Consider the following 57,671-nt stretch of genomic DNA (forward strand, 5'->3'; position numbering starts at 1 on the left):
TTGCTCAGCTTAAATCTTTTGATGTAGTTCGGTTTGCTCAAAAAGCATGTTCCAATATTCATATTTTACGTTTAATGAAAGCACAGGGTGTTAAAGTTGACTCTGTTTCGTTGGGGGAAATTGAGCGCGCTTTAGTTGCCGGTTATCAAGGTGGTAGAGAAAAAAGTGAGATTGTCTTTACGGCTGATTTACTTGATGAAAGAACAATTGAACGTGTTGTTGAGTTAGATATTCCTGTTAATGCAGGCTCTATTGATATGCTTCGTCAATTGGGTGAGCGCAATCAAGGTCATGCTGTTTGGATAAGAATTAACCCCGGATTTGGTCATGGACATAGCCAAAAAACCAATACAGGTGGTGAAAACAGTAAGCATGGTATTTGGTATGACGATGTGCCAGAAGCGTTAGCTGTGATCCAGCAATACAATCTAACTCTAGTTGGTTTTCATATGCATATTGGCTCGGGTGTTGACTATCAACATCTTGCTAGTGTCTGCGATGCAATGGTAGAGCAAGTGCTTACCTCTCAAGTTGATATTCAAGCTATTTCAGCAGGAGGTGGATTATCAACGCCTTATCAAGAAGGTGATGCAATAGTCGATTTGGATCACTATTTTTCTTTATGGGATAAAGCACGCCAGCGTATTGCACAACACTTAGGGCATTCTGTTGAGTTAGAGATTGAGCCAGGACGTTTTTTAGTGGCTGAATCTGGTGTATTGATTTCACAAGTGAGAGCTGTTAAATCAATGGGAAGCCGTCACTATGTGCTGGTGGATGCTGGATTTAGTGATTTAATGCGTCCTGCAATGTATGGCAGTTATCATTATATTTCAGTTTTAGATAGACATGGTCAAATAAAACCAATGACTGAATTACAAGAGACGATCGTGGCAGGCCCGCTGTGTGAATCGGGTGATGTTTTTACTCAGCAAGAGGGAGGCACTGTTGTTCCTCGTTTATTGCCCCAAGCGCAGGTAGGCGATTATTTAGTGATCCATGATACAGGGGCGTATGGTGCGTCAATGTCATCGAATTATAATAGCCGACCACTTATTCCTGAAGTGTTGATAACAGGCGGTGTTTCTCAATTAATTCGTCGTCGCCAAACAATAGAAGAGTTATTAGCATTGGAGTTAGATCTTTAATTAATTTTTGGGATTTTAATAATTCGCTCTTAATAAAAAACACCTCATCACTAAAAGTGATGAGGTGTTTTTGTTTTATAAAGGGAAATATTTCCTTTTATCTCGATTGTTAGGCTGCTTTGTCTGTTTTGACTTTGTCAGCTTTCGGCTTTTTTGCAGGCACCGCCAATGCATCAAAGTCAAACTCATCAACATTGATACTCCGTAAGCGACTCTGTTCTGCTTTACGTAAGATATCGGCTTCTTCTTGAGTTACTCGTTTATCAGCCAGTGCTTTGTCCGCTAATTTATCTAATTGAGTAAAGTTAAACTTCTTCTCATAGAGGCGACAAATACGGTCGAAAATAGGTTCAGCCGCTAAAATATCCAGTAGTGCTTCTTCCATTAAACCATGTGGATTATGCTCGCTCGGTGTTAAGTATTGACCTCTACCAATGCGATCACGGGTTTCAGAAGGTTGTTGGATAAGTTGTGCCACTTTGCTATCTAATTTATCTGATGGTAATTTTTGAGCTTTACCCAGCGGGAAAATAATTGCTCGCATAGTACCTGCAACAACACGGCTTGGGAAATTGCGTAGTAGTTCATCAATTGCATTTTCAGCTTGGTATAAACACTCTTTTACGCTCCAATGTACGAGAGGTAAATCTGCGGTATGGCGACCTTCATCTTCATAACGCTTAAGCGCAGCAGAAGCGAGGAAGATGTGACTTAATATGTCACCTAAGCGTGCTGAAATACGCTCACGACGTTTTAAGCTTCCGCCTAAAACACCCATTGAAACATCAGACAACAGCGCCATATTGGCACTCAAGCGGTTAATTTGTTGATAATAACGACGAGTTTCATCATTAGTTGGCGAATTACTTAATCGACCATTTGTGATACCCAACCACAGACTGCGTAAGGTATTACTTGCTACGTGACCGATATGACCAAATAAAGCACGGTCAAAATCGTGTAGGTTGTTATCTCGTGCTGCTGCAATTTCATCTAATACATAAGGATGGCAACGGATAGCACCTTGACCATAAATGATCATGCTACGAGTTAAAATATTGGCACCTTCAACCGTGATGGCAATTGGAGAACCTTGGTAAGAACGTGCGACAAAGTTTGATGGCCCAAGACTGATCCCTTTACCACCAACGATATCCATTGCATCAATAACGCCCCGCTGTGCTCGATGAGTACAATGATATTTTACGATAGCGGATAATACGGCAGGTTTTTCACCTAGCATAATACCCGTAGTAATTAAGGTTGCCGCAGAATCTAAAAGATAGGCGTTACCAGCCAGACGAGCTAACGGCTCTTCAATACCTTCCATTTTACCAATTGGAATTTTGAACTGACGACGGACACGAGAATAAGCGCCTGTTGCCATAGCCACACTTTTTAAACCGCCGGTAGAGTTTGAAGGTAGAGTGATCCCTCGACCAACAGAGAGACATTCCACCAGCATTCTCCAGCCTTGTCCTGCCATTTTTGGTCCGCCAATGATGTAATCGATAGGAACAAAAACATCTTTACCACGAGTCGGTCCATTCATAAATGGCACGTTCAGTGGGAAATGACGATGACCGATTTCAACACCTTTGACATCAGTTGGAATTAACGCACAGGTAATGCCCGGGTTTTCGTCATCACTTAATAGATGGTCAGGATCGCGTAATTTAAATGCTAATCCTAATACGGTTGCGATAGGGGCAAGAGTGATATAGCGTTTATTCCATGTTAAACGAAGACCAAGTACTTGCTCGCCTTGCCATTCCCCCATACAGACTACGCCACTGTCAGGAATAGCACCTGCATCGGAGCCCGCTTCTGGGCTTGTTAATGCGAAACAAGGAATTTCATCTCCTTTGGCTAAACCAGGTAAATAGCGCTTTTTCTGTTCATCAGTACCATAGTGTTGCAGTAGTTCGCCGGGGCCTAAAGAGTTAGGTACACCCACGGTGATGGCTAAAATACCAGATACTCCCGACAGTTTTTGCAATACGCGTGATTGAGCGTAGGCTGAAAACTCTAACCCGCCGTACTCTTTTTTAATAATCATCGCAAAGAAGCGATTGTCTTTAAGGTATTGCCAGATTTCAGGAGGTAGATCAGCTAATTCATGAGTGATCTCAAAGTCATTTGTCATACGGCAAACTTCTTCGACAGGTCCATCAAGGAAAGCTTGCTCTTCAGCTGTTAACTGTGGCTTAGGGTAATTATGAAGTTGTTTCCAATCGGGAGCACCACGGAAAAGCTCGCCTTCCCACCATGTTGTACCTGCATCAATGGCTTCTTGTTCTGTTTTAGACATAGAGGGCATGACTTTTTGAAATGCTTTAAGTGCAGGTACTGAGATATAGGCTCTACGAATAGAAGGAATAGTAAAGGGTAATAAAACCAATGCAATGGGGAGAAGTAACCAGTAACTCCAAATATTGGCGATACCCATTACTAATGTATAAGCAATAAGTGCAAGGCTACTTACCGCAATACCGAATTTGCGATAGCTAAGCACGCCAATAAGAATAATAAAAAGTACGATACTGAGTAGTGTCATAATAAACTCCTGTATTTAGCAAGAGATCAGAGGTCAGACCTGTTGTTTGTTATTTAGATCTAATCCAGTCACTAACTTTTATCAATATATTTACATTCTAATTACAATATAGCTCACAAATTATTCGTAAATGAGAGAAGTTAGCATTTGTCGATAATAGGTATCTTCTTTCATGACATTTAATCCGTTACACTGAGAAACAGAAAATTTCGATTACCCTTTCTGGAGTAAAAATCCTATGTACCAAGATCTTATCCGTGGTGAATTAACAGAAGCAGCAGATACACTCTCTCGCTTTCTTCAAGATGATGCAAATATTGAAGCTATCCAAAAAGCTGCAGTGTTATTAGCAGATTCTTTTAAAGCAGGCGGTAAAGTATTATCTTGCGGTAATGGCGGTTCTCATTGTGATGCAATGCATTTTGCAGAAGAACTCACTGGGCGCTATCGTGAGAATCGCCCTGGTTATCCTGCCATTGCTATTTCAGATGTAAGCCATATCTCATGTGTGAGTAATGATTTTGGCTATGAATATATCTTCTCTCGTTATGTCGAAGCTGTGGGTAAAGAAGGTGACGTTCTGCTGGGTATTTCAACCTCAGGCAATTCAGGCAATATCATCAAAGCAATTAGTGCTGCACGTGAGAAAGGCATGAAAGTCATTACATTAACGGGCAAAGATGGCGGAAAAATGGATGGTACAGCAGATATTGAAATCCGTGTACCTCATTTCGGTTACGCTGATCGTATTCAAGAAATTCATATCAAAGTTATCCATATTCTGATCCAATTAATTGAAAAAGAAATGGAAAAATAATTTGTTGATATTGCTATAAGTTAGCGATAAACATCGGCAAGAAGGAGTGAGCGATGTGTGAGTTGTTAGGCATGAGTGCAAATGTACCGACAGATATTAATTTCAGTCTAAGTGGGCTAATTCCAAGAGGTGGTAAGACAGGGCCTCATAAAGATGGTTGGGGAATTACTTTCTACGAAGGATTGGGATGTCGTACATTTAAAGATCCTCAAGCCAGCGCAATATCGCCAGTCGCTCGCTTTGTTCAAGAGTACCCAATTAAATCAGAGGCTGTAATTGCTCATATTCGTCAAGCGAATCGAGGTAATGTCTCTTTAGAAAACACCCATCCTTTTACCCGTGAGTTATGGGGAAAAAACTGGACTTATGCGCATAATGGTCAACTAAAAGGCTATCAATCTCTTGAAACAGGACGTTTTCGGGCGATAGGGCAGACGGATAGTGAGAAAGCTTTTTGCTGGATCTTAAATCAACTTGAAAACCGTTATAAACGAACTCCTGTGAATTGGCCTGCTGTATTTCGTTTTATCGCTATTTTAGCCTCTCAATTAAAGCAAAAAGGGGTCTTTAATATGCTGTTGTCAGATGGTCGATTTGTCATGGCATATTGTTCAACTAACTTACACTGGATCACGCGTAAGGCGCCTTTCGGCAAAGCAAAATTGCTTGATCAAGATGTAGAAATTGATTTCCAGCAACATACCCAATCAAATGATGTGGTTTCTGTTATTTCAACATTACCATTGACTGGAAATGAATCTTGGCAACGTATTCCTGCTGGCGAGTTTGTCTTATTTGATCGTGGTGTGCGTATTCTGTAACCATTTGCTGTCACTATTTTTCGATAAGTTAAGGACAGAATTTACACTATTAGATGAAGTCAAAGTGCTATTAACGTAATAACGCCCATCCTGAACAGTAACAGATGGGATTTTTTTGCGTTCTTCAACATATTGGTAGGCAGGCATAAGCTGTTGCCAGAAATCCATATCTTTTGAATACTGGTGTTTTTTCATATTTTCAGCGGTCATCTTAAATGGAAAAATATGAATATTAATCGTAGATTGACCTCCTTGTAGCGCCAATTCAGCATACTGATAAATTTCGTCCATTACCGAATCTGTCATTGCATAGCAACCCACCGATTTGCATGCCCCATGGATCATTAAAAAGTCGCCTGTATACCCTTTTGATTTATCATATTGATTAGGAAATCCTAGGTTAATAGCTCGGTAAAATCGACTGTTCGGATTTAATTGCGAGAAATTGATCTGATAAAAACCTTCAGGGCTTTTTAAATCACCTTGAAACTTTTTAGGTCCAAGACCTCCAGAATAGCTACAAATAGGGTAAGTACGTACTTTTTCTAATTGCCCATCTAATTTTTCCGTATAAAGTTCAAGTAAGCTTTCTTCTTTGAAAATTTGAATATAGATAGGTTGTCCTGTACTTTTTTTAACAGGTTTCATTAGGAAATTTGAACTATTTTCAGCGTTAACTAATAAAGAAATTAACATTAATGTTAAAAAACTGATTAGTTGTTTTGCGTGATTGGTCATAGTTTTATCAGAAAAATAGCTTAAAATTTGTTGATAAAGTAGATCGTAGATTGCTATGAAGCAATAAATTTGTAAATTAAAATCTGATATAGTTTCTTTTCTTTTACAAAATATTCCGTATGAAATTTAATCGCTAGTCGAAAAAAATGATATTTTAATTCGGTTTATACGAGTTATTAACGTTTCAGTCAAAATAATATTCCCATTTGCTTGAGCTAAATCACTCGAATAGTCAGACAGGTTTAGGCTGAGATGATAAAATTCAGTTCGGCAGAATAAGAGAAAATAGTAACAATTATCGGAGATAAATAACTTAGGGTTCAAAAACACCTTAAGATGTTTTTATTACAGAGTCGCTACATTTTCGGGGTGAATTTGTAGCTTAGGGTTTAACTGATAAACTTGTGCAAATCTTATGATTAAAATTAAAAAAGGACTCGACCTCCCAATTGCAGGAGCGCCTGCCCAAGTGATAGAAGACGGACCCGCGATTCGACGCATAGCATTGCTAGGTGAAGAATATGTCGGTATGCGTCCTTCTATGATGGTTTCGGAAGGTGAGCATGTAAAGAAAGGGCAAATTCTTTTTGAAGATAAAAAGAATGCCGGTGTTGTTTTCACCAGCCCAGCTTGTGGTAAAGTCGTTGCAATTAACCGCGGCGAACGTCGTGTGTTCCAATCTATCGTTATCGAAATTGATGGTGACGAAGAAATTACCTTTAACCGTTATGATAGCTCAACGCTCTCAGATCTGACCCGCGAACAAGTTGAAACTAACCTTGTTAATTCGGGAATGTGGACTGCGCTAAGGACTCGTCCTTATAGCCGGACTCCACATTTAGGCACAACACCTGTTGCCATTTTTGTCTCTGCAATGGATACAAATCCACTTGCAGCAGATCCTATAGTTATTATTGAGCAAAATGAGAAGGCATTTAATGATGGTCTTGTTGTTTTAACTCGTTTAACCGAAGGTAAAGTCTATGTTTGTCATGGTGAAAAATCACCGACAAAATTAAATGACGGACAGATTAGCTATAACCAATTTGCAGGTCCACACCCAGCAGGATTAGTTGGTACACATATCCATTTCTTAGAACCTGTTAGTGCTAAGAAAGTGGTTTGGCATTTAAATTATCAAGATGTCATTGCTATTGGTTATTTGTTTACAACAGGTTCTTTATATACAGAGCGTGTTGTTGCATTAGCAGGCCCTCAAGTAAAAGCACCTCGTTTAGTGCGTACTTGTTTAGGGGCTGATCTCTATGAGTTAACTAAAGATCAATTAGTTGACGGTGAAAACCGCATTATTTCTGGCTCTGTATTATGGGGATGGAAATCTGATGAGGCTCATCACTATTTAGGTCGTTTCCATAACCAAGTTTCTGTATTACGTGAAGGCCGTGATAAAGAGTTATTTGGTTGGGGTATGCCGGGTAGCGATAAATTTTCGATCACTCGTACCACTATCGGTCACTTCTTAAAAAATAAACGCTTTGCATTTACAACCACAATGAATGGTGGTGAACGTTCAATGGTACCAATTGGTAACTATGAGCGTGTGATGCCGTTAGACATTATGGCAACGCATTTATTACGTGATTTAGTTGTAGGTGATACTGACAGTTCTCAAGCATTAGGTTGTTTGGAATTGGATGAAGAAGATTTGGGATTATGTACTTATGTTTGCCCAAGCAAATATGAGTATGGCCCAGCACTGCGCCAAGTATTGACCAAAATTGAGCAGGAAGGGTAACTCATGGGTTTGAAAAATTTATTTGAAAAAGTAGAGCACCATTTTGAGCCCGGTGGCAAATTAGCAAAATGGTACGTACTTTATGAGGCAGTGACCACGGTATTTTATACGCCAGGTACTGTCACTCGTAATGGTGGTCATGTTCGTGACACCATTGACCTAAAACGCATGATGATTTTAGTTTGGTTATCCGTTTTCCCAGCAATGTTTTGGGGAATGTATAACGTTGGTCATCAAGCGATCCCTGCACTTAATCAGTTATATAGTGGTGCTGAATTACAGCAAATCATTGCTTCAGATTGGCACTATCGCCTTGCTGAATACCTCGGCGCATCATTAACAACAGATGCGGGTTGGGCAAGTAAGATGCTACTTGGTGCAACTTACTTCCTACCTATTTATCTAGTTGTTTTTGCGGTTGGCGGATTTTGGGAAGTTCTTTTTGCCTTTATTCGTGGCCATGAAATTAACGAAGGATTCTTTGTTACATCAATCTTATTTGCCTTAATAGTACCGCCTACATTACCACTTTGGCAGGCTGCATTAGGTATTACGTTTGGTGTTGTTATCGCGAAAGAAATCTTTGGTGGGACAGGGCGTAACTTCTTAAACCCAGCATTAGCTGGTCGTGCATTTCTGTTCTTTGCTTATCCTGCTCAAATTTCAGGTGATTTGGTTTGGACTGCAGCTGACGGCTTCTCTGGTGCGACACCATTATCACAATGGTCTGTATCGGGTGAAAGTGCATTAGTAAATACCGTCACTCAACAGCCTATCTCTTGGATGGATGCTTTCCTTGGATATATTCCAGGGTCGATCGGTGAAGTATCAACACTGATGATTTTAATCGGTGGTGCAGTCATTCTTTTTGCTCGTATTGCTTCATGGCGTATTGTTGCTGGGGTAATGGTAGGCATGATTGCAATGTCATACCTGTTTAATTTCATCGGCTCAGATACCAATCCTCTCTTCTCAATGCCTTGGCACTGGCACTTAGTATTAGGTGGTTTTGCTTTCGGTATGATGTTTATGGCAACAGATCCAGTATCCGCATCGTTTACTGATAAAGGTAAATGGGCTTACGGTATTTTGATTGGCGTAATGGCTGTGCTTATTCGTGTCGTCAATCCGGCTTACCCTGAAGGTATGATGCTGGCAATCTTATTCGCAAACTTATTTGCACCACTGTTCGATTATGTGGTTGTTCAGGCGAATATTAAGCGGAGAAAAGCTCGTGGCTAAAGAGAAAAACAAAGATAGCGTCGCAAGAACGTTCCTCGTTGTATTTATTCTATGTCTTGTGTGTTCTGTGGTAGTAGCAGGAGCGGCTGTTGGGCTGAAGTCTAAACAAGAAGAACAAAAACTTCTTGATAAACAACGTAATATTCTTGATGTTGCGGGGCTACTCGTACCTAAAATGAGTGCGACAGATGTATTGAAAGTGTATGACACGCGTATTAAAGCAAAAATTGTTAATTTTCAGACAGGTGAACTGACTGATAGTAAAGGCAATTTTGATTTAAACACAGAGTTACGCAGTGATGAGACGTCAATCGCTTTATCCCCAGAGGAAGATATTGCTAAAATTCGCCGTCGTGCTAACACAGCAGAGGTTTATTTTGTACTCGATGAACAAGGTAAAACGACGGAAGTTGTATTACCTGTTTATGGCTCTGGTTTATGGTCTGTAATGTATGCTTTTGTCGCCGTAGATATTGATGGAGTCACTTCAAAAGGTATTACCTATTATTCTCATGGTGAAACGCCGGGACTCGGTGGTGAAGTCGATAATCCACAATGGAAAGCACAATGGAAAGGTAAGCACTTAATCAATGAGCAAGGTGTGCCAGCCATAAAAATAGTACGTGGTGGTGCATCTGGCAGCCCTTATGGTATTGATGGACTTTCAGGTGCGACACTGACTTCGAATGGTATCCAGCATATGTTCGATTTCTGGTTAGGTGAAAAAGGTTTCGGCCCATTCCTGAAAAAAGTTCGTGAAGGAGAAATCAATGGCTGATACAAAAGAAATTAAACGAGTTTTACTTGGACCATTGTTAGATAACAACCCAATTGCCTTACAGGTATTAGGTGTGTGTTCTGCATTGGCGGTGACAACAAAACTTGAAACTGCATTAGTGATGACAATTGCTGTAACGCTGGTTACTGCGTTCTCAAACTTTTTTATTTCACTCATTCGCAATTACATACCAAGTAGTGTTCGTATTATTGTTCAAATGGCGATTATTGCTTCATTAGTTATCGTTGTTGACCAAATACTGCAAGCTTATGCATATGAAATCTCTAAACAACTTTCTGTTTTCGTCGGTCTTATCATTACTAACTGTATTGTAATGGGACGTGCTGAAGCGTATGCGATGAAATCACCGCCTATTGAAAGCTTTATGGATGGTATTGGTAATGGTTTAGGGTATGGCGTTATCTTGATCCTTGTCGGATTTTTACGTGAGCTTTTCGGATCTGGTAAATTATTTGGTATTACCGTCATGGAATCTATCCAAAATGGTGGCTGGTATCAGCCAAATGGTTTATTCCTGTTAGCACCAAGCGCATTCTTTATTATTGGCTTGCTAATTTGGGGATTACGTACATTAAAACCTGCTCAGGTTGAAGAGGACTAATCGCCATGGAACATTATATAAGCCTGTTTGTTCGTGCTGTTTTTATTGAGAATATGGCGCTCGCATTCTTCTTAGGGATGTGTACATTTCTCGCCGTTTCTAAAAACGTAAAAACAGCTTTTGGATTAGGTATCGCTGTTACCGTTGTTCTTGGTCTTTCTGTACCGTTGAATAACTTAGTTTACAACTATGTGTTACGTGATAATGCATTGATGGAAGGAGTTGATTTAAGTTTCTTAAACTTTATCACTTTCATTGGTGTGATCGCAGCACTGGTACAAATCCTTGAGATGATTTTAGACCGTTATTTCCCTGCACTTTATAATGCATTAGGGATCTTCTTGCCTCTTATTACCGTTAACTGCGCCATCTTCGGTGGTGTGTCATTTATGGCACAACGTGACTATAACTTTAGTGAGTCTATTGTTTATGGTTTTGGCTCTGGAGTTGGTTGGATGTTAGCCATCGTATTACTGGCTTCTATCCGTGAGAAAATGAAGTACGCGGATGTACCGGCAGGTATGAAAGGATTAGGCGTTACTTTTGTCACCACAGGGTTGATGGCATTAGGTTTCATGTCCTTCTCTGGTGTTCAGCTATAAAGGGTGAGAAGAACTCATGGATATAATTATTCTAGGTGTCGTGATGTTTACCCTGATTGTATTGGTGTTAACAGCATTGATTTTGTTCGCAAAATCAAAACTGGTCAATACAGGGGATATTTCAGTTGAGGTCAATGGAGACCCAGAAAAAAGTTTTGATGCACCAGCGGGTGATAAATTACTTAACGTATTATCAAACGAAGGTATTTTTATTTCATCTGCTTGCGGTGGTGGTGGCTCTTGTGGCCAGTGCCGCGTTAAAGTGCTTGAAGGTGGCGGTGATATTTTACCAACAGAACTTTCACATATTAACAAGCGTGAAGCTAAAGAAGGTTGTCGTTTAGCCTGTCAGGTAAACGTAAAAAATAATCTGAAATTAGAATTACCTGAAGAAATTTTCGGTGTTAAGAAATGGGAATGTGAAGTTATCTCAAACGATAACAAAGCAACTTTCATTAAAGAATTAGTGTTAAAAATTCCTGAAGGTGAAGTTGTACCTTTCCGTGCTGGTGGATTTATTCAAATTGAATGTCCTCCTCATACGGTACGTTATGAAGATTTTGATGTACCTGAGGAGTATCGTGAAGATTGGGATAAATTTAATTTGTTCCGTTATGTTTCTGAGGTTAAAGAAACCACTGTACGTGCTTATTCAATGGCGAACTATCCTGAAGAGCATGGCATCATCATGTTAAACGTGCGTATTGCAACACCTCCGCCACGAAATCCTGATGTGCCACCAGGTATTATGTCATCGTATATTTGGTCACTAAAACCAGGTGATAAAGTGACAATTTCAGGCCCATTTGGTGAATTCTTCGCCAAAGAAACTGATGCTGAGATGATCTTTATTGGTGGTGGTGCGGGTATGGCGCCAATGCGTTCACATATCTTTGACCAATTAAAACGCTTACATTCTAAACGTAAAATCAGCTTTTGGTATGGTGCACGTTCTGTTCGTGAAATGTTCTACACTGAAGATTTCGATATGCTTGCAAAAGAAAACGAAAACTTCACATGGAATGTCGCACTTTCAGATGCATTGCCTGAAGATAATTGGACTGGCTATACTGGATTTATTCACAACGTGTTGTTTGAGAATTACCTCAAAAATCATCCTGCACCAGAAGATTGTGAATTCTATATGTGTGGACCGCCAGTGATGAATGCAGCAGTTATTAAAATGCTCAAAGATTTAGGCGTTGAAGATGAAAACATTATGCTGGATGACTTTGGAGGTTGATCCTAACTTCCGATAAAGCATAAATGAATGAAATGACAAGCGCCCACTTATGTGGGCGCTCATGATCAGAAGAGAGAGTTATGTTAAAAAGAAAGATGATAAATTGGATAGTGATGCTGTCTGCATTAGTCCTATTATCTGCATGCGGTGAAAAACAGCAGGTATTAGAAGGCGAAACCATGGGAACTTATTACTCGATTAAATATGTTCCTGATAGTAATTCACCTCCACAAAACGTCTTACAAACAGAAATTGATCGTATTCTTGAAGAAGTGAACGATCAAATGTCAACATACCGCCCTCATTCTGAACTCAGTCGTTTCAATCAAAGCCGTGAAATTAATACCCCATTTCCTGTTTCACCTGCGACAGCCAAAGTGGTAAGTGAAGCTATTCGCATTAATAAAATGACTGATGGTGCTTTAGATGTGACAGTGGGGCCGTTAGTTAATTTATGGGGATTTGGCCCAGAAGGCCGATTTACGCATCAACCTTCTGAAGATGAATTAGAAAAACGTAAAAAGTGGATTGGTATTGATTACCTAGCTGTTGAAGGTAATACGTTAATTAAGAAGATCCCTGAGCTTTATGTCGATCTTTCTTCAATTGCCAAAGGCTATGGTGTTGATGCTGTAGCTGAATATTTAATTTCACAGAATATCACTAACTATATGGTTGATATTGGTGGTGAAGTAAGAACCCAAGGCGTGAATGGCAATGATAAGCTTTGGCGTATAGCGATTGAAAAACCGGCAAATGACGGCACAAAACAGAGTGTTCAGTTAATTATTGAACCGGGTGATAATTCAATTGCCACGTCTGGTGATTATCGTAACTATTTTGAAGAAAATGGTGTCCGTTTTTCTCATACTATTGACCCAACCACTGGTCACCCTATTAAACATAACCTTGTTTCTATCACTGTTATTGTGCCAACTTGCATGAGTGCTGATGGTCTTTCAACAGGATTGAATGTTTTAGGGCCTGAAAAAGGGTTAGCAGTAGCAAACGAGCTAAATATTCCTGTCTTTATGATAGTGAAAACTGAAAATGGGTTTGAAGAGCGTTATAGTAAAGCGTTCGCCCCATTCTTGAAAAAATAGAATTTAAGGAGAGAAGGTTATGTTAAAAATATTTCTTTTTGCCTTCATCTTATTCTTAATTGCCTTCTTTGGAATGGCGTTAGGATATATTGTAAAGCGTAAGAGCCTTCAAGGTAGTTGTGGTGGTTTAGGAGCTATGGGGATAGAAAAAGAGTGCGATTGCCCTGAGCCATGTGATGCACGTAAAAAACGTATGGCGAAAGAGTCCGCACGAGAAGAGCTACTAAAAAAGAATCGAATTCTTTAACAATAAGAAATATTCTTCAATAAAAAAAGAGTGATGGATTTTAGTTGCCATCACTCTTTTTTATTTCATTCTAAAAAAATTTAATAGAACTAAAGTAAGATCATAAAAAGCAAAACTTTTTGTCAAAGGATTACTTCCATGGATAAGGGTTTTGTCCCTCCCACTCTAAAACTTCTTTTTGGGCTTCTTCGTAGGAATAGTCATAATGCTCTTGAAGTTTACCAATCAATTGCTCTCGAGTGCCTTCGATAACATCAAGTTCATCATGGGTGATTTTTCCCCATTTTTCTTTTACTTTTCCTTTGAATAAATTCCAATCACCCGAAATTTTATTGTTTAACATTTTATTCCTCCTTACTTATTTCCATCAGATAACATGATTAAGTGTAGAAGAGAATGAAGTGAAGATAAAAATGAATGCCTAAATCGACTTATTTACTCTTTTCTAAATGCTTTCATATTTGCGGGTGAATCGACCATAACTGCATCAGCACCTAATTCAGTAGCCTGAATATAGTCTTTCTCTGTGTTGATCCCAAAAAGAACAATATGAGCATTGCCACCAGCACGAAAACAAGACATTGCATCTTTATCCCAACTCAGAACTGAAGCGGAACGCGCTTCACCTAATGTGTACTTCTCAACAACTTCGACTTTTCGGTGAAGCTCTAGCCCATACCAACGAGTAATCTCTAAATTTTCAGGTAACAGGCAAACATGGCTCATAGTGATATTGGCTAGAATATCACGAGTGATATCACGGCTTTCAAAACGTTGCACATTAGTCGGCAAAGCATCAAGAAATGCCGCGTTTGTAGAATAAACGCGAGTTCTATCCAGTGCGTTATGATTACGAAGTACAGTTACTAATGCTTCACCTTGAGTTGCAGGATCAGCATCTGGTGATTTTAAATCAAGATAAAACTGTGTTGTGGGGAATTGAGTTAAGATTTCATCTAATGTCGGAATGGTGACACCTTTATTTCGATAAGGAAATTGCTGGGCTTCGCCAAATTTATAGCCGGCATCCCATTGCTTCAGTTGCTGTGCAGTAAATTCAGAAACACTGCCTTGCCCATTCGTTAAGCTTTTTAAATCACTAGGGCGATAAAGGACAGGAATATTATCTTTTGATAATTGAATAGTGATCCAAATTGCATCAGCTTGATTAGAGAGCGCTGTTTTTATAGCAATTTCAGTATTTTCAGGAGCATCAGCTGTGCCACCACGATGTGCGATAATTTTAGGAGATGCCATAAGGGTTACAGAATAAAAAAAGAGAGAAACAGCGATAAATAATTTAATCATGAAAAATTATTTCCTTGTTTTATATATAGTTACAAAACAATATTTAAAATTAATGTAATTAATCAACGAGCAAAAACAATCTATCATCACTTTGTGACAATTCTATAAATAAACAGACTAATTCAGATTTTTATGAGAAATACACCTCAATAGAGGGAGATAAGAGCGAATAAAAATTGTAGTTAATATTTATTTACTGTATATTTAAACAGTACATAAAGTGAGGTGATTGTATGCGTAAAATTATTCATGTTGATATGGATTGTTTTTATGCTGCGATTGAAATGCGAGATAATCCAGCACTAAAAGAGATCCCAATTGCGGTTGGAGGCCATGCTTCTAGTCGAGGTGTGATCTGCACGGCGAATTATCCCGCCCGTCGTTTTGGTGTCCGTAGTGCTATGTCAACGGCAACAGCGTTGAAGTTATGTCCTCACTTAAAAGTGCTACCCGGTAGGATGGCTTTCTATAAAGAAACATCAGCAAAAATACGCCAGATCTTTTCTCGTTATACTCATCTTATTGAACCTCTTTCACTCGATGAAGCTTATCTTGATGTATCTGACAGTAAGCATTGTCATGGCTCTGCAACGTTGATGGCTCAAGAAATCCGCCAACAAATTTTTGATGAGTTAAATCTCACGGCATCCGCAGGTATTGCACCGATTAAATTTCTTGCAAAAATTGCCTCTGATATGAATAAACCAAATGGGCAATTTGTTATTACACCAGAGCAAGTCGATGATTTTATTTTAAAATTACCACTTAATAAAATACCCGGCGTAGGTAAGGTGACATTTGCTCGTTTGCAAGAAATGGGGTTAGAAACTTGTGCCGATATTCGTCGCACCGATATCATTTCTTTAGTAAAAGTGTTTGGAAAATTTGGTCAAAATTTATGGGAACGCAGTCATGGTATCGATGAACGTGAAATTAACCCAGATAGACTCAGGAAATCAGTCGGAGTTGAACGCACTTTTGCCTCAGATATTAATTCTTGGGATGATTGCTTGGCATTACTTGATGGATTGTATAGCGAATTAGAAAGGCGATTAACAAAAGTTAAACCTGACCTAAGGATAGCAAGGCAAGGCGTTAAATTAAAATTTGATGATTTTCAATTAACGACACAAGAGCATACTCATCCTATTTTAGAAAAAGCTGATTTAATCAATATTGCCTATCAAGCATGGCATGAGCGTCGAAATGGCAGAGGTGTGCGCTTGATCGGATTTCATGTCACATTGCAAGATCCACAAATAGAACGACAACTTCTTTTAGCGCTATAAAAATTAAAAAAACCATAGTCGAACAACAGATAGACTATGGTTAATTCAGTTAATCTATATAGTATTACCAGCGATAATTCATCGTTGCCGTCATCGTTCTGCCAATGCCATAAAAACATGCAGTATCACCAGCACAAGATGCAACATAATGTTTATTCGCAATATTATTCATATTAAGCTGAATTTCAGCACCTTTTAAAGAAGGTGATAGCTCACCTAATGAATAACCAATCATTGCATCGTAAAGAGTCACTGCAGGTACACTAACTGTATTTTTGGTATCGCCTTGAGACACACCTACATATCTGACACCAACACCCGCTTTAGCGCCATTAAATAGCCCAGAGGTTTCATCATATTGACCCCAAAGTGATGCCATATGCTTAGGAACTCTAGGGAGTTCTTTTCCTTGTGTTCCTGCAATAATGGTTTTTCTTACTTCAGTATCGGTATAAGCATAACTGCTGATAAATGAAATATTTTCAGTTAATTGGCTATTAATTTGTGCTTCAACACCACGGCTTCTAATTTCACCTACTGGTTCAAAATATGCTTTTTCAGCATTGTAGTTGGTAACATTACGTTGTTGTAATTGATAAATAGAGAGTGTTGCCAATGTTTGCTCATTTGGTGTCAGGTATTTTATTCCAGCCTCTAATTGACGACCTTCGCTAGGCTCAAAAGGGGCACTTCCTGGTGCTCGGCGAGTTTGTAAATTAGGTTCAAACGAAGTGCTATAACTAATATATGGCGAAATACCATTATCAAAAGCATATAAAAGCCCTGCACGACCCGTTAATTTATGATCATCTTGCTGATCATAGCTTTTAGCTAAGAAATCATGAGTACGAACTTGAGCCCAATCTTGGCGTAATCCTGCAAGTAAGATCCAATTTTTCCATTCGATCTGATCTTGTAGATATAACCCAATTTGGTCACGCTTTTGTAGCTGATCGGTCGCAGGTTTTTGTAAACTCATATCGATTGGATAGTGGTAGTTAGGATCACGCCAATCAAGATCGTACTCTGGTCCCATTGCTCGAAGCAAATTATCTTGATCTTTGCTCCATTGATAATCAATACCAGCAATCACAGTATGATTAAGTTTTGCAGTGGTAAAGTCGGCTTGCAAACGAGTATCTATTCCTAAAGTATCTGTTTCACGCTGCTCTTGTTGCGCTCGGCGTTCAAGAATATAAGGGTTATCTTTTCTTAAAGAGCCAAATACAAGATATTTATATTTTTGATTAATATGGCTATATCGAGCATTTTGTACAATTTTTAGTGAATCACTAAATTCATGTTCAAATTCATAGCCTATACCATATTGTTGACGCCATGATTTATGGTAATCGGGATTGTTAACATCAAAATCAAAGGGAATAGTACCCGCCGGAGTGCTTTTAACCGTACCATAAGCAGGTAAAAAATTACGATATCCAGCTTCAGGATCTTGCTGAATAAAGCTTAGTAGCGTTAAGCGAGTTTGTTCATTAGGTAAGAAAGTAATAGCTGGAGCAAGTGCAACACGTTCTTCTTTATAGTTTTTTATTTGCGTGTGTTGTGTTTTTGCAACACCGTTTAGGCGATAAAGCACACGATTGTCATCACTTAATGCACCTGAAAAATCAAAAGCAGTTTCTGCTAATTTATCATTGCCTGCTCGTACTTGAATATGGCGAATAGGGGATGCAGTTGGTCTTTTGCTTGTCATTGCCACAAGGCCACCCGGATTGACTTGGCCATAAAGAACGGATGCAGGCCCTTTGACCACTTCAACACGCTCTAATAACCAGGGATCAATTGCACCAGTTGATGATGAAGCTCCCATTCCATAACTTAGGCCGTCAAGAAAACGAGGGGCATAACTGTATCCACGAATAAAAACCTCATCATTACGATTAGAACTTCCACGATATTCTGTGAAAACTCCGGGCGTATAACGTAATGCTTGAGAAACTGAACTGACATCTTGAGCATCCATTTGATCACGCGTGATCACACTAATGGATTGTGGTGTTTTTTCAATTTCACTTGGTGTTTTATTTGTTGATAGCGTTTTTGTTGCTACAAAACCGGAAACAGGCGCTTGAGGATCTTGCGATGGAGATGCCGTAACAATTATCTTTTCAGGTATATTTTGATTGACGGCAGCATGAATCTGAACAGAGAGAAAACTTAGAGGTAAGGCGAGAAAGACGCTAGCAACGTAATTTTTATTAGACACAATAGAACCCTTTAGTTTTTTATTATTTAACTTTAAATATGGAAGCCATGAAAATATCACTCTGAAAATATTAATACTAATGATAATGATTATCATTCTATATGTTTAATTTATTAAGATTTATTTTTTATTCCATAATGGAATAAGTGATTATGTAATTGGCTACATAAGGAATAAATTATGATCTTTAAGGGAAATAGCGTGTAAATTGAGGGGATAATTTATTTCTTGGTGATAGTTATAGGCACAAAAAACCCGCCAATTAAGCGGGTTCCATTATTAACATTAAAGCGAAATTATTTAGCTGGGATCGCTTTTAAAATCGCAGTTAATAATTGCCAGTATTGACCGACGCTTTTAACGTGAACACGTTCATCTGGTGAGTGAGCACCACGGATTGTTGGTCCAATAGAAACCATATCCATATCTGGGTAAGGTTTTTTGAACAGACCACACTCAAGACCAGCGTGGATAACCATGATGTTTGGCACTTTATCAAACAGTTGTTGGTAAGTGTCACGCACTAAATGCATAACAGGAGAGTCCGCATCTGGTTTCCAACCAGGGTAACCGCCTTTGGTTTCGATATCCGCTTTAGCTAGTTTTGCCAATGCTGTCAGCATACTAACAACATAAGTTTTACCGCTATCAATCAGAGAACGAATTAAGCACAGGATCTCTACTTTATCGTCAACAATGCTAACAACACCTACGTTTAATGAAGTTTCAACAACACCTTCAACATCGTCACTCATACGAATAACACCATTTGGCATAGCATTAAGTAGGTTGATTAAGCGTTCTTGGCAATCTGCTGTGAAAACTTTTTTATCTGTTGTTGTATCAATTAATTCAATTTTCAGATTTTTTTCAGCAATAGCTAATTCTGTTTTTAACAGAGCTTCAAATTTCGCTTTTACTTCGTCTAGCTGGCTTGCTTTATCCGCTGGAATTGCAAAAACAATGTTTGCTTCACGAGGAATAGCATTACGCAGTGTACCACCGTGAAAATCAATTAATTTCAGTGATAATTCTTCGGCATGACCTGCTAAGAAACGCGCTAATAATTTATTTGCGTTACCTAAACCTAAATGGATATCACCACCTGAGTGACCGCCATTTAATCCTTTCAGAACCAGTTGTTTAACAACGTGGCCTGCTGGAATTGCATCGTAAGAAAGGCTTACTGTGGTTTTAACATCAATACCACCCGCACAGCCCATGTAGATTTCACCTTCTTCTTCAGAGTCTGTGTTGATAAGAATATCAGCTTGTAACCAACCTGGTTGTAAACCAAATGCTCCGTCCATGCCTGTTTCTTCAGTCATGGTTAACAGGACTTCTAATGGGCCGTGTTTAACAGTATCGTCAGCTAAAACAGCTAATGCAGATGCCATACCTACACCATTATCAGCACCTAATGTAGTGCCTTTAGCTTTGATCCACTCACCGTCAATGTAAGGTTGAATCGGATCTTTAGTGAAGTCGTGAACGGTGTCGTTGTTTTTTTGTGGCACCATATCTAAGTGTGCTTGTAAAACAACGGCTTTACGATCTTCCATGCCTTTAGTTGCTGGTTTACGAATTAAAATATTGCCAACTGCATCGCGCTGTGCAAAAAGACCTTTTTCACTTGCCCAAGAAAGAATATGGGAAGCTAAGGCTTCTTCATGATGTGATGGATGTGGAATCGAACAAATTTTTGCAAAAATATCCCATAGTGGTTGTGGGGATAGAGTAGATAGTTCAGACACGATGGATCTCCTCTAACAGCATCTGTGTTATTGATAGCCTACCGCTTTTTTAAGGGCTAGCTTTATTATTCTGAGCGTTATACGCCAATGTAGTTGAGAATATCACTTTCTTCTGATGAATGCGTCATCCTATTCACATCTCTATCTAAGAAATTAGATCTCTATTTGTATTCATTTTTTTATATAGTTTGTTTTTTAATCATAAAAAGACATTACAGAAAAAAATAAGGATAATCTCACCTGTTTTCACGTTTTCTCTGGTTTTTAGGCGCTCAAATCACTATAATCTCGCGCAACCTTTTTTTCCGCAAAAAAGCTTCTCTCGAAATTCAAGTAGCTAGGATCACAATATTATGAGCGAAAAATATGTTGTAACGTGGGATATGTTGCAAATACATGCCCGTCAATTGGCGCAACGTTTATTACCAGTCGAACAGTGGACAGGCATTATTGCTGTCAGCCGTGGGGGATTAGTCCCTGCTGCATTACTTGCTCGTGAATTAGGTATCCGTCATGTGGATACAGTCTGCATTTCTAGCTATGACCACGATCATCAGCGTGACCTCAAAATCTTAAAAAAAGCAGAAGGTGATGGTGAAGGCTTTATCGTTGTTGATGATTTAGTTGATACTGGTGGTACTGCTAAAGTTATTCGTGAAATGTATCCAAAAGCCCATTTCGTCACTATCTTTGCAAAACCAGAAGGGCGTCCTTTAGTGGATGATTTTGTGGTTGATATTCCGCAAAATACATGGATTGAACAACCTTGGGATATGGGGGTTGCCTTTATTCCACCAGTTTGCGATCAAAAATAAGTTGATAGCATTCGCTTTGCTGTTTTAATTGAGATCCTCGCTTAGGCGGGGATTTTTGTTTTTAAGCTTTTTTCTCTTCCTCTTAATGATGTCTTCGTGCGATTGCTTGTCGTGATACACATTGTTCCAGTTAATTTCATGCTATGATAAAGCCAGACTTTTTAGCCCCTTTTATACGATATCCACTGATTTGAAGAGTGATATGGCAAACAATACGAATCTTTCTGAAACTTTATTTAAACCACGAGCAAAACACGCTGAAACCTCAACGCTAATTCAGTACACCCATCCAAAATCGAATATTAATACCTATACCGTGCTTAATGGTGCGAGCCAGCAAAATTGGTATCGAACTATTCAACGTTTACTTTGGATTTGGCGTGGAATTTCTCCTATTGAGATAGAAGAGGTGTTAAGTCGAATTGCTGTGCAGGATGCCCCTCGTAGTGATGATAAATTTATTGATACCGTTATCGGGTATCGTAAAGGTGGTTGGTCATTTGAGTGGTCGCATCAAGCGATGATCTGGCAACAAAAAGCATTACGTGAAGAGTCCGGTGATGTCGCAGCAGATTGTTGGTTAAAAGCCGCACATCTTTATAGTATTGCCGCATATCCCTTTATTAATGGTGATTTTTTAGCGGAGCAAGCCGTTATTTTGTCGATGAAAGCCTTTGAGAATGCGACGAAATTTTCTTCTTTTGAAGTCAAGAAACTGACATTTAAATTAGAAGGAAAAGGGACGACAACAGGTTTTCTGCATTTACCAAAAGATTGCAGAGGCCCTTATCCTACGGTGTTATTTTGTGGTGGATTAGACGGCTTACAAAGCGATTATGTTAGTTTCTTCCGTGATTATCTTTCCCCTAAAGGTATTGCAATGTTAACGCTGGATATGCCTGCAATTGGTTATTCAGTAAAACAAAAACTAACGGAAGATACATGCCATTTACAAGGTGAAGTTCTAAAGCAACTTTCTGAAGTACCTTGGATTGATCATACTCGTGTTGGTGTGATGGGCTTTCGCTTTGGCGGTAATATTGCCGTGCGTTTAGCTTATATCTACCCAAAATTGATTAAAGGTGTTGTTGCCTTAGGCCCGTTGATCCACACTTTCTTTACCCAAGCTGAGTTACAGAAAAAAATTCCTGTGATGTATCTTGATGTATTAGCAAGTCGCTTAGGGTTATGGAATATTGACGAGAATAATCTTCGATTATCGTTGAGCAGTTATTCCCTGAAAAACCAAGGTTTGATTGGTCGACGCATGCCTGTTCCCATGATGGGGGTTTATTGGAAAGGGGATGAAATGAGCCCTAAAGAGGATTCGCAATTAATTGCACGCTCCTCTATGGATGGTGACATTCTTGCTATTAATGATAAACCGCTTTATGAAGGTTTAGAGCTCGCGTTACAAAAAAGTGCAGATTGGATCTATGATAAATTAATATAATTAATTTTGAACAATAACTTGCTAATTATATTAGATTATATAACAGTAGAGTTTCTAAGGAGACTGAATTTATGACTTCATCTTTGAACCCTACCCAAGGTAAGTTATTAAAGCGTTTTGCTCAAATCGGTCCTTATATCCGAGAGCAACAATGCCAAGAGAGCCAGTTCTTTTTTGACTGTTTAGCTGTGTGTGTAAATAAAAAAGTCGCGCCGGAAAAACGAGAGTTTTGGGGCTGGTGGATGGAATTAGAACGTAATAATGAACAGCTTATTTATCATTATCAAATTGGGCTATTCGATAAAAATGGTGATTGGCTTCATCAGAACATAAGTAAGAATGATGTTGTTGAGTCAATCAATGAAACACTTATTCGTTTTCATGAATTTCTTCAACTTGCGGTGAGTGAATTAGAAATGACACTCATCCCAGATGAAAAAATGAACAAATTTCCTCTTCCCATTCAGCCCTAATTTTGTGTTAGGGCAACTTTTCATAGATTTTGCGTTATGTCAGTTGGCATAACGCTTCTCTCCTGATAAAACTGTGTATTATCTTTTTAAATAATCAACAAGAATGGTAAATGTTATGAGTAGCAGCCAAACGCTGGTTGTTAAATTAGGGACAAGTGTACTTACTGGTGGTTCACGACGTCTGGATCAGTCTCATATTGTTGAGCTGGTTCGCCAATGTGCTAAACAACACGAAAAAGGGCACCGGATTATTATTGTCACTTCTGGTGCAATTGCAGCAGGACGCGAGTATTTAAATTATCCTGATTTGCCCGCAACTATTGCGTCAAAACAGTTGCTTGCCGCTGTGGGGCAAAGTGCCTTAATTCAAGTATGGAAACAGTTATTTGCTATCTATGGTATTCATATTGGTCAAATGCTATTAACGCGTGCCGATATTGAAGATAGAGAACGTTTCCTGAATGCGCGTGATACATTACATGCGCTGTTAGATAACCATATTATTCCCGTTATCAATGAAAATGATGCTGTTGCCACCGCGGAAATTAAAGTGGGTGATAACGATAACTTGTCAGCATTAGCCGCTATTTTAGGTGGTGCTGATAAACTGTTATTACTAACGGATATTGAAGGGCTTTACACGGCTGATCCCCGTAGTAATCCAGATGCTAAACTGATCCCTGAAGTTTTTGATATCAACGATGAGTTACGTCAAATGGCGGGTGATAGCGTATCAGGGTTAGGTACGGGCGGTATGGCAACAAAATTGCAAGCTGCAACCGTTGCAGGACGAGCAGGCATTGATGTTGTTATCGCCGCAGGCGTACAACCTGAAGTTATTGCCAGAGTAATTAATGATGAGCCTGTTGGAACATTATTTCATGGCTTACAAAGCCCATTAGAAGCGCGTAAGCGGTGGATCTTTGGTGCGCCAATTGCTGGTGTGATAGTGGTTGATGAAGGGGCTGAAAACGCAATTAAAGAAAAAGGTAGTTCCCTTTTACCAAAAGGTATCAAAGAAATTAAAGGCGATTTCTCTCGTGGATGTGTTATCCGCATTCAAAGTTTACAAGGTAAAGATCTCGCTCATGGTGTTGCACACTATAATAGTGATGCATTGCGTTTAATAGCAGGACACCATTCACAAGAAATTAGTCAAATTTTAGGTTACGAGTATGGCAGTGTTGCTGTGCATCGTGATGATATGATTGTTAGCTAAGGAGCCTTCTGATGTTAGAACAAATGGGTAAATCTGCAAGAGAGGCATCTTGGCATTTAGCTCAACTATCAACAGAGCAAAAAAATCAGGCATTATTAGTTATGGCTGATTTATTAGAACAACAAGAAGCTTCAATTCTTGCAGCAAATGAAAAAGATATGCAAGCGGCTCGTGAAGCCAATATCAATGCCGCTATGCTTGATCGTTTATTACTTAATTCTGCACGTTTAAAAGCAATTGCCGATGATGTACGACAAGTGTGTCGCTTAGAAGATCCAGTGGGTCAAGTTATCGATGGTCGTATGCTAGATAGTGGTTTACGTTTAGAGCGTCGCCGTGTGCCGCTGGGTGTTGTGGGTGTTATTTATGAAGCTCGTCCCAATGTCACGATTGATGTCGCTTCTTTATGTTTGAAAACAGGTAATGCGGCTATTCTTCGTGGTGGAAAAGAAACCCATCATACTAACCAAGCGGTTGTTGCGGTAATTCAACAAGCATTAGAAAAATGTGGTATCCCAGCTGGTGCTATTCAGGCAATTGATAAGCCTGATCGTGAGTTAGTCGCTAAAATGCTAAAAATGGATGAGTACATTGATATGCTTATTCCACGAGGCGGAGCTGGTTTGCATAAACTTTGCCGTGAACAATCAACCATTCCAGTTATTACTGGTGGTATCGGTGTTTGCCATACTTTTGTGGATGAAAGCGCAGATTTAGAAAAAGCATTAACGGTTATCGTAAATGCAAAAGTACAACGTCCAAGTGCGTGTAACTCTTTAGAAACGCTTTTAGTACATGAGAATATCGCAGCGCTATTTTTACCGCAGTTAAGTGATGCAATGGCGGCTCAAAAAGTGACTTTGCATTCAAGTGAAAAGGCATTGGCAGGGCTGAAAAAAGGCGGAGCTACTGTTGTTGATGTGAAAGAGGCTGATTATTGCGATGAATGGTTATCACTTGATTTAAACGTGGAAGTAGTGAGTGGTTTAACTGAGGCAATTAGCCATATTCGCCGTTATGGAACGGCACATTCTGATGCTATTTTAACGCAATCTATCGCTAATGCTGATCGCTTTGTTCGTCAAGTTGATTCAGCTGCTGTGTATGTTAATGCAAGTACGCGTTTTACTGATGGCGGACAATTCGGTTTAGGTGCCGAAGTTGCTGTTAGTACACAGAAATTACATGCTAGAGGCCCGATGGGATTAGATGCCCTAACAACCTATAAATGGATTGGCTACGGCGATAATACAATTCGTAGCTAATTGTTAATATGAATAAATAAGCCATACTTTTCTAAAGTGTGGCTTTATTTTTTTGTTACATCAGGTATGATATTTTATACTTTACAGCATGTAAATTTTTAATTACACCCCTAAAAGGGAACACACTATGGAGATAGTGCATTTTATGGATAGTACAATTTACCTTATCGGACCTAGAGGTGCAGGAAAAACAACAGTAGGTAAAGCACTTTCCCTCGCGTTAAATTATAGACTCATTGATACAGATGATTGGATAACTCAAAAATATCAACAAACTATATCTTCTATGGTTCAAGATAAAGGTTGGGAGTTTTTTCGACAAACTGAATCAGAAGCGCTCATCCAAGTTAGCCAGCCTAATCAAGTTATCTCAACAGGTGGCGGTATGATTTTGGCAGATCAAAATCGTGCTTATATGAAATCTTCAGGTGTTATTATTTATTTACAAGCATCTCTTGAAACTTTAGTTGAGCGTTTATCTCAAGATCCGAATGAAGCACAAAGACCAAGTTTGACGGGTAAAACGTTAGTTTCAGAAATGAATGACGTTTTGGCTAAACGTGAACCTTTATATTTGCAATGTGCTGATATTATTGTCGATGCTGGATTGCCTATTAATGAGATCATTGAGGCAATTCTTGCAAAACTCACGAAATAATTAAGAAGTCGTCTGATATAAAGGATAAAACAGGGAACATCTATTTTATTTTCATCACATCCTATTTATAGTAAGGCTAATTATAGCAAAATGAGATATGGATATGATGTTGATAGCGTTTTTTAAAACACTATTTAAATTCTTATTTAGAATAAGAATTGAAGGACTTGTTAATCAGTTTTCACAATATGAAAAATGTATAATTACACCAAATCATACTTCTTTTATTGATGGTATATTATTACGTTTATTCCTGCCTATTAATCCGGTATTTGCTGTTTATACCTCTGTTGCTTCTGCAAAAACGACAAAATGGTTAGGTCGTTATGCTGATATCGTACCTTTAGATCCCGCAAACCCAATGGCTGTTCGTCAATTAGTTAAAGAAGTGGATAAAGGTCGTCCTGTTGTGATTTTCCCAGAAGGAAGGATCACTGTAACAAATGGTTTGATGAAAATTTATGAAGGTGCTGCTTTTATTGCAGCAAAATCAGGCGCTAAAGTTGTTCCTGTTAGAATTGAAGGCGCTGAATTCAGCTATTTTTCACGAATACGCAAAAGCTTACGAGTAAAGTCTCAATTCTTTCCTAGAATTACCATCAAGGTACTCCCTGCTGTTGATTTGCCGATGCCAAAAGCTGAAAAATCTTCTGAACGTCGCCGATTAGCAGGTGAAGCCATGCGTGACATCATGATGGAAGCCATCATGCAAACGCGACCTAATATCACGCTGTATGAAGCATTTTTACAGGCAATGTCTCAATATGGTCGATTCAGTCCACTAATTTCTGATATCAGTCTAAAAGAAGATTCTTATCAAGGGTTACTAAAAAAAACGTTAGGGATCAGTCGATTGATTGAGCGCTATACAGAGCCCAAAGAGCGAATCGGCTTACTGCTTCCAAATACAACCGTCACTGCAGCTACACTATTAGGTGCAACAATGCGTCAACGTGTTGTGGCAATGCTTAACTACACTGCGGGTAGTTTAGGTGTACAAAATGCGATGAAAGCCGCATCAATCAAGACTATCTTTACATCACGCCAATTTTTAGAAAAAGGGAATTTGTTACATATTCCTGAGCAAACACCTGAAGCAAATTGGATTTATCTTGAGGATCTAAAAGATACTGTCACCAGTGAAGATAAACGCTGGATCCTCAAACATCTCATTACGCCTAAAAAAGCGATGTTACCGCAAGAGGCAAATGATGCTGCCGTTATTTTATTTACATCAGGCTCTGAAGGAACGCCTAAAGGTGTTGTTCACAGCCATTCAAGTTTATTGGCTAACGTTGATCAAATTCGTGCAATTGCTGACTTTTCACCGAAAGACAAATTTATGTCAGCATTGCCGTTATTTCATGCATTTGGTTTAACTGCTTGTTTGCTGACTCCAATTTGCTTAGGTGCACGCGTTTTTCTTTATCCAAGTCCATTACACTACCGAGTTGTACCTGAATTGGTCTATGACCAAAACTGTACGGTGTTATTCGGTACATCAACCTTTTTAGGAAACTACGGAAAATTTGCTCATCCTTATGATTTTGCCAGAGTCAGATATGTGGTTGCTGGAGCTGAAAAGCTCTCTGAATCGACTCGTGTTTTATGGCAAGAGAAATTCGGTATTCGTATTTTAGAAGGCTATGGCGTAACTGAATGCGCACCTGTTGTTTCAATCAATGTGCCTATGAGTGCTAAAGCCCATACGGTGGGGCGTTTATTACCGGGTATGGAAGGGCGTTTAATTCCAATGAAGGGGATTTCTGAAGGCGGTAGACTACAATTACGTGGCCCTAACGTAATGATGGGATACTTACGTGTAGAATCACCTGAAAAATTGGAAGTCCCTGTCGCAACGAATGCTGAAGGTATTGATGAAGAAGGTTGGTACGACACTGGTGATATCGTTGCTATTGATAGTGAAGGTTTTTGTACTATTAAAGGGCGTGTAAAACGCTTTGCAAAAATTGCGGGTGAAATGGTTTCTCTTGAGGGGGTTGAGCAACTTGCACGTAAAGCATCTAAAGGTGAGCACGCCGTTGTGACAATAAGTGATAAACGCAGAGGTGAATCATTAGTACTGTTCACAACTGATAAACAATTAGATCGTAGTACGCTGTCAGCATTGGCAAAATCGGAAGGTGTTGCTGAAATTGCTGTACCAAAGGATATTCGTTTTATCAAAGAAATTCCTGTTTTAGGAAGTGGGAAAACGGATTTTGTCTCATTGAAAAAACTTGCTGAACAGGAAAATAACTAATGTCAGAGAATATTAGCCAGCCTCCTTTAATGAGTAGAGGAATGAAAGCGGTATTGATATCGCAATTTCTTTCTGCTTTTGCTGACAATGCATTATTGTTCGCGATCCTTGCTCAGTTTAAATCGGCACTTTACCCAGAGTGGAGCCAGCCTGTTTTACAAATGGTCTTTGTGCTGGCTTTTATTCTCTTAGCACCTTTTGTAGGGCAGTTTGCTGATCGTAATCCTAAAGGTAGGGTTATGCTCAGTGGCAACCTTCTAAAATTCGTAGGCGCATTTCTTATCTGTGTAGGCTCAGATCCTTTCCTTGGTTATGCCTTAGTCGGAATTGGTGCCGCTGTTTATTCTCCAGCTAAATATGGCATTTTGGGTGAATTAACTGATGGTGAGCGTTTAGTTAAAGCAAATGGCTTAATGGAAGCATCTACCATTGCCGCTATTTTACTGGGATCAGTTATTGGTGGTTTACTCTCAGACTGGAGCATTGTTTTTGCATTAGGTGTTTGTGCGGCAATGTATGCCTTAGCTGTATTTGTTAACTTTAGTATACCTAAATTATCAGCAGCTCAAATTGGCCGTGGTTGGAACATTAAAAAAATGTTCATTCAATTTCTTGAGGCTACACGTACTTTATGGGCTGACAAAGAAAGTCGCTTTTCTTTAGTGGGAACCAGCATGTTTTGGGGCGCAGGAGTCACATTGCGCTTTTTACTTGTTCAATGGGTACCGATTGCTTTAGGTATGACTGATAATACGACTCCTACTGTATTAAATGCGATGGTTGCTATCGGGATTGTGGTCGGTGCTGGATTAGCTGCTAAATTTGTGACACTGAAAACAGTGCGTCGTTGCATGCCTGCCGGTATTTTAATTGGCCTTGGTGTTGTTTACTTCTCATTGCAGACTTCAATTATTCCATCCTATCTAATCCTTATCATCATCGGTGTTTTTGGGGGGTTCTTTGTCGTTCCTCTGAATGCGTTATTACAAGACAAAGGAAAGCACAGTGTGGGTGCTGGTAATGCTATCGCTGTACAGAATCTTGGTGAAAATACAGCAATGCTATTAATGCTTGGATTATTCTCACTGGTTACGAGCATTGGCGTATCTGTCGTTGCTATTGGGATTGGCTTTGGTGCTATTTTTGCCTTAGCAATTGGTGGTTTATGGTTATGGGATTGCACCAGAAAGAAATCTTAAATAATGGATTTAGAATAGAGGTTAGATGAACCTTAATGATAAATTACGATGAAATGACCCGCTTAAGTATTGAGGTGGGTAAAGTGTTAATTGAAAAGAAGAGTACGATAACAACGGCTGAATCTTGCACTGGCGGATGGATTGCGAAAGTTATCACGGATATTGCAGGAAGTTCTGAATATTATCATCGTGGCTTTGTAACATATAGCAATGAAGCAAAGCATGAAATGATAGGCGTTGATGAGCAAACCTTGCTTAAATACGGAGCGGTGAGTGAAGAAGTTGTTCTTCAAATGGCTAAAGGGGCGCTGATAACAGCTAATGCAGATTTTGCAGTATCAGTTAGTGGTATTGCAGGCCCTGGTGGTGGGAGTGAAGAAAAACCTGTTGGTTTAGTTTGGTTCGGCTTTGCAATGAAAACACCAACAGGTATTCAAGCTACGGCAAAACACTGTATATTCAGTGGTTCACGAGAGCAAGTAAGAGCTGAATCTGTTATTTTTTCTTTAAAATCAATATTTAAAGAAATTATTAATAATTAACTTGATACTGTATGATTATACAGTATAATGAATTTCAACAAGCAAAATCATATACGTTTTAATGGTAGTGACCCATATTTATGCTTCACTGCCCAGAGGGAGATAACATGGCTATTGATGAAAACAAACAAAAAGCATTGGCCGCAGCACTTGGTCAAATTGAAAAGCAATTTGGTAAAGGGTCTATCATGCGTCTGGGTGAAGATCGTTCCATGAATGTTGAAACCATCTCTACCGGTTCTTTATCATTAGACGTTGCTTTGGGTGCTGGTGGTTTACCACGTGGTCGTATTGTTGAAATCTATGGCCCAGAATCTTCTGGTAAAACTACGCTAACACTACAAGTTATTGCTGCAGCTCAACGCGAAGGTAAAATTTGTGCATTTATCGATGCTGAGCACGCTTTAGATCCTATTTATGCTAAAAAACTGGGCGTAGATATTGATAACCTTCTGTGTTCTCAGCCTGATACTGGTGAGCAAGCCTTAGAAATTTGTGATGCATTATCTCGTTCTGGTGCTGTTGATGTTATCGTTGTTGACTCCGTTGCCGCGTTGACACCAAAAGCAGAAATTGAAGGCGAAATTGGTGATTCGCACGTTGGTCTAGCAGCTCGTATGATGAGCCAAGCTATGCGTAAATTAGCGGGTAACCTGAAAAATTCCAATACATTACTTATTTTCATCAACCAAATTCGTATGAAAATCGGTGTTATGTTCGGCAACCCAGAAACCACAACAGGCGGTAATGCACTTAAATTCTATGCTTCTGTTCGTTTAGATATTCGTCGTATCGGTTCTGTTAAAAACGGTGATGAAGTTGTTGGTAGTGAAACTCGTGTTAAAGTGGTGAAAAATAAAATTGCAGCACCATTTAAACAAGCTGAATTCCAAATTATGTATGGCGAAGGTATCAACACTTTTGGTGAATTGATTGATTTAGGTGTTAAACATAAATTGGTAGAGAAAGCTGGTGCATGGTACAGCTACAATGGTGAGAAAATTGGTCAAGGTAAAGCCAATGCAACAACTTACCTAAAAGAACACCCTGAAATGTACGATGAGTTAAACACCAAATTACGTGAAATGTTATTAAATCATGCTGGCGAATTTACTAGCGCAGCTGATTTTACTAACAAAAGCGATGATGCAGCAGATATTGAAGAAACAGAAGAATAGTTCTTTTGCCAATACCCAAATTGCTAAATTGAATACGTATTAAAACATATTACGATTATCGTAGTTGTAAAACACTAGTCAATTAATGTGATTTAACTCACTTAAAAAGGAAGCTCTAAAAAGGCTTCCTTTTTGCTATATGTCGTATTTTTTATTCAAAATAGGGTTCAAATTAGTCTTATTTTATTTTCTTCCTGTAAAAAACAGCCTTTAACACTACTTTATTTAATATAACGATATTTTTTACTAATCTATTTTTTATAGTTGTATGAAATTTTATATAGTGAAATTTTGGTGATATATCTTCATAGATAATTAATCTAAATAAGAATTATTACGATAATCTGGTTGCACCTGATAGTAAATAATTGACATATAAAGATAAATATATTCAAGATATTTGGATCTAATTTAAATTGTATTTAAAGGCTTGTTGAGATGTAAGGTGAATTTTATACTGACAAGTGCTTTTATTTTAGTAAGTTATCGTGCTTTTAATATCTTATTTAAGTAATAGTGTTTACGTGTTTGTGACTAATTGCCATGAGAAAAAGAGATTATTTGGAGAAAAGAAACGTATAGAGAGTAGTCCCATAAAAAATCAGTAATAACAAATAGTTTTTAATAATTACAAAATGAAAATACTTTCAGTTGTTAACATTTTCCAAGATAATTGCTCTTAAATAGAGAAAAGTCCCATTCTCAGATAACAATCCCACTTTCAGAAAAAAACTAGACGATTTACAATGTCAACACGAATAAGTTTATCGGGGGTTTTACTTCTGACTGAAGAAATTCTATCTTATCCCTACTTATGTATTCGTTGGCTAAGTAGAGGTAACAATAAACCTCCTCTAACTAGATTTCTAATTTCTGTTTTTCCAGCTTGATTTCGGGATAATTATGAGCAAAAGCACCGCTGAGATCCGTCAGGCGTTTCTCGACTTTTTTCATACTAAAGGACATCAAATAGTACCTAGCAGTTCTTTGGTTCCAAATAACGATCCAACATTGCTGTTTACAAACGCAGGGATGAACCAATTCAAAGATGTGTTTCTTGGATTGGATAATAGACCTTATTCCCGAGCGACAACCGCGCAACGCTGTGTGCGCGCAGGTGGTAAACATAACGATTTAGAAAATGTGGGTTATACCGCTCGTCACCATACCTTCTTTGAAATGCTAGGTAATTTCAGTTTCGGTGACTACTTTAAACATGATGCGATCAATTTTGCTTGGGAATTATTAACAAGCAAAGAGTGGTTCAACTTACCTAAAGAAAGACTTTGGGTAACGGTATATGCCACCGATGATGAAGCTTATGATATTTGGAATAAAGAAATTGGTATTCCAGCAGAAAGAATAATCCGTATTGGTGATAACAAAGGCGCACCATTTGCATCAGATAACTTCTGGCAAATGGGGGATACTGGCCCTTGTGGACCTTGTACTGAAATATTTTATGATCATGGTGACCACATTTGGGGCGGGCCTCCAGGATCACCAGAAGAAGACGGTGATCGCTATATTGAGATTTGGAACATCGTCTTCATGCAATTTAACCGTAAGTCAGACGGTACAATGGACCCATTACCAAAACCTTCTGTTGATACAGGTATGGGATTAGAGCGTATTACCGCTGTTTTACAGCATGTAAACTCTAACTATGACATTGATTTATTCCGTTCTTTAATTAAATCTGTTGCTCAAGTGACTAATGCAACGGATTTAGAAAATAAATCATTACGCGTTATTGCAGACCATATTCGTTCTTGTTCATTTCTTGTTTGCGACGGTGTTATTCCTTCTAATGAAGGCCGTGGCTATGTACTGCGTCGTATTATTCGTCGTGCAGTACGCCATGGTTATATGCTTGGCGCAAAAGACACCTTCTTCTATAAGTTAGTAGCTCCATTAATTGAAGTTATGGCAGAAGCTGGTGAAGAATTAAAACGTCAACAAGCTATCGTTGAAAAAGTATTAAAAACAGAAGAAGAGCAGTTTGCTCGTACATTAGAACGTGGTCTTCAACTATTAGATGAAGAGCTTGCTCAATTAACAGATGACGTTCTTCCTGGTGAAACGGCTTTCCGTCTTTATGATACTTATGGTTTTCCTCTTGATTTAACAGCTGATGTTTGTCGTGAAAGAAATATCAAAGTTGATGAAAAAGGCTTTGAAATCGCGATGGAAGAGCAACGTAAACGTGCTCGTGAGTCCAGTGGTTTCGGTACTGACTATAATAGTTTAATTAAAGTAGATAGTCGCAGTGAGTTCTCTGGTTATGATCATGATGAACAGCAGGGCACAATTACCGCTATTTTCCATAACGGGCAATCAGTCACTGAGTTAAAAGCAGGTGAAGAAGGTATTATCTTCTTAAATAAAACCGCATTTTATGCAGAGTCTGGTGGCCAGGTTGGTGATAAAGGTGTTCTAACAGGGAAAGATAGCCTGTTTGAAGTCACAGATACGCAAAAATACGGTAAAGCTATTGGTCATATTGGTAAAGTTAACGTAGGGTCATTTATTGTTAACCATAAAATCAATGCCACTATCGATATTGCTCGTCGTGACGCTATTCGTTTAAATCACTCTGCGACGCACTTATTGCACGCAGCATTGCGCCAAGTCCTGGGTACGCATGTTACTCAGAAAGGTTCTTTAGTTAACGATAAATATCTGCGTTTTGACTTTTCTCATTTTGAAGCGGTTAAACCAGAACAATTACGGCAAATTGAAGATATTGTAAATGCGCAAATCCGTCTTAACTCACCAGTTGTCACTGAGTTAATGGATCTTGAAGATGCAAAAGAAAAAGGTGCAATGGCACTCTTTGGTGAAAAATACGACGAACGAGTTCGTGTTTTAACAATGGGTGACTTCTCTACAGAGCTTTGCGGCGGTACTCACGCTTCTAGAACGGGTGATATTGGTTTATTCCGCATTGTCAGTGAGTCAGGTACGGCAGCTGGTATTCGTCGTATTGAGGCGATTACTGGTATTGCAGCAATTGAGAGTATTCATGAACAATCAGATCTTATCTCTCTTGTTGCACAAGTTCTAAAAAGCGATGGAACAAACTTGGTCGAAAGAATCAAAACAGTCCAAGAAAAACATCGTTTATTGGAAAAAGAACTTCAACAACTAAAAGATCAGCAAGCTGCTCAGGAGAGTTCCTCTTTAGGTAGCCAAGCTAAAAACGTGAAAGGTATCAAACTTTTAGTTCGTGAGCTTAATGGTGTTGAGCCAAAAATGTTAAGAACAATGGTTGATGATTTAAAAAATCAATTAGGTTCTGCAATTATTGTGCTTTCTACTATTTCTGATGGTAAAGTGAGCTTAATTGTTGGGGTCACTAAAGATTTAACTGCTAAAGTTAAAGCTGGTGAGCTAATTAGTTTTGTTGCACAGCAAATTGGCGGTAAAGGTGGCGGTCGCCCTGATATGGCTCAAGCTGGTGGTACTGACGTTGAAGCTTTACCAGCAGCTTTGGCAAGTGTTGACGAGTGGGTTGAATCGCATCTGTAAGCGATAGCAACCTGAAAAAAGGCGCTATCCCTGTTTGTGTAGGGATAACGCCTTATAGAGATATTGGTAATCCGTTAAATAATCAATCACTAAATTTATATTTTGTTATGAAGTATGAGTTACTTGTGATAAATAATGATTATACGAATTGACAATGTATGATGGATAATGGCCGGGAAATTCTAGAGACCCGACTCTTGTAAATTTTCAAGGAGCAAAGAATGCTTATTCTAACTCGTCGAGTTGGTGAAACGCTTATGATAGGCGATGATGTGACCGTAACCGTTTTAGGGGTTAAAGGTAATCAGGTACGGATTGGCGTAAATGCACCCAAAGAAGTATCTGTCCATCGTGAAGAGATCTATCAACGAATTCAGGCCGAGAAAACTCAGCCTACTGATAACTACTAAACCAATTCCTATTTTTAGTTAGTTACAATTCATTCGTAAGCGTCCACACTTTTGCCGGGTTTGGGCGCTTTTCTCTTTATAAGACTTTTGATTCCTTTCTTTGTTCCTATCTTTGCTCTTCTTGAGCTGTATTTATTATTGCACTATCCGTTTATTCTGATTGACAGAATTGAAAGTCTTTTTACCTCTAATCATTCGCTTCACAATTATTTGCTGAGTGAATAAATTTATTTACTAAGAGAATAAAATACTTGAATGATTTTTCATCAGCGATATCATTGTGTTTAGGACTTTTTTAGCCAATCTTGATGATAAACGCATCAGTTTGTTTGTGAAGTGTTCAAACAAACGTATATTCGTAAAAAGTTGAGAAAAATTGTTTGACTTCTTAGGCTGAGAAAGTAATATGTGCGCCACACAGAGACGAGATGTTCAGTAAGAACTTCTTCGAGTGGTTCTAAATATGGTGAGATGGCCGAGAGGCTGAAGGCGCTCCCCTGCTAAGGGAGTATGCGGTCAAAAGCTGCATCGAGGGTTCGAATCCCTCTCTCACCGCCATTTAGATTTGCATCCTTAGCTCAGCTGGATAGAGTACTCGGCTACGAACCGAGCGGTCGGAGGTTCGAATCCTCCAGGATGCACCATATTCCAACCCCATGATTAATGTATGGGGTTTTTATTTTGGTGCAAATGGTGAATAATTTGCATTAAAAGCGTAAAGTATTACAACGGCGCATCCTTAGCTCAGCTGGATAGAGTACTCGGCTACGAACCGAGCGGTCGGAGGTTCGAATCCTCCAGGATGCACCATCTCATTACTCAGATTGCCAGTTGCAATATGAGCAGCTAGAAAGATAACTACGACGCATCCTTAGCTCAGCTGGATAGAGTACTCGGCTACGAACCGAGCGGTCGGAGGTTCGAATCCTCCAGGATGCACCATCTTTTATTAGATATCTTAGTTTAATTATTTCTAGCAAAAACGTCAGACCTGCATCCTTAGCTCAGCTGGATAGAGTACTCGGCTACGAACCGAGCGGTCGGAGGTTCGAATCCTCCAGGATGCACCATCTTAAAAGCCTCGCTAATTGCGGGGCTTTTTGCTTTCTAGCGTTCTCTTATTTTTCATCATATTACGTCTTTGTGTAGCACCAACTAACAATGCTAACATCATCTAATCAGCGACAATTTAGTGACTTTGCGATAAAGTAACTCCTATCTATTTACTAACATCAATCAACGCGGGAGGTCACCTTTGATCCCGGACGTATCAAAAGCGCTTTCTTGGTTGGAAGCACACCCTAAAGTTTTATGTGGAATCCACCGTGGTATAGAGCGTGAAACCTTAAGAGTTACGCCAGAAGGTAATTTAGCATCAACAGAGCATCCTATTTCATTAGGTAAATCATTAACTCATAAATGGATCACAACTGATTTTGCTGAGTCTCTATTAGAGTTTATTACACCTGTTGATGACAACATTGCACATACCTTGCATTTTTTAGGTGATTTACATCGCTATACAGCACGTCACTTAGATAATGAACGTATGTGGCCTATGAGTATGCCTTGCTTTATTGAAGCGGAAGATAAGATTACGCTGGCTCAATTTGGCACATCTAATGTTGGGCGTTTTAAAACACTCTACCGTGAAGGGCTTAAAAATCGTTATGGCGCATTAATGCAAACTATTTCAGGTGTGCATTACAACTTCTCATTGCCTATCGAGTTTTGGCAAGCATGGGCAAATGTAAAAGATGAAGAGAGTGGGAAAGAGGCGATTTCAGACGGTTACTTGCGCCTTATTCGTAACTACTATCGCTTTGGCTGGATCATTCCATTCTTCTTTGGTGCATCACCAGCAATTTGTGGATCTTTCTTGAGAGGAAGAGAAACGAATCTACCATTTGAAAGCACGCCTAAAGGCGCGAAGTATTTACCTTATGCAACTTCATTACGTTTAAGTGATTTAGGATATACCAATAAATCTCAAAGCGATTTAGATATCACCTTTAATCATCTTGAAACTTATGTCAAAGGGCTGAAAAAAGCGATTCATAAGCCTTCTGAAGAGTTTGCTAAATTAGGTGTTAAGAAAGACGGTGAGTATATTCAGTTAAACACCAATGTGTTACAAATTGAAAATGAACTCTATGCACCTATTCGTCCTAAGCGTGTAGTTAAAGGTGATGAATCACCTTCTGATGCATTATTACGTGGTGGTATTGAATATATCGAGGTTCGCTCACTTGATATCAATCCATTTACGCCAATTGGTGTTGATGAAACTCAAATTCGCTTCCTTGATTTATTCCTGATCTGGTGTGTATTAGCTGATGCTCCAGAGATGAGTGCCTCTGAATTAGCGTGCTGCCGTTCAAATTGGAATAACGTTATTCTAGAAGGGCGTAAGCCGGGTCAAGTTATTGGAATGGGTTGTGGCGAAAGAAAAGAGCCACTAGCGCAAGTTGGTAAAGCCTTATTTGCAGATTTAGAACGTGTTGCTAACGTTCTTGATTGCTGTTCAGGCACTAAATATATGGAAGTTTGCGTTAAGTTAGAAGAAATGTTTGATAATCCTGAATTAACCTTCTCTGGCAGACTTTTAGATAAAATTAAAACACAAGGTATTAGTGGTTTTGGTTTATCTTTAGCTGAAGAATATTACCAAGAATTAATTAAAACACCTTATGAAACGTTAACTGATGAAGCTTTTGATCATGAGAGAATTTCATCCATAAAACGTCAAGAAGAGTTAGAAAAGAGTGATACCATTTCTTTTGATGAGTATTTGAAGATCCATGCGGGGACAAATACCGATAACGTGGCTTCCTAAACTTAGATAGAAAAAAGCCACACTAAGATTTGTGTGGCTAAAAAATTCTATAGAGAAATAGGGATGATAACAATTTGCGCGTATTCATTACTAAGACCTGGCTACTTGCAGAAAGTTTCATTTTTTCTTAAAAATATTTAAATTTTTCTTAGGAGGTTTTTTATGCCTTTATTGGATAGCTTTACTGTTGACCATACTCGTATGTCAGCACCTGCTGTACGCGTTGCTAAAACAATGAAAACGCCATCAGGTGATACCATCACGGTATTTGATTTACGTTTTACTGTGCCTAATAAAAAAGCCATGCCTGAGAAAGGAATTCATACATTAGAGCATCTGTTCGCTGGATTTATGCGTAACCATCTTAATGGTAATGGTGTTGAGATAATTGATATTTCTCCAATGGGATGCCGTACAGGCTTCTACATGAGCTTAATTGGGCAACCTGAAGAGCAACGTGTAGCCAATGCATGGAAAGCAGCAATGGAAGATGTTCTGAAAGTAAAAGATCAAAACCATATCCCAGAGCTGAACGTGTACCAATGTGGTACCTATGAAATGCATTCACTAACAGAAGCTCAAGATATTGCACGCGATATTTTATCTCATAGCATTGGCATTAATCATAACGATGAATTAGCACTGCCTGAAGAGACTTTAAAAGAGCTGCATATCTAAGTGATAGTCAATTAATGACGTTAGGGGACAATAGATCAGACAATTCGCATTCTGATTTATTGTCTCTTTTTTATTTCTATCTCCTTTATTATTTTTCTTTTCTCTACTCCATTGTTTTATTTTCTTATCTTCTTATATTGTTAGCACAGTAATGGATTAAATTTATGCTTAATACACGGAGTACACTTCTGTTATGGAAAATCACAAATTCTCATCACCTAAATTAGTGTTAGAGTTTTTTGTTCGAGAATTTTATTTTGTAGGCAAAGGCACATTACGTACTCAATTTCCTAAAGATGCCTTTTTCTATCAGGGGCGTTCTAAAGCACTTGAATATCGTTACTTAGAACGAGTTCACAAAAAGTATGTTAAACGCACTCAGTGCGAACTAGAGTTTATTATCAAGCCTGATTCGTTACTGTTCTCGTCCGAACTCAATCCTGAATTATTTGCTAAGATCACTAAACCACAAACAAACACCATAATGAAAATAAGTGGTGATTATCTTTATAAAGAAAAAGATGAAGAGCAATATCGTTGGTATTTTCAACAAGATGGAATTAAAACAAACAGTTATAGCGGTGAGAATTCACAGTTAAAATATGAAAATATTCGTAGCTTAGCTCCTCATCATTTTAATATTGAAGCGATAAACGATGAGGGGGCGCTTATTACTAATTTTCCGCGCAAGTCCCTTTCTCTTACTTTGAATAAAGGAGAGACGGCATGTTTTATTTGTAGGCGTGAAGAGTATGGCGCTGATTATTCTTATCAGCCCGCATTAAATTTAGTTATGTGGGTCAAGAATCATGGTTTTTATTCTGATTATCAACAATTAAAGCCAACAAAACTAATGCAAGAGCAAGCAATAGAGCCTTTCTATATGAAACCCGCCAGAGAGTTTGATTTTCGTAATAGCAAGTTACGATTTGAATTAGGATAAACAGTAAAAAATAGCGCCTTAAAAGGCGCTTATTTTGTATTTACTAATGATGTGGGATTGAAAGGTGGCGAATTAACGCCTTTTTGATGACGTTATCCTGAACTTCAAGTATCTCAAATTCATAGTCACTCACTTTTATTTTATTACCGACAACAGGTAAGTCACCTAGCTCTTCAATAATGACACCATTGATTGTTCGAGCTTCATCTTCAGGTAAATGCCAACCAAAAGCTTTATTGATATCTCGAATATTTGTTGTGCCATCAACTAATAATGAGCCATCTTTTTGAGGGATAACTTCTTCTGCTAAAGAAGGGGACATCGAGGTAGTAAAGTCACCTACGATCTCTTCAAGGATATCTTCAACGGTTACTAAACCTTGAATTTCACCATATTCATCAACCACAACACCCGCTTTTTCATTATTACGTTGGAAGTTGACGAGTTGCAGGTTTAACGGTGTGCTTTCTGGAATAAAATAGATTTTATCGGCAGCTTTCATCAGAATTTGTTTGGTAAACTCTTTTTTCTCAGTCATTAAGCGATAAGCTTCTCGTACTCGCAACATACCAATCGCATCGTCAAGAGTATCACGATAAAGCACAATTCGACCGTGAGGAGAATGAGTTAACTGTCTTACGATAGATTTCCACTCGTCATTGACATCGATACCAAAAATTTCATTTCTTGGCACCATAATATCGCCAATCGTCACTTTTTCTAAATCTAAAATCGATAGCAACATATTCTGATTTCTTTGCGAAAGCTTTGATTTAGATTCATTAACGATAGTTCTTAACTCTTCTTTTGATACCGCATTTCCCTGTATTACAGGGGATTTAATACCAAAAATACGCATCAGTATTAATGTGATTTTATTAAAAAACCAAACAATAGGTAGCATCAGTTTTTGCAAAGGAGAGAGAATAATGCTACTTGGATAAGCAACACGCTCTGGATAAAGTGCCGCAATTGATTTTGGAAGCACTTCAGCAAAAATAAGGATAACAAAGGTCAGCACACCGGTGGATATTGCTACACCAGCATCACCGTATAAACGCATACCAACAATGGTAGCTAGTGCAGACGCAACAATATTAATCAGATTATTGCCAATCAATACTAAACTAATCAATCTGTCAGGACGTTGTAATAATTTTTCCACACGTTTTGCAGAGCGGTTTCCTTGTTTTGCTGCATGACGAAGACGATAGCGATTAATCGTCATCATACTGGTTTCAGTCCCGGAAAAATAAGCTGAGGCAATAATCATACATACAAGTATGATAATGAGCGTAGTTGTCGACACATGCTCCAAAATTGAGATCCTTTTGCTACCCTAAAATAGAAAATTAATTAAGCACTAACTCTTGTAATAAACGATTACCAAAAAAAGCTAATGTTAAAATAATAGCGCCAATCAAATTAAAGATAATGACTTTCTTTCCTCTCCATCCTTCTCGGAAATGTCCCCATAATAAAATGATGTAAACAAACCAAGCAATGATAGAGAAAATAGATTTATGGATATTTTCTTTACCAAAAATATTATCCATATACACCAAACCAGTACATAAGGTCAGTGTCAGTAATACCACACCCACTTGTGTGATATGAAACATTTTACGCTCAATTGACATTAATGGTGGCATTTGAGGTGAGAATTTTAGTTTCTTATTTTTTAGTTGATAGTCAAGCCAACTAAGTTGTAAAGCATATAAAGCGGCAATTAACAGTGTGGCATAGCTTAATAAAGCCAATCCAATATGAATAAAGAGTGATGTGCTACTTTCAAGATGTGTAACAAATTCACCCGGCATCAATGCTGCAATAACAAGATTGACTATTGCGAAACAATAAACAATAGGCAGTAAGAACCATGCTCGGCCACGAGAAGCCACAATCGTCATAATAACGCAGACCATCAGACTAACAATTGCACCTAGATTGGTGAGTGAAAGGTTCTGTCCGCTGTGAGGACGGAAAATTAAAAATTTTAATGAAATGGCATGTGCAATCAGTGCAATTACCGCAAATAGTAGAGCTAATCCGCGGTATCCATTCTGCTCTTTTCGTAACAGACCGGGCAAAAACAGCACCAGACTGAGTAAATAAGCGCAGACAGCGACGATAGAGATTGATATAACGGGCATAGTTTCGCTTACATATATTGTTTGAATAACTTCCTAGTATAGCGCTAGGAGCATACGGCTCCAACTATTGAAGTCATTAAGCTTAAATCTCTATGCAGAGATCCGCGAGTCATCGTGATATAATCGGTGGCATACATGACCGATAAGCCCAACTTTAACACTGAGCTAAGATAATGTTTGAGAATTTAAGTGACAGACTATCGCGCACATTGCGCAATATAAGCGGTCGAGGAAGACTGACCGAAGAAAACATTAAAGAGACACTACGTGAAGTACGTATGGCTTTATTAGAAGCCGACGTTGCCTTACCTGTGGTCCGTGATTTTATCGCGCGCGTCAAAGAGAGCGCTGTAGGGCATGAAGTTAACAAAAGCCTGACACCGGGTCAGGAGTTTGTGAAGATTGTTCAAAATGAACTCGTCAATGCGATGGGGGAAGTGAATACTGACCTTGATCTATCAGCACAACCGCCAGCTGTTGTATTAATGGCAGGTTTACAAGGTGCCGGTAAAACGACCAGTGTCGCAAAATTAGGTAAATTCTTAAAAGAGAAAAAGAAGAAAAAAGTTCTTGTTGTTTCTGCTGACGTTTATCGCCCAGCAGCGATTAAACAGCTTGAAACGTTAGCCGAAACGGTTGGCATTGATTTCTTCCCTTCTACTGTTCAAGAAAATCCAGTCACAATTGCAAGTAATGCATTAAAACATGCACAACTTCAATTCTATGATGTATTGCTGGTGGATACAGCAGGTCGTTTACACGTAGATGAAGGCATGATGGAAGAGATCCAACTTCTCCATAAAGCCATTAATCCAGTTGAAACTCTGTTTGTTGTTGACGCCATGACGGGGCAAGATGCGGCAAATACAGCAAAAGCATTTAATGAAGCATTGCCATTAACAGGGGTTGTATTAACCAAAGTTGATGGTGATGCGCGCGGTGGTGCGGCATTATCAATCCGCCATATCACCGGTAAGCCAATTAAATTCCTCGGTGTTGGGGAAAAAACAGAAGCCTTAGAACCTTTCCACCCAGATCGTATCGCCTCTCGTATTTTGGGAATGGGTGATGTTCTGTCTTTGATTGAAGACATTGAAAGCAAAGTTGATAGAGCTCAGGCTGAAAAGCTAGCGACAAAACTTAAAAAAGGTGATGGCTTTGATCTAAATGATTTCTTAGATCAATTAAAGCAAATGAAGAACATGGGCGGCATGGCGAGTATGTTAAGCAAAATGCCGGGTATGTCTCAGGTGCCAGATGCAGTAAAATCACAAATGGATGATTCAATTTTAGTGAAAATGGAAGCGATTATTAATTCCATGACTAAAAAAGAACGTCAAAAACCGGAAATCATCAAAGGTTCCAGAAAACGCCGTATTGCAGCGGGGTCAGGAACACAAGTGCAAGACGTCAACCGTTTGTTAAAGCAGTTTGATGATATGCAACGTATGATGAAAAAAATGAAAAAAGGTGGCATGGCTAAGATGATGCGTAGCATGAAAGGTATGATGCCACCTGGATTTCCAGGCCGATAAAATCAAAAAACCTGAAAAAAAACGTGCTTTGGATTGCTTTTTTCGCCAAAGTGAGTAAACTTTTCGGGCTTTTTATATGACAACCGGACTCCGTTCCTCGATGGCGTCTGGTTGTTTTATTAACTAATGAGGATGTTATGGTAACAATTCGTTTAGCTCGTGGCGGCGCAAAAAAGCGTCCGTTTTATCAAGTAGTAGTAACCGATAGCCGCAATGCGCGTGATGGTCGTTTCATTGAGCGTGTAGGCTTTTATAACCCACTGGCAACCGGTAATGCAGAAGAATTACGTTTAGACGTAGACCGTGTTGAACATTGGGTTGCTCAAGGCGCAACAGTTTCAGAACGTGTTGCTGGCCTGATCAAATCAGCGAAGAAAAGCGCTTAATCTGTCGCGGTGGTAACAATGAGCGGACAAAAAACCTTAAAAGAGCCTGTAGAACCTATTGTTATGGGTAAGTTGGGTTCACCTTACGGGATCCGTGGTTGGCTCAGAGTTTTTTCCTCCACCGAACACGCCGAAAACATTTTTGAATATCAACCGTGGTTTATTCAGCGTCATGGACAGTGGGAAACCATTGAAATTGAAAGTTGGAAACATCACAACCAAGATATTATCGTCAAGCTAAAAGGTATTGATGACAGAGATGCGGCTAATTTCCTGACTAATTTTGAAATTGTCGTTAATAGTTCGCAACTTCCAGAACTTGAAGGTGAATATTACTGGAAAGATCTGATGGGTTGCCATGTAGAAACGGATAAAGGCTACGATCTAGGTGTCGTTACAGACATGATGGAAACGGGCTCAAATGATGTCATGGTAATTAAAGCGAATCTGAAAGATGCGTTCGGTATCGGGGAACGGTTAGTTCCGTTTCTTGATGGGCAGGTTATCAAGAAAGTCGATCTCTCAGCGAAAAAAATTATCGTTGATTGGGATCCTGGTTTTTAGATTATCCGGTTAACGGTTCTCAATAGTGGGACACAAAAATGTGGATTGGGGTAATTAGCCTATTTCCAGAAATGTTCCGCTCTATAACCGAGTACGGGGTGACTGGTCGGGCAGTGAAGCATGGTCTGCTCAATGTAGAATGTTGGAATCCCCGAGATTTTACATACGACAGACACAATACCGTTGATGATCGTCCTTATGGCGGTGGTCCCGGTATGTTGATGATGGTTCAACCTTTAAGAGAAGCCATTCATCAAGCGAAAGCTGCGGCAGGTGATGGAGCAAAGGTGATTTATTTATCACCTCAGGGACGCAAACTCGATCAACAAGGAGTTTGTGAACTGGCTACGAATGAGAAACTAATTCTAGTTTGTGGTCGGTATGAAGGTATAGACGAGCGTGTCATTCAGACTGAAATCGATGAAGAGTGGTCTGTAGGTGATTACGTATTAAGTGGTGGGGAATTACCTGCCATGATAATGATAGATGCAGTAGCGCGCTTTGTACCGGGTGTTCTCGGACACGCAGCCTCTGCGAAAGAAGATTCTTTTGCTGACGGTTTACTGGATCATCCTCACTATACTCGCCCAGAGGTTTTAGATGGTATGGAAGTTCCGGCAGTTTTACTGTCAGGCAACCATGCTCATATTAATCGCTGGCGCATGAAACAATCACTGGGTCGAACCTGGCTAAGAAGACCTGAGCTTCTGGAAAGCCTAGCTCTGACTGACGAGCAAAGAGTGCTGTTAACAGAGTTCCAACGGGAACATCTGTCAGGAACAGCAGAGTAAGTCTGACACAAGATGTCATTAATATCAGTTTACCTAGGGTAAGAGAGTTATTATGAGCAATATTATTAAACAAATCGAACAAGAACAGATGAAGCAAGATGTTCCTTCATTCCGTCCTGGTGACACTTTAGAAGTTAAAGTATGGGTTGTTGAAGGTTCTAAAAAGCGTCTGCAGGCATTCGAGGGCGTGGTTATCGCTATCCGTAACCGCGGTCTGCACTCTGCATTCACTGTTCGTAAAATTTCTAATGGCGAAGGTGTTGAGCGTGTATTCCAAACTCACTCTCCAGTCGTAGATAGCATCACTGTTAAACGTCGTGGTGCGGTTCGTCAAGCTAAACTGTACTACCTGCGTGAGCGTTCAGGTAAGGCTGCTCGTATCAAAGAGCGTCTTAACGCTAAATAATACGCTTTCGCACATCCGAAAGTTATTGTTAAAAGGTCAGCATTTGCTGACCTTTTTTTATATCCCTTATATTAAAAAATATTGTTTATTAGTTTTTTCTCTTTTACTTTTTATATCCCCATCTTATTTATTCTTCTTATGTCGAGATTCATTAAAAGACAGGGTGTGAATTTTTATTTACATATTTGAGTTTTAATTTAATCCTCATCACGTTATTTTTATCTCGTTTTATATTTGTAACTAGCTGTTATTTATAATTTATTTGTATTGAAGATTACCGCTGTAAAGATTGGATTACAATGATGTCAAATTTATTGAAAATATGGATTGATTTCTTTACATTGCATGTTATCTTATCTTTCAGACACACAAAAAATCACAATGACAGATATAAAAAAGGTAAAGATTATGATCATGCAAAAAGACGCACTCAATAATGTGAATATCAGCGAAGAGCTGGTTTTAATTACTCCAGAAGAGTTAAAACAAAAATACCCATTGAGTCGCAATGATCTGCATGCCATTGCTCAGTCACGTCAAACAATTTCTGAAATTGTTCAACGCCGTGATCCTCGCTTACTCGTGGTATGTGGGCCTTGTTCTATTCATGATGTCGATGTTGCGTTAGATTACGCAAAACGTCTGAAAGTCTTAGCGTCTGAATTAAGTGATAGTCTGTACATTGTGATGCGTGTCTACTTTGAAAAACCTCGTACAACCGTTGGCTGGAAAGGCTTAATTAGCGATCCATTTATGGATGGTAGCTTTGAAATGGAAAAAGGGCTACATATTGCCCGTAAGTTGCTGACCGAACTAGTACAATTAGGCCTGCCTCTGGCAACTGAAGCGTTAGATCCAAATAATCCACAATACTTAGGTGATTTATTTAGTTGGTCTGCGATTGGTGCTAGAACTACTGAATCTCAAACTCACCGTGAAATGGCATCAGGGCTTTCAATGCCAGTTGGATTTAAAAACGGAACAGATGGTAATTTAGATACCGCAATTAACGCGATGAAAGCGGCTTCTATGCCACACCGTTTTATGGGAATTAATCAATCAGGACAAGTTTGCTTATTACAAACACAAGGTAACCCTGATGGTCATGTGATTTTACGTGGTGGTAAAACACCAAACTACCATGAAGAAGATGTTGCTCAATGCGAAGCCCAAATGGTAAAAGCAGGATTAAAACCATCATTAATGATTGATTGTAGTCATGGTAACTCTAACAAAGATTTCCGTCGTCAAACGGCAGTGGTTGATTCAGTGATTGAGCAAATCACTAAAGGTAATGAATCTATCACTGGTATTATGTTAGAAAGCCATATTAATGAAGGCAATCAATCATCAGAGCAATCGCGTAGTGAAATGAAATACGGTGTCTCAGTAACAGATGCATGTATTAGTTGGGAAACAACAGAGTCAGTGTTAAGAAATTTACATGCTCAACTTTCTCCGATTTTGGCTCAGCGTGAAGCACAGTTAAAAAAAGTTAGTTAAGTTAGATAATCATAAAGAAAAAAGAGGCAAGCATAGATGGCTGAAGAATTACAAGGTTTGCGTGAGCAAATTGATCAGGTAGATAAATCACTGCTTTCTTTACTCGCAAAAAGAATGCAACTGGTAGCTGAAGTGGGTGAAGTTAAAAATCGCCACGGCTTACCGATTTATGCACCTGATAGAGAAGCCTCTATGCTTGCTTCTCGTCGTAATGATGCACAAAAGATGGGAATTTCCCCAGATTTAATTGAAGATGTATTACGTCGAGTAATGCGAGAATCCTATACTAAAGAGAATGATAAAGGATTTAAAACTCTTAACCCTCAACTTGGTAAAATCGTTATTGTGGGAGGAAATGGGAAAATGGGTAAACTATTTTCTCGTTTGTTTATACTCTCTGGTTATCAAGTTGAAAGCTTAGAAGCGGATGAATGGCAAACTAAGTCGCCAGCTATTTTTGATGATGTAGGAATGGTGATTATCAGTGTGCCTATTCATTTAACTGTTGAGGTTATTGAAAAACTTCCTGTATTACCTGAAAACTGTTTACTTGTAGATCTTGCTTCTATTAAAAAAGCCCCTCTAGAGGCGATGTTAAAAGCGCATAATGGGCCTGTTTTAGGTCTTCATCCAATGTTTGGCCCTGATGTACCTAGCTTAGCAAAGCAGGTTGTGGCATACAGTGAAGGACGAAACCATACTTCATTTGAATGGTTGTTAGAGCAATTAATGGTATGGGGAGCAAGAATTGAGGCTATTGCGCCAGAAGAACATGATAAAAACATGAGTTTTATTCAAGCTCTTCGACATTTTACTACTTTTGCTTATGGCCAGCATTTAGCAAAAGAAAAAGTTGATTTGGCAAGTTTACTGCGACTCTCATCACCTATTTATCGCTTAGAATTGGCAATGATAGGGCGCTTATTTGCTCAGGACCCACAACTGTATGCTGATATTATTTTGTCATCAAAAGAGAATATTGAATTAATTCGTAGATATCATCACTCATTAGGTCAAGCTATCGATCTATTAGATATAAATGCAAAGGGTGAGTTTATCCATTCATTTAATAACGTGAGTGATTGGTTTGGTGATTATGCTTCTCAATTTATGAAAGAGAGTGGTGTATTATTACAAAAAGCGAATGATAGCCGAATCTAGTTAAATTATTTGTTATATAAAAGGCCGAGCAATAAATAAATTGTTCGGCCTTTTTATTTTATTAATTACTCCATTTTTAGCTTATCGCCACTCATCATCACAAGGTGGCCAAACACAACCACTAGGATCTGAAGTATTACTATTACTTTGAGAATATTCATTTATTGATGCTCTATTTTCTTTTACTTCTTCATAAAAATGAGCGCTTGCATAACTAGTGAATAAAAATGAGAGTATTAGTATATATTTTTTATTCATAAAAGTTCCTTTTTAAATAATATGTTATAAGTCAATAGTCTTTGGGATCAGGACAAGGACTTACTGTGCAACGACTCAAATCTGATTGAGACGTTAATGAATAAGCGTAATAACTCTCTTGTGATTGAACTTCATCTACGTTATTAGTAAAAAATAGACTTAAAATCAGTATGATAAAAGTATTCATATTATCTCCCTATCATTTCAAAAATTTAATAATAGATAAAAACCACCTATTTTTATTCAGAAAATAAAAGTAGAGAAATATAAATATACATTTAAAAACAATGGGATAAATATCTAATTTTATCAATAGACTAATCCATCTTATATTTATTGTTATTTAATTGTTATTGTTGGGTTTAATTAAAGAATAATTAATGTTCGATATTGTCTTTTTATTAAAAGTTATTTGTTGATGAGATCTTAAAACTGAATGAAATTAAAAGGTATTATGAAAACTATAACAATGATCAAAAAAATGACTATAACAAATATCGTAAATTATATTTTATAAACTCTTTTTTTTGCAAGAAGTGCTAAAAACTCAATTGTATTATTTTTTATTTATATTCCGACGTGTTTTTCAAGGGGTAATTTATGGATTTTTTAATACAACTCGCCATTATATTAGTGTGTCTATTTTATGGGGCAAGGAAAGGGGGAATTGCATTAGGTCTATTAGGTGGTGTAGGTCTGGTTATTTTGGTTTTCATTTTTAAACTCCCTCCGGGAAAACCACCTGTTGATGTAATGTTAGTTATTATTGCCGTTGTCTCTGCATCAGCAACATTACAAGCATCTGGTGGGTTAGATGTTATGTTGCAAATAGCAGAAAAGTTATTACGTAAAAATCCAAAATATATTTCTATTGTTGCACCACTCGTAACTTGTACTCTTACAATATTATGTGGTACTGGACACGTTGTTTATACCATATTGCCAATTATTTATGACGTGTCGATTAAAAATAATATTCGCCCTGAAAGACCAATGGCGGCAAGTACAATTGGCTCTCAAATGGGAATTATTGCTAGCCCAGTTTCCGTTGCCGTTGTTACATTAGTCGCAATGCTCGGCGATGTAACTTTTAATGGTAAACACCTTGAGTTTTTAGATTTATTAGCAATTACTATTCCTTCCACTTTTATTGGTATTTTAGCCATTGGTATCTTTAGCTGGTTTAGAGGAAAAGACTTAGATAAAGATCAACGCTTCCAAGAATTTGTTTCAGTACCTGAAAACCATGATTATGTTTATGGTGATACAGCAACACTTCTAGATAAAAAGCTCCCAATGAAAAACTGGGTAGCAATGTGGATATTTTTAGGTGCAATTGCTGTTGTTGCAATATTAGGTGCTTTCTCTGAAATACGTCCTGTATTTAATGGTAAACCATTATCTATGGTACTTGTTATTCAGATGTTTATGTTATTGGCTGGCGCATCAATTATCATTATTTGTAAAACCAACCCTTCTCTTATTTCTAAAAATGAAGTATTCCGTTCAGGGATGATAGCAATTGTTGCTGTGTATGGTATTGCTTGGATGGCAGAGACAATGTTCTCTGCGCATATGAAAGAAATAGAAGCAGCATTGGGGCAATTAGTACGAGAATACCCTTGGGCATATGCGGTTGTCTTATTATTAGTATCTAAGTTTGTTAACTCTCAAGCGGCGGCTTTGGCTGCGATTGTTCCTTTAGCATTGGGTATTGGTGTTGATCCTGCATATATTATTGCATCGGCACCAGCTTGCTATGGTTATTATATTCTGCCAACTTATCCTAGTGACTTAGCTGCAATTCAATTTGACCGTTCTGGTACAACTCGAATAGGGCGTTTTGTTATTAACCACAGCTTTATTTTACCGGGATTAATTGGTGTAACAGTTTCCTGTGTCTTTGGCTGGGTATTTGCTGCGATGTATGGTTTCTTATAATTAACGTTAAATAAGAACGTAAAAGAAAAGCCAGATAGTTATATGCTATCTGGCTTTTATCTTTGTATGAGGTTATTTCACTTCAACAGGCACAACATTTTCTGAAGGGTAACAGCCTAATATTTTTAATGAGCGTGTTGTTTGTGATAAATCGTGTAAGGCTTTTTGCATATTGATATCACGTAAATTTGCTTGAACATCAATATAAAACATTTCTTCCCAAGGAGTACCATTAATAGGACGCGACTCGAGTTTTGTCATAATAATGTCGTATTTTTTTAAAATCATTAATGCATCAACTAATGCACCCGCTTGTTGTCCTGTTGCCATTAAGAAGGTTGTTTTAGCAGGAACTTGGTCTGAAACATCAATCGCTTTTCGCGCAATAACAATAAAGCGAGTTACGTTTATTTGCTGGTTTGCTAAATTATTGGCTAAGGGTTTTAAACCATAAAGAGAGCCGCCGGCTTCACTACCAATAGCAGCAACGAGTGGCGATTGTGCAAGAGCTACTTTTTCCATTGCAGCTGCTGTACTTTCGCAATATTCAATCTTCCAGTTTGGATACTGGTTTAAATAATGACTACATTGTTGGAAGGGTTGAGGGTGACTATAAATCGTTTGCAATTCTTCTGGACTGCTATCAACACTCGTTAAAAGCGCATGATTAATAGGGATGCGAATTTCCCCAACAATAGAGATTGATGTTGTTTGCAGTAAATCGTAAACATCATTAATTGCACCAGAGCTGGTATTTTCAATTGGCAGTAAACCGTAATCAGCTTGGCCGGTATCGACAAGTGTAAAAATGTCGTCAAATTTCTGACAAGCACAATCAACGAAAGTATCAAAATGGCGAGCTGCATATTGACGAGCGGCAATATGTGAATAAGAGCCTTTAGGCCCTAAATAAGCAATTCTAGCTGACTCATTAGGTGTTGCATTAAGATGTTGTTGTAGGATGGCTTGTTGCGTTAAGACAGAGTCTTCAATGATCATTTGAAAAATACGACTAATATAAAAACCATCTAGCCCAACGTTTTTTCCTTTCTCAATTAATAAATCAAGTAATTCACGCTCACGATTTTTATCTCTAATAGGGCGATGTGTATTCAATTTAAATTGAGCGACATCAGCAGATAATTGGCGTCTGTTTGCTAACAACGTTAGTAATTCTGAATCTAACGTCGTGATTTTATCTCTGATTGCTAATAAATCGAGTTTTTCCATGTTTAAGCCCTATACCGTTATATCATACCATCATAAATAAAAAAGCCTCCAGTTGGAGGCTATTGTCGTTCTTACTTTTCTTTCTGAAATGACAAAGCCTCTTAATGAAAGAGTAAAAAGAAAAAGAAGAAAGGCAAATGTGAATGTTTGTTCATTATATTGATTGGTAAATTATTTAACATATAGCTATCAAACATGATGATGTGAAAGGAGTCAAGAAAAATACAATAAAAAGCGCATCACGAGGATGCGCAGAGGCGTTTTGAGTCAGTGATTTATTCTAATTTTTAATCTTGCTTTACTATTTACATTTCATCGACAAGTAAATTCTCTTCTTTCAGGCTGTTATCAGCTCGACGAGATTCGTTTTTATGCTGAACTTTGTTTAATTGACGTTCAAGTTTTGCGAGTAAGTCATTAATTGCAACATACATATCGGCGTGTTGTGCATTAGCGACCAGTTGCCCATTTGGTATATGAATGCTGGCATCAACACTAAAACCTTTAGGATCTTTTGTAAGAATAATATGAGGATTGATTAAATTCACCTGCCATTTATTGAGTTTAGTTAGACGGCTTTCAATGTGTTCACGTAGTGCTGGGGTAATTTCCATTTGTTTGCTAGTAATATTTATAATCATATAGTTACCTCTTTATTACTCCGCCTTCGATAACTTCAGAATATCGTGATACACAATTTAAAACATGATCAAAATCACTTTTTGTTAGATGTATGTGTAACTAGTAATAGAAACGTGACAAATGATAAATAGATGAAAAAGACCGCTTGTTAAGTTGCATTTATTCAGTCATATTAGAAAGGTTGGGCTGATGAAAAGTAAAGATAATTTAGCTAGAAAAGAATAAAAAAACAGCAGCGATAAGCTGCTGTTTTTGATGGTGATATTTTAGTTAGGTTGGATTTGCTGCGATCAATGAAGCTACTTTTTCAGCTTCTTGTGTCAGACCTAATTCTTTATAAGCGTTTTCCATGTAGACAAGCGCATCACGTGTGGCTTGTGTATCAGGATAATCACGCATCATTTGCTCTACTCTATTAATAACCGCGACATAAGCTCCTCGTTTAGTATAGAATTTCGCAACAGAAAGCTCATACTTCGCTAAACGGTTTTTAAGAAAGACTAGGCGTTTGGTTGCATCGGCGACATAAAGGCTGTCTGGATAGTAACGAACTAATTGACTAAAATCTTTAAATGCTACGATTGCATGTTGAGGATCACGGTCTGAACGATCAATACCAAAGAATCCTTGTAATGCACTATCATCTAATGCTTGAGCTGTTAAGCCACGCATATAAAGAACATAGTCGATATTAGGATGGGTTGGGTTTAATCGCATAAAACGGTCGATTGCAGAAATCGCCATTGGTAGTTCTGCTGATTTATAATAAGCATAAATCAGATCGAGTTGAACTTGTTGCGAGTAAGGACCAAAAGGATAGCGATTATCGAGAGACTCTAATTGTTTGATAGCCGCTCCATAATTGCCATCTAGCAATTTTTCCTGACTGGTTGAGTAAAGCTCAGAAGGCGACATATTGGCAGTAGCGTCTTTGTCTGAACTCGAACAGCCAGCAAGTAACAGGCTTACAGTGGCCGCTGCCACCAGGTATTTAATGCGTCTCATCACGTATTGATTATCCTCTGAATAGGTTTGGGGAGTCTCTCCGTGAAGCTCCCCTGAAATCGGTTACACTATAACTCATTTTAAATGAAACGGCTGTGCCGTCAAAACACTAACTTAATTAATAGAAAATTATTTATGTCTCAACAAATACGACTTAATGCTACAGTCGCAGATTCACAGCTGGGTCAACGCTTAGATCAAGCTTTGGCCGAAATGTTCCCTGATTATTCAAGATCTCGTATAAAAGAGTGGATCTTAGACAATAGAGTGCAGGTTAACGATAAAATCATCAATAAGCCAAAAGAAAAAATGCTTGGCGGTGAAAAAATTGAAGTCGATGCCTTAATTGAAGAGGAAGTTCGCTGGGAGCCTCAGAATATTCCGTTAAATATCGTCTATGAAGATGATGATATTTTAGTTATCAATAAGCCAAGAGATCTCGTTGTACATCCTGGTGCTGGTAACCCAGATGGCACCGTATTAAATGCATTACTTTATCGCTATCCAGAGATTGCTAATGTACCTCGTGCGGGTATTGTCCACCGATTGGATAAAGATACAACAGGTTTAATGGTTGTTGCAAAAACTGTTCCTGCTCAAACGCATTTAGTAGAAGCTTTACAACGTCGTGAAATCACCCGTGAGTATGAAGCGGTTGCAACAGGAAGAATGACGGCAGGTGGATTAGTGAATGAACCTATTTCTCGACATCCAACTAAACGTACTCATATGGCTGTGCACCCAATGGGTAAACCAGCAGTAACACATTATCGTGTAATGGAGCATTTCCGTGCTCATACACGTTTGCGTTTACGTTTAGAAACAGGCCGTACTCACCAAATTCGTGTTCATATGGCTCATATTCACCATGCGTTAATTGGTGATCAGCTTTATGCAGGAAGACCCCGTCCTTTAAAAGGGGCTTCAGATGAGTTACGTGAAACGTTACGTTTATTTGATAGACAAGCTCTACACGCAACGATGCTACGTCTTTATCATCCAATAACGGGTATTGAAATGGAATGGCATGCACCATTACCTGATGATATGGTTAAGCTTATCGATGTGCTAAAAGCTGACGTTGAACAATTTAAAGATGAAATGGATTGGTAAATGACTTCATTGATTTTTCCAGATTGGCCACAACCTGAAAATATTGGGTCTTGTAGTACCTTGAGAGAAGGAGGGATTAGTTTGCCACCTTATAATAGCCTCAACTTAGGTACTCATGTTGGTGATAAATTGTCTGATGTTGAAGAAAATAGACGCAGACTGTGTCAACAAGCTCAATTGCCTGAAATGCCACTATGGCTCGAACAAGTTCATGGCACACATGTTGTTACACTAAATACTGAGAAAAATAATGAAGTACAAGGTGATGCCCTTTACACCTCTACTGAAAAAAAAGTTTGTGCAATTATGACGGCAGATTGTTTGCCTGTCCTTTTTACAACTATTGATGGAACAGAAGTTGGCGCAGCTCATGGTGGGTGGCGAGGGCTTTGCCACGGTGTATTACAAAATACACTTGCGCATTTTAAAGCACCTAAAGATCAAATTATGGCATGGTTAGGTCCTGCAATTGGACCAACCGCTTTTGAGGTCGGTGCAGAAGTTCGGTTGGCGTTTATCGAAAAAAATATTGCCTTTGAGCCTGCTTTTATTCCCCACAATGGTAAATACTTAGCTAATATTTATATGTTAGCGAGAATAATCTTACAGGAAAGTGGGGTAACTCAGATTTATGGTGGTGATTTTTGTACTGTAACTGATCCATCGCGTTTTTTCTCTTATAGGCGAGAGCATATAACAGGGCGAATGGCATCATTAATCTGGATTAAATAAACTTCCTCTCAATGTTTTTCTCACTTATCTCAAATATTGATAAATATTTTTGCTCAAAATTTTTATTTTGAGCTTGAATATTGTCAAAATGACCTCATCTATTCTCCAGTTACGAATTTTACTTTAAATTTTACTTGGAGGTGTTATGCGTCTGGATAAATTAACCAATAAATTCCAGCAAGCTCTCGCAGACGCCCAGTCATTGGCACTTGGGAACGATAATCAATTTATAGAACCCATACATTTACTGAGTGCGTTATTTAATCAACAAGGTGGCTCAATTCGCCCTCTATTAACATCTGTAGGTGTTAATGCATCGCAATTTAACGAGCGGATTAATGATGCTTTGTCTCGATTACCTAAAGTCGAAGGTGCTGGTGGAGAGGTTCATCCCTCAAATGATTTAATTAAGCACCTTAATTTGTGCGATAAATTGGCACAGAAAAAAGGTGATGAATTTATTTCATCAGAGCTCTTTCTTTTAGCTGCTATGGAAACCGGTGGTCAAGTTGCTGACATGCTAAAAGCAGCCGGAGCGAATAAAGCAAGTCTTGAGATAGCGATTGAAAAAATACGTGGTGGAGAAACAGTGAACGATCAAAATGCAGAAGATCAACGTCAGGCATTGAAAAAATATACTGTGGATTTAACGGAAAGAGCAGAACAAGGCAAACTCGATCCTGTCATTGGTCGTGATGAAGAAATAAGAAGAACTATTCAAGTTCTACAGCGCCGTACTAAAAATAACCCTGTACTTATTGGTGAACCGGGGGTAGGTAAAACGGCAATAGTTGAAGGTTTAGCTCAACGTATTGTTAATGGTGAAGTCCCCGAAGGTTTAAAAAATAAACGTGTACTTTCTTTGGATATGGGCTCGTTATTAGCTGGTGCTAAATATCGTGGTGAATTTGAAGAGCGTTTAAAAGCCGTTTTAAATGATTTATCTAAACAGGAAGGTAGCGTTATTCTGTTTATTGATGAATTACACACAATGGTTGGCGCAGGTAAAGCCGATGGCGCTATGGATGCGGGAAATATGTTAAAGCCTGCATTAGCTCGCGGTGAGTTGCATTGTGTGGGGGCAACAACACTTGATGAATATCGTCAATACATTGAAAAAGATGCGGCATTAGAGCGTCGTTTCCAAAAAGTGTATGTGGCAGAGCCAACAGTAGAAGACACAATCGCTATTTTGCGTGGTCTGAAAGAACGTTATGAGCTTCATCATCATGTTCAAATTACCGATCCTGCGATTGTTGCCGCAGCGACTTTATCTCATCGCTATATTTCTGACCGTATGTTGCCAGATAAAGCGATTGACTTAATTGATGAAGCGGGTGCAAGCCTACGTATGCAAATGGATTCAAAACCAGAAGCATTAGATAGACTTGATAGACGTATTATTCAGCTTAAACTTGAGCAACAAGCACTGCAAAAAGAGTCTGATGATGCAAGTAAAAAACGTTTAGAAATGCTAAATGAAGAACTTGCTGAAAAAGAGAAAGAATATTCTGTTTTAGAAGAAGAGTGGAAAGCAGAAAAAGCGGAGCTTACGGGTACTCAGCATATTAAGTCTGAATTAGAGCAAGCACGTATTGCATTAGAACAAGCTCGCCGTAGTGGTGATTTAGCTAAAATGTCAGAGATCCAATATGGACAAATTCCGACATTAGAAAAACAGCTTGCCGAAGCTAATAAAGCTGAAGATAAGCATATGAAGCTGTTACGCAATAAAGTCACTGATGCTGAAATTGCTGAGATCTTAGCACGTTGGACTGGTATTCCTGTATCTAGAATGCTAGAGGGGGAACGTGAAAAACTGCTAAGAATGGAACAAGAATTACATAGACGTGTTATTGGCCAGGCTGAGGCTGTAAGTGCAGTATCTAATGCTATCCGTCGTAGTCGTGCTGGATTATCTGATCCTAATCGCCCAATAGGTTCGTTCTTATTCTTAGGACCAACAGGGGTTGGTAAGACTGAGTTGTGTAAAGCACTAGCGAACTTCTTGTTTGATAGTGATGATGCAATGGTTCGTATCGATATGTCTGAGTTTATGGAAAAACACTCCGTTTCTCGTTTAGTAGGGGCGCCTCCAGGATATGTTGGTTACGAAGAAGGTGGATACTTAACAGAAGCCGTTCGTCGTCGCCCTTATTCAGTCATCTTATTAGATGAAGTTGAAAAAGCGCATCCAGATGTATTCAATATCTTATTACAAGTATTGGATGATGGTCGTTTAACGGATGGACAAGGTAGAACTGTCGATTTTCGTAATACAGTTGTGATTATGACATCGAACTTAGGGTCTGATTTAATTCAAGAACGTTTCGGGACAATTGATTACCCTGAAATGAAAACTATTGTGATGGATGTTGTTGGCCATCATTTCAGACCAGAGTTTATTAACCGTATTGATGAAGTTGTGGTATTCCACCCATTAGGTAAAGAAAATATTGCTGCGATTGCACAAATTCAGTTGCGTCGTTTATACCAGCGTTTAGAAGAACGTGGTTATCACGTTACAATTACAGGC

51 protein-coding genes, 5 tRNA genes and 1 other annotated feature (2 of these 57 cut by a window edge) are annotated in these 57,671 nt (G+C 38.6%); of the genes, 43 read left to right on the forward strand and 13 right to left on the reverse strand.

Going from position 1 to position 57,671, the window contains the following annotated elements:
* A protein-coding gene (lysA, locus tag GWJ01_RS10375) for a diaminopimelate decarboxylase (protein ID WP_109402701.1) crosses the window boundary here: on the forward strand, nt 1-1,148 show its 3' portion. It extends 94 nt beyond the left edge of the window; the window shows 1,148 of its 1,242 coding nt (coding positions 95-1,242); its start codon lies off the left edge, out of view; the stop codon is at nt 1,146-1,148.
* 109 nt (nt 1,149-1,257) lie between these two features.
* Here lysA and fadE read toward each other — a convergent pair whose 3' ends face one another.
* Nucleotides 1,258-3,705 carry an acyl-CoA dehydrogenase FadE gene (gene fadE / locus GWJ01_RS10380; protein WP_109402702.1) on the reverse strand — a complete coding sequence of 816 codons (2,448 nt, stop codon included), beginning with the start codon at nt 3,703-3,705 and terminating at the stop codon, nt 1,258-1,260.
* 238 nt (nt 3,706-3,943) lie between these two features.
* On the opposite strand from fadE, the gene lpcA reads away from it, so the two are divergent.
* Both lpcA and GWJ01_RS10390 read left to right on the forward strand, forming a co-directional pair.
* The gene (gene lpcA, locus GWJ01_RS10385; protein WP_006534804.1) at nt 3,944-4,522 is read left to right on the forward strand and encodes a D-sedoheptulose 7-phosphate isomerase; all 579 of its coding nucleotides are present in this window, start codon (nt 3,944-3,946) and stop codon (nt 4,520-4,522) included.
* A 53-nt stretch (nt 4,523-4,575) separates the two neighbouring features.
* Nucleotides 4,576-5,343 carry a class II glutamine amidotransferase gene (locus GWJ01_RS10390; protein WP_109395284.1) on the forward strand — a complete coding sequence of 256 codons (768 nt, stop codon included), beginning with the start codon at nt 4,576-4,578 and terminating at the stop codon, nt 5,341-5,343.
* Here GWJ01_RS10390 and GWJ01_RS10395 read toward each other — a convergent pair.
* Nucleotides 5,314-6,081, reverse strand: coding sequence for a L,D-transpeptidase family protein (locus GWJ01_RS10395; protein ID WP_109395283.1), 768 nt, complete (start codon nt 6,079-6,081; stop codon nt 5,314-5,316). The two genes, GWJ01_RS10390 and GWJ01_RS10395, sit on opposite strands and share 30 nt — an antisense overlap.
* Nucleotides 6,082-6,496: 415 nt before the next feature.
* Here GWJ01_RS10395 and GWJ01_RS10400 point away from each other — a divergent pair, with 415 nt between their 5' ends.
* The 8 genes from GWJ01_RS10400 to nqrM all read left to right on the forward strand — a co-directional run bounded on the left by GWJ01_RS10400 (nt 6,497) and on the right by nqrM (nt 13,674).
* Nucleotides 6,497-7,837, forward strand: coding sequence for a Na(+)-translocating NADH-quinone reductase subunit A (locus GWJ01_RS10400; RefSeq protein WP_109395282.1), 1,341 nt, complete (start codon nt 6,497-6,499; stop codon nt 7,835-7,837).
* 3 nt (nt 7,838-7,840) lie between these two features.
* Nucleotides 7,841-9,079 (forward strand): NADH:ubiquinone reductase (Na(+)-transporting) subunit B, encoded by a 1,239-nt coding sequence (locus GWJ01_RS10405; protein ID WP_075672379.1) that lies wholly within the window; start codon nt 7,841-7,843, stop codon nt 9,077-9,079.
* On the forward strand, nt 9,072-9,857 hold the full coding sequence (locus tag GWJ01_RS10410; RefSeq protein WP_075672381.1) for a Na(+)-translocating NADH-quinone reductase subunit C: 786 nt from the start codon (nt 9,072-9,074) through the stop codon (nt 9,855-9,857). Before GWJ01_RS10405 ends, GWJ01_RS10410 begins: the two co-directional genes overlap by 8 nt.
* On the forward strand, nt 9,850-10,479 hold the full coding sequence (locus GWJ01_RS10415; protein ID WP_036932605.1) for an NADH:ubiquinone reductase (Na(+)-transporting) subunit D: 630 nt from the start codon (nt 9,850-9,852) through the stop codon (nt 10,477-10,479). Before GWJ01_RS10410 ends, GWJ01_RS10415 begins: the two co-directional genes overlap by 8 nt.
* Before the next feature lie 5 nt (nt 10,480-10,484).
* Nucleotides 10,485-11,081 carry an NADH:ubiquinone reductase (Na(+)-transporting) subunit E gene (gene nqrE / locus GWJ01_RS10420; RefSeq protein WP_036932604.1) on the forward strand — a complete coding sequence of 199 codons (597 nt, stop codon included), beginning with the start codon at nt 10,485-10,487 and terminating at the stop codon, nt 11,079-11,081.
* 16 nt (nt 11,082-11,097) lie between these two features.
* Nucleotides 11,098-12,324, forward strand: a complete 1,227-nt coding sequence (gene nqrF, locus GWJ01_RS10425; RefSeq protein ID WP_075672385.1) for an NADH:ubiquinone reductase (Na(+)-transporting) subunit F — start codon at nt 11,098-11,100, stop codon at nt 12,322-12,324.
* Between the two features lie 80 nt (nt 12,325-12,404).
* Complete coding sequence (locus tag GWJ01_RS10430) at nt 12,405-13,427, forward strand: FAD:protein FMN transferase (RefSeq protein WP_109402703.1); 1,023 nt, start codon at nt 12,405-12,407, stop codon at nt 13,425-13,427.
* A 19-nt stretch (nt 13,428-13,446) separates the two neighbouring features.
* Nucleotides 13,447-13,674: a (Na+)-NQR maturation NqrM gene (gene nqrM / locus GWJ01_RS10435; protein WP_036932601.1), complete on the forward strand. Its 228-nt coding sequence runs from the start codon at nt 13,447-13,449 to the stop codon at nt 13,672-13,674.
* A 130-nt stretch (nt 13,675-13,804) separates the two neighbouring features.
* Here the strand turns inward: nqrM and GWJ01_RS10440 are convergent, their stop codons facing one another.
* Both GWJ01_RS10440 and GWJ01_RS10445 read right to left on the reverse strand, forming a co-directional pair.
* The gene (locus GWJ01_RS10440; RefSeq protein WP_109402704.1) at nt 13,805-14,017 is read right to left on the reverse strand and encodes a CsbD family protein; all 213 of its coding nucleotides are present in this window, start codon (nt 14,015-14,017) and stop codon (nt 13,805-13,807) included.
* A gap of 92 nt (nt 14,018-14,109) precedes the next feature.
* Nucleotides 14,110-14,982 carry a glycerophosphodiester phosphodiesterase family protein gene (locus tag GWJ01_RS10445; protein ID WP_109402705.1) on the reverse strand — a complete coding sequence of 291 codons (873 nt, stop codon included), beginning with the start codon at nt 14,980-14,982 and terminating at the stop codon, nt 14,110-14,112.
* Nucleotides 14,983-15,215: 233 nt separating this feature from the next.
* On the opposite strand from GWJ01_RS10445, the gene dinB reads away from it, so the two are divergent.
* Nucleotides 15,216-16,271, forward strand: coding sequence for a DNA polymerase IV (dinB, locus tag GWJ01_RS10450; protein WP_109402706.1), 1,056 nt, complete (start codon nt 15,216-15,218; stop codon nt 16,269-16,271).
* A gap of 64 nt (nt 16,272-16,335) precedes the next feature.
* Here the strand turns inward: dinB and GWJ01_RS10455 are convergent, their stop codons facing one another.
* Nucleotides 16,336-18,498: a TonB-dependent siderophore receptor gene (locus GWJ01_RS10455; RefSeq protein WP_161711072.1), complete on the reverse strand. Its 2,163-nt coding sequence runs from the start codon at nt 18,496-18,498 to the stop codon at nt 16,336-16,338.
* A gap of 296 nt (nt 18,499-18,794) precedes the next feature.
* Entirely contained in the window at nt 18,795-20,252 is a 1,458-nt protein-coding gene (pepD, locus tag GWJ01_RS10460) for a beta-Ala-His dipeptidase (protein ID WP_109395277.1), read from the reverse strand.
* A gap of 353 nt (nt 20,253-20,605) precedes the next feature.
* On the opposite strand from pepD, the gene gpt reads away from it, so the two are divergent.
* The 20 genes from gpt (at nt 20,606) to GWJ01_RS10560 (ending at nt 39,715) form a co-directional block, all read left to right on the forward strand.
* Nucleotides 20,606-21,067, forward strand: coding sequence for a xanthine phosphoribosyltransferase (gene gpt, locus GWJ01_RS10465; RefSeq protein WP_006534780.1), 462 nt, complete (start codon nt 20,606-20,608; stop codon nt 21,065-21,067).
* A 202-nt stretch (nt 21,068-21,269) separates the two neighbouring features.
* Nucleotides 21,270-22,520, forward strand: a complete 1,251-nt coding sequence (frsA, locus tag GWJ01_RS10470) for an esterase FrsA (RefSeq protein ID WP_109402707.1) — start codon at nt 21,270-21,272, stop codon at nt 22,518-22,520.
* A 71-nt stretch (nt 22,521-22,591) separates the two neighbouring features.
* Nucleotides 22,592-22,993 (forward strand): sigma factor-binding protein Crl, encoded by a 402-nt coding sequence (gene crl / locus GWJ01_RS10475; protein ID WP_098943941.1) that lies wholly within the window; start codon nt 22,592-22,594, stop codon nt 22,991-22,993.
* Between the two features lie 115 nt (nt 22,994-23,108).
* Nucleotides 23,109-24,212, forward strand: coding sequence for a glutamate 5-kinase (gene proB / locus GWJ01_RS10480; RefSeq protein ID WP_109402709.1), 1,104 nt, complete (start codon nt 23,109-23,111; stop codon nt 24,210-24,212).
* A gap of 11 nt (nt 24,213-24,223) precedes the next feature.
* Nucleotides 24,224-25,477, forward strand: a complete 1,254-nt coding sequence (locus GWJ01_RS10485; protein ID WP_109402710.1) for a glutamate-5-semialdehyde dehydrogenase — start codon at nt 24,224-24,226, stop codon at nt 25,475-25,477.
* A gap of 145 nt (nt 25,478-25,622) precedes the next feature.
* Nucleotides 25,623-26,135 (forward strand): shikimate kinase AroL, encoded by a 513-nt coding sequence (gene aroL / locus GWJ01_RS10490; protein ID WP_109402711.1) that lies wholly within the window; start codon nt 25,623-25,625, stop codon nt 26,133-26,135.
* 103 nt (nt 26,136-26,238) lie between these two features.
* Nucleotides 26,239-28,398 (forward strand): bifunctional acyl-ACP--phospholipid O-acyltransferase/long-chain-fatty-acid--ACP ligase, encoded by a 2,160-nt coding sequence (aas, locus tag GWJ01_RS10495; protein ID WP_109402712.1) that lies wholly within the window; start codon nt 26,239-26,241, stop codon nt 28,396-28,398.
* Nucleotides 28,398-29,597 (forward strand): lysophospholipid transporter LplT, encoded by a 1,200-nt coding sequence (gene lplT, locus GWJ01_RS10500; protein ID WP_109395271.1) that lies wholly within the window; start codon nt 28,398-28,400, stop codon nt 29,595-29,597. Before aas ends, lplT begins: the two co-directional genes overlap by 1 nt.
* 35 nt (nt 29,598-29,632) lie before the next feature.
* On the forward strand, nt 29,633-30,139 hold the full coding sequence (gene pncC / locus GWJ01_RS10505) for a nicotinamide-nucleotide amidase (RefSeq protein ID WP_109402713.1): 507 nt from the start codon (nt 29,633-29,635) through the stop codon (nt 30,137-30,139).
* 107 nt (nt 30,140-30,246) lie between these two features.
* The gene (gene recA / locus GWJ01_RS10510; RefSeq protein WP_109395269.1) at nt 30,247-31,317 is read left to right on the forward strand and encodes a recombinase RecA; all 1,071 of its coding nucleotides are present in this window, start codon (nt 30,247-30,249) and stop codon (nt 31,315-31,317) included.
* Between the two features lie 903 nt (nt 31,318-32,220).
* Complete coding sequence (gene alaS, locus GWJ01_RS10515; protein WP_109402714.1) at nt 32,221-34,848, forward strand: alanine--tRNA ligase; 2,628 nt, start codon at nt 32,221-32,223, stop codon at nt 34,846-34,848.
* A gap of 221 nt (nt 34,849-35,069) precedes the next feature.
* Nucleotides 35,070-35,258, forward strand: coding sequence for a carbon storage regulator CsrA (csrA, locus tag GWJ01_RS10520; protein ID WP_004244778.1), 189 nt, complete (start codon nt 35,070-35,072; stop codon nt 35,256-35,258).
* A 465-nt stretch (nt 35,259-35,723) separates the two neighbouring features.
* Nucleotides 35,724-35,816, forward strand: a tRNA-Ser gene (locus GWJ01_RS10525).
* Between the two features lie 9 nt (nt 35,817-35,825).
* A tRNA-Arg gene (locus GWJ01_RS10530) sits at nt 35,826-35,902 on the forward strand.
* An 89-nt stretch (nt 35,903-35,991) separates the two neighbouring features.
* A tRNA-Arg gene (locus tag GWJ01_RS10535) sits at nt 35,992-36,068 on the forward strand.
* 55 nt (nt 36,069-36,123) lie between these two features.
* Nucleotides 36,124-36,200, forward strand: a tRNA-Arg gene (locus GWJ01_RS10540).
* Between the two features lie 51 nt (nt 36,201-36,251).
* Nucleotides 36,252-36,328: transfer RNA gene (locus tag GWJ01_RS10545), tRNA-Arg, on the forward strand.
* 185 nt (nt 36,329-36,513) lie between these two features.
* Nucleotides 36,514-38,094, forward strand: a complete 1,581-nt coding sequence (gene gshA, locus GWJ01_RS10550; RefSeq protein ID WP_109395266.1) for a glutamate--cysteine ligase — start codon at nt 36,514-36,516, stop codon at nt 38,092-38,094.
* A 162-nt stretch (nt 38,095-38,256) separates the two neighbouring features.
* A complete protein-coding gene (gene luxS / locus GWJ01_RS10555) occupies nt 38,257-38,772 on the forward strand; it encodes an S-ribosylhomocysteine lyase (protein ID WP_006534759.1) in 516 nt (171 codons plus the stop codon).
* Between the two features lie 193 nt (nt 38,773-38,965).
* Nucleotides 38,966-39,715, forward strand: coding sequence for a hypothetical protein (locus GWJ01_RS10560; protein ID WP_161711073.1), 750 nt, complete (start codon nt 38,966-38,968; stop codon nt 39,713-39,715).
* 43 nt (nt 39,716-39,758) lie between these two features.
* Here GWJ01_RS10560 and GWJ01_RS10565 read toward each other — a convergent pair whose 3' ends face one another.
* Nucleotides 39,759-41,033 (reverse strand): HlyC/CorC family transporter, encoded by a 1,275-nt coding sequence (locus tag GWJ01_RS10565; protein WP_109395264.1) that lies wholly within the window; start codon nt 41,031-41,033, stop codon nt 39,759-39,761.
* Nucleotides 41,034-41,067: 34 nt separating this feature from the next.
* On the reverse strand, nt 41,068-41,868 hold the full coding sequence (locus tag GWJ01_RS10570; RefSeq protein WP_069367097.1) for a cytochrome C assembly family protein: 801 nt from the start codon (nt 41,866-41,868) through the stop codon (nt 41,068-41,070).
* A gap of 173 nt (nt 41,869-42,041) precedes the next feature.
* Here GWJ01_RS10570 and ffh point away from each other — a divergent pair, with 173 nt between their 5' ends.
* The 7 genes from ffh (at nt 42,042) to tyrA (ending at nt 48,214) form a co-directional block, all read left to right on the forward strand.
* On the forward strand, nt 42,042-43,403 hold the full coding sequence (gene ffh / locus GWJ01_RS10575; RefSeq protein WP_023580979.1) for a signal recognition particle protein: 1,362 nt from the start codon (nt 42,042-42,044) through the stop codon (nt 43,401-43,403).
* Between the two features lie 137 nt (nt 43,404-43,540).
* Complete coding sequence (rpsP, locus tag GWJ01_RS10580; RefSeq protein WP_004244772.1) at nt 43,541-43,789, forward strand: 30S ribosomal protein S16; 249 nt, start codon at nt 43,541-43,543, stop codon at nt 43,787-43,789.
* 18 nt (nt 43,790-43,807) lie between these two features.
* Entirely contained in the window at nt 43,808-44,353 is a 546-nt protein-coding gene (gene rimM, locus GWJ01_RS10585; RefSeq protein WP_161711074.1) for a ribosome maturation factor RimM, read from the forward strand.
* Nucleotides 44,354-44,391: 38 nt separating this feature from the next.
* On the forward strand, nt 44,392-45,144 hold the full coding sequence (gene trmD / locus GWJ01_RS10590; RefSeq protein WP_109395262.1) for a tRNA (guanosine(37)-N1)-methyltransferase TrmD: 753 nt from the start codon (nt 44,392-44,394) through the stop codon (nt 45,142-45,144).
* 52 nt (nt 45,145-45,196) lie between these two features.
* Nucleotides 45,197-45,550: a 50S ribosomal protein L19 gene (gene rplS, locus GWJ01_RS10595; RefSeq protein WP_023580978.1), complete on the forward strand. Its 354-nt coding sequence runs from the start codon at nt 45,197-45,199 to the stop codon at nt 45,548-45,550.
* Nucleotides 45,551-45,958: 408 nt separating this feature from the next.
* Nucleotides 45,959-47,053, forward strand: coding sequence for a 3-deoxy-7-phosphoheptulonate synthase (locus GWJ01_RS10600; RefSeq protein ID WP_075672419.1), 1,095 nt, complete (start codon nt 45,959-45,961; stop codon nt 47,051-47,053).
* A gap of 36 nt (nt 47,054-47,089) precedes the next feature.
* A complete protein-coding gene (tyrA, locus tag GWJ01_RS10605) occupies nt 47,090-48,214 on the forward strand; it encodes a bifunctional chorismate mutase/prephenate dehydrogenase (protein WP_109402953.1) in 1,125 nt (374 codons plus the stop codon).
* A gap of 81 nt (nt 48,215-48,295) precedes the next feature.
* Here tyrA and GWJ01_RS18710 read toward each other — a convergent pair whose 3' ends face one another.
* Entirely contained in the window at nt 48,296-48,472 is a 177-nt protein-coding gene (locus GWJ01_RS18710; RefSeq protein ID WP_167394852.1) for a hypothetical protein, read from the reverse strand.
* A gap of 31 nt (nt 48,473-48,503) precedes the next feature.
* Nucleotides 48,504-48,659 (reverse strand): hypothetical protein, encoded by a 156-nt coding sequence (locus tag GWJ01_RS18715; RefSeq protein WP_165125333.1) that lies wholly within the window; start codon nt 48,657-48,659, stop codon nt 48,504-48,506.
* Between the two features lie 413 nt (nt 48,660-49,072).
* Here GWJ01_RS18715 and GWJ01_RS10610 point away from each other — a divergent pair, with 413 nt between their 5' ends.
* On the forward strand, nt 49,073-50,413 hold the full coding sequence (locus GWJ01_RS10610) for an anaerobic C4-dicarboxylate transporter (RefSeq protein ID WP_075672423.1): 1,341 nt from the start codon (nt 49,073-49,075) through the stop codon (nt 50,411-50,413).
* A gap of 72 nt (nt 50,414-50,485) precedes the next feature.
* Here GWJ01_RS10610 and pheA read toward each other — a convergent pair whose 3' ends face one another.
* From pheA to bamD, 3 genes are all read right to left on the reverse strand, one after another.
* Nucleotides 50,486-51,643 (reverse strand): bifunctional chorismate mutase/prephenate dehydratase, encoded by a 1,158-nt coding sequence (gene pheA, locus GWJ01_RS10615; protein ID WP_109395260.1) that lies wholly within the window; start codon nt 51,641-51,643, stop codon nt 50,486-50,488.
* A gap of 35 nt (nt 51,644-51,678) precedes the next feature.
* Nucleotides 51,679-51,793, reverse strand: a sequence feature (Phe leader region).
* 155 nt (nt 51,794-51,948) lie between these two features.
* Nucleotides 51,949-52,284 carry a ribosome-associated translation inhibitor RaiA gene (gene raiA / locus GWJ01_RS10620; RefSeq protein WP_109395259.1) on the reverse strand — a complete coding sequence of 112 codons (336 nt, stop codon included), beginning with the start codon at nt 52,282-52,284 and terminating at the stop codon, nt 51,949-51,951.
* A gap of 271 nt (nt 52,285-52,555) precedes the next feature.
* Nucleotides 52,556-53,290, reverse strand: coding sequence for an outer membrane protein assembly factor BamD (gene bamD / locus GWJ01_RS10625; RefSeq protein WP_109395258.1), 735 nt, complete (start codon nt 53,288-53,290; stop codon nt 52,556-52,558).
* A 135-nt stretch (nt 53,291-53,425) separates the two neighbouring features.
* Between bamD and rluD the strand changes: the two genes are divergently transcribed.
* The 3 genes from rluD to clpB form a co-directional block, all read left to right on the forward strand.
* On the forward strand, nt 53,426-54,403 hold the full coding sequence (gene rluD / locus GWJ01_RS10630; protein ID WP_075672439.1) for a 23S rRNA pseudouridine(1911/1915/1917) synthase RluD: 978 nt from the start codon (nt 53,426-53,428) through the stop codon (nt 54,401-54,403).
* A complete protein-coding gene (yfiH, locus tag GWJ01_RS10635; protein WP_109402954.1) occupies nt 54,404-55,135 on the forward strand; it encodes a purine nucleoside phosphorylase YfiH in 732 nt (243 codons plus the stop codon).
* Nucleotides 55,136-55,280: 145 nt separating this feature from the next.
* A protein-coding gene (gene clpB / locus GWJ01_RS10640; RefSeq protein ID WP_075672443.1) for an ATP-dependent chaperone ClpB crosses the window boundary here: on the forward strand, nt 55,281-57,671 show its 5' portion. 183 nt of this gene lie beyond the right edge of the window; only the first 2,391 of its 2,574 coding nucleotides appear in the window; the start codon lies at nt 55,281-55,283; the stop codon falls past the right edge of the window.

It is taken from the genome of Proteus sp. G2618 (genome assembly GCF_009915995.1).
Taxonomy (GTDB): domain Bacteria; phylum Pseudomonadota; class Gammaproteobacteria; order Enterobacterales; family Enterobacteriaceae; genus Proteus; species Proteus terrae.

Bases quoted from the DNA above. Each gene is read 5' to 3' on its own strand.
- fadE (WP_109402702.1), bottom strand. From the start codon at position 3,705: ATGACACTACTCAGTATCGTACTTTTTATTATTCTTATTGGCGTGCTT.
- lpcA (WP_006534804.1), top strand. From the start codon at position 3,944: ATGTACCAAGATCTTATCCGTGGTGAATTAACAGAAGCAGCAGATACA.
- GWJ01_RS10390 (WP_109395284.1), top strand. From the start codon at position 4,576: ATGTGTGAGTTGTTAGGCATGAGTGCAAATGTACCGACAGATATTAAT.
- GWJ01_RS10395 (WP_109395283.1), bottom strand. From the start codon at position 6,081: ATGACCAATCACGCAAAACAACTAATCAGTTTTTTAACATTAATGTTA.
- GWJ01_RS10400 (WP_109395282.1), top strand. From the start codon at position 6,497: ATGATTAAAATTAAAAAAGGACTCGACCTCCCAATTGCAGGAGCGCCT.
- GWJ01_RS10405 (WP_075672379.1), top strand. From the start codon at position 7,841: ATGGGTTTGAAAAATTTATTTGAAAAAGTAGAGCACCATTTTGAGCCC.
- GWJ01_RS10415 (WP_036932605.1), top strand. From the start codon at position 9,850: ATGGCTGATACAAAAGAAATTAAACGAGTTTTACTTGGACCATTGTTA.
- nqrE (WP_036932604.1), top strand. From the start codon at position 10,485: ATGGAACATTATATAAGCCTGTTTGTTCGTGCTGTTTTTATTGAGAAT.
- nqrF (WP_075672385.1), top strand. From the start codon at position 11,098: ATGGATATAATTATTCTAGGTGTCGTGATGTTTACCCTGATTGTATTG.
- GWJ01_RS10430 (WP_109402703.1), top strand. From the start codon at position 12,405: ATGTTAAAAAGAAAGATGATAAATTGGATAGTGATGCTGTCTGCATTA.
- nqrM (WP_036932601.1), top strand. From the start codon at position 13,447: ATGTTAAAAATATTTCTTTTTGCCTTCATCTTATTCTTAATTGCCTTC.
- GWJ01_RS10440 (WP_109402704.1), bottom strand. From the start codon at position 14,017: ATGTTAAACAATAAAATTTCGGGTGATTGGAATTTATTCAAAGGAAAA.
- GWJ01_RS10445 (WP_109402705.1), bottom strand. From the start codon at position 14,982: ATGATTAAATTATTTATCGCTGTTTCTCTCTTTTTTTATTCTGTAACC.
- dinB (WP_109402706.1), top strand. From the start codon at position 15,216: ATGCGTAAAATTATTCATGTTGATATGGATTGTTTTTATGCTGCGATT.
- gpt (WP_006534780.1), top strand. From the start codon at position 20,606: ATGAGCGAAAAATATGTTGTAACGTGGGATATGTTGCAAATACATGCC.
- frsA (WP_109402707.1), top strand. From the start codon at position 21,270: ATGGCAAACAATACGAATCTTTCTGAAACTTTATTTAAACCACGAGCA.
- crl (WP_098943941.1), top strand. From the start codon at position 22,592: ATGACTTCATCTTTGAACCCTACCCAAGGTAAGTTATTAAAGCGTTTT.
- proB (WP_109402709.1), top strand. From the start codon at position 23,109: ATGAGTAGCAGCCAAACGCTGGTTGTTAAATTAGGGACAAGTGTACTT.
- GWJ01_RS10485 (WP_109402710.1), top strand. From the start codon at position 24,224: ATGTTAGAACAAATGGGTAAATCTGCAAGAGAGGCATCTTGGCATTTA.
- aroL (WP_109402711.1), top strand. From the start codon at position 25,623: ATGGATAGTACAATTTACCTTATCGGACCTAGAGGTGCAGGAAAAACA.
- aas (WP_109402712.1), top strand. From the start codon at position 26,239: ATGATGTTGATAGCGTTTTTTAAAACACTATTTAAATTCTTATTTAGA.
- lplT (WP_109395271.1), top strand. From the start codon at position 28,398: ATGTCAGAGAATATTAGCCAGCCTCCTTTAATGAGTAGAGGAATGAAA.
- pncC (WP_109402713.1), top strand. From the start codon at position 29,633: ATGATAAATTACGATGAAATGACCCGCTTAAGTATTGAGGTGGGTAAA.
- recA (WP_109395269.1), top strand. From the start codon at position 30,247: ATGGCTATTGATGAAAACAAACAAAAAGCATTGGCCGCAGCACTTGGT.
- alaS (WP_109402714.1), top strand. From the start codon at position 32,221: ATGAGCAAAAGCACCGCTGAGATCCGTCAGGCGTTTCTCGACTTTTTT.
- csrA (WP_004244778.1), top strand. From the start codon at position 35,070: ATGCTTATTCTAACTCGTCGAGTTGGTGAAACGCTTATGATAGGCGAT.
- luxS (WP_006534759.1), top strand. From the start codon at position 38,257: ATGCCTTTATTGGATAGCTTTACTGTTGACCATACTCGTATGTCAGCA.
- GWJ01_RS10560 (WP_161711073.1), top strand. From the start codon at position 38,966: ATGGAAAATCACAAATTCTCATCACCTAAATTAGTGTTAGAGTTTTTT.
- GWJ01_RS10570 (WP_069367097.1), bottom strand. From the start codon at position 41,868: ATGCCCGTTATATCAATCTCTATCGTCGCTGTCTGCGCTTATTTACTC.
- ffh (WP_023580979.1), top strand. From the start codon at position 42,042: ATGTTTGAGAATTTAAGTGACAGACTATCGCGCACATTGCGCAATATA.
- rpsP (WP_004244772.1), top strand. From the start codon at position 43,541: ATGGTAACAATTCGTTTAGCTCGTGGCGGCGCAAAAAAGCGTCCGTTT.
- rimM (WP_161711074.1), top strand. From the start codon at position 43,808: ATGAGCGGACAAAAAACCTTAAAAGAGCCTGTAGAACCTATTGTTATG.
- trmD (WP_109395262.1), top strand. From the start codon at position 44,392: ATGTGGATTGGGGTAATTAGCCTATTTCCAGAAATGTTCCGCTCTATA.
- rplS (WP_023580978.1), top strand. From the start codon at position 45,197: ATGAGCAATATTATTAAACAAATCGAACAAGAACAGATGAAGCAAGAT.
- GWJ01_RS10600 (WP_075672419.1), top strand. From the start codon at position 45,959: ATGATCATGCAAAAAGACGCACTCAATAATGTGAATATCAGCGAAGAG.
- tyrA (WP_109402953.1), top strand. From the start codon at position 47,090: ATGGCTGAAGAATTACAAGGTTTGCGTGAGCAAATTGATCAGGTAGAT.
- GWJ01_RS18710 (WP_167394852.1), bottom strand. From the start codon at position 48,472: ATGAATAAAAAATATATACTAATACTCTCATTTTTATTCACTAGTTAT.
- GWJ01_RS18715 (WP_165125333.1), bottom strand. From the start codon at position 48,659: ATGAATACTTTTATCATACTGATTTTAAGTCTATTTTTTACTAATAAC.
- GWJ01_RS10610 (WP_075672423.1), top strand. From the start codon at position 49,073: ATGGATTTTTTAATACAACTCGCCATTATATTAGTGTGTCTATTTTAT.
- pheA (WP_109395260.1), bottom strand. From the start codon at position 51,643: ATGGAAAAACTCGATTTATTAGCAATCAGAGATAAAATCACGACGTTA.
- raiA (WP_109395259.1), bottom strand. From the start codon at position 52,284: ATGATTATAAATATTACTAGCAAACAAATGGAAATTACCCCAGCACTA.
- bamD (WP_109395258.1), bottom strand. From the start codon at position 53,290: ATGAGACGCATTAAATACCTGGTGGCAGCGGCCACTGTAAGCCTGTTA.
- rluD (WP_075672439.1), top strand. From the start codon at position 53,426: ATGTCTCAACAAATACGACTTAATGCTACAGTCGCAGATTCACAGCTG.
- yfiH (WP_109402954.1), top strand. From the start codon at position 54,404: ATGACTTCATTGATTTTTCCAGATTGGCCACAACCTGAAAATATTGGG.